This is a genomic window from Lentzea sp. NPDC042327, from assembly GCF_040647275.1.
In the GTDB taxonomy this organism is placed as follows: domain Bacteria; phylum Actinomycetota; class Actinomycetes; order Mycobacteriales; family Pseudonocardiaceae; genus Lentzea.
The window spans coordinates 684047-741717 of the sequence record NZ_JBEZBX010000001.1 but is presented as its reverse complement, the minus strand read 5'-3'; the positions used below and the strand labels follow the sequence as shown (position 1 = coordinate 741717).

Sequence of the window (57671 nt, the reverse complement as noted above, 5' to 3'; positions counted from 1 at the left end):
CTACACCGCACCCGCCGGCACGCCGGCCGCGGACGGCCTGGCACTGCTGGCGTCGTGGGCGGCCGGCCAGGACCGGCAGGCGACCGGGGCACGGACAGTCGGCTGAGGAGAGTCAGCGATCTGTCAGGCGCGGGTCTTACGCTGGTCGGCGTGACCGCCTCCGACCCGCGCCTGCAGGAGCTCGTGCTCCTGCGCAAGGTGCGCGACCGCATCGACCGCGAGTACCGCGAGCCGCTCGACGTGGCCGCGCTGGCCCGCGGGGTGCACCTGTCCGCCGGGCACCTGTCGCGGGCGTTCCGCGCGGCGTTCGGGGAGTCGCCCTACAGCTACCTGATGACCCGCCGCATCGAGCGGGCCATGACGCTGCTGCGGCGCGGCGACCTGTCCGTCACCGAGGTCTGCTTCGAGGTCGGCTGCACCTCGCTCGGCACGTTCAGCACCCGGTTCTCCGAGCTCGTCGGCATGTCGCCGAGCCAGTACCGCAAGGTCGCGGCCGAGGACGGCCAGGGCATCCCGAACTGCCTCGCGAAGGCCGTGATGCGACCCATCAGGAATCGAGAAGCGGCGGCCGGTCCGTCCGATTAGGTTGACCGCCATGTCCGTCATCATCGCCGCGGCGTTCCTGCCGGCCGACGACCCCGAGAAGTCACTCGGCTTCTTCCGCGACGCACTCGGTTTCGAGGTCCGCCAGGACGTCGGCCAGGGCACCATGCGCTGGATCACCGTCGGGCCACCCGACCAGCCGGAGACCGGCATCGTGCTGCACCCGCCCGCCGCCGACCCCGGCGTGAGCGACGAGGAACGCCGCACCATCGCCGTCCTGATGGCCAAGGGCGTCTACACGGCGCTGTCACTGGCCACGAAGGACCTCCAGGGCACCTTCGACCGCGCGCGGAAGTGGGTCGAGTCCACCGGCGCCGGCGAGGTGCTGCAGGAGCCCGAGGACCAGCCGTGGGGCGTGCGGGACTGCTCGTTCCGCGACCCGGCCGGCAACCTGGTGCGCATCAACCAGCTGTGAGCACGGCGCCGGGCGCGGCGTACCCGACCGGCCCCTCGCAGCGGGTGCCGGCACGGGTGACCGCGTCCTGCGGGGTCAGGGAGCGGCCCACGTGCGTGACGACCAGCCGTCGCGCCCGCGCTTGCCGCGCCGTCTCGCCCGCCTGCTCCGGCGTGTGGTGCGCCTCGTCCGGCACTGTGCCGTCGGCCTCGCACAGCAGCAGGCCGGTGTCCTGGGCCAGGTCGGTGAGGGCGGCGCACGGTGCCGTGTCACCGGAGTAGGTCAGGGACGTCCCCGCCTCGATGCGCACCGCGAACGCCGGGAGGCCGTGCCGCACCGCCCTGGACGTGAGGTGCAGGCCGCCGATCCGCGCCTCGTGGCCGTCGGTGAGCTCGGTGATCGCGAAGGCGTCCTCGACCGGGCTGCGCCGCGGGCCGTTGGTGAGGAACGCGGCGAGCCGGTCGGCGGTGCCGGGCGGGCCGAACAGCGGGACCGGCGCGCGGTCGACGTCGGCGTACCGCAGGGCGTAGAACGCGGTGAGCAGGTCGGCGCAGTGGTCGGCGTGCAGGTGCGAGATCCAGATGGCGTCCAGGGTGGCCAGCGACGTGTGGCGTTGCAGCGGGCCCAGGGTGCCGGTGCCCGCGTCCATCCACACGCGAGTGTCGCCGTGCGACACCAGGTAGCCCGAGCACGGGTTGTCCGCCGCCGGGTACGGGGTCGCGCTGCCGAGCACGGTCAGGCGCAGGCTCACCACCGGACGACCCTAGCCGCACACGGGCCGCCCCCGGCGGCGGGTGGCCGTCGGGGGCGGTGGGAGGGGAGTGCCGTCAGACCCGCTGCCAGAGGGCGGGCGTGTTCGGCGGCTCCCAGCCGGGGAGGGCCGTGTGCCCCTGCAGCGCGCGGTAGGACCCGCCGTCGTAGGTGACCTGGGCGCCGGTGGCGTAGTAGGTGTACGCGGCCCACGAGTCACCACCGCCGGGCGGGGTGCTCGTGGTCGTGGTGGTCGGCTGGGTGGTCGTGGTCGGGCCGGCGGAGGTGACCAGGCGCAGACCGTAGGCCTGCAGGATCTCGGTCACCGGCTGGAAGTAGATGGTGCCGCCGGACTGGCAGTTGCCGGACCCGCCGGAGGTCACGCCCTGCGCCTGGTCGCCGGTCAGCCACGAGCCGCCGGAGTCACCGGGCTCCGCACAGGCGTTGGTGCGGGTCAGGCCGGTGATGGTGCCCTCGGGGTAGGTGACGGAGGCGTTCTTCTGCTGGATGGTGCCGCAGCGCCAGCCGGTGGTGGAGCCGGAGCGGCAGACCGAGGCGCCGACCGGGGCCTCCTGGGAACCCGCGACCGGGACGGTGCCGGGGTAGCGGTTGACCAGGCCGCGCGGGGTGTTGCCCGCGTCGGTGCGGACCCAGGCGTAGTCGTTGCCGGGGAAGCTGCTGCCCTGGATGGTGCCGCCGGGGTTGGAGGTGCGCCCACCCGCGGACCCGCAGTGGCCCGCCGTGACGAAGCCGCCCTCGACGGCGAAGCCGATGGAGCAGCGGCCGCCGCCCGGGATGCTGTAGGCGTTGCCGCCGATGACGTCGACCAGCGGCCTCGGGTCCTCGGTGCTGGCCTCGACGGTGACGACGTCGCCGGGCACCCCCGCCTCGGCCGCCCACGCCCTCGCCTGCGCCTCGCCACCGGAGCGGGCGAGCACGGTGACCTTGTTGGTGCGCACGTCGACGTACCAGCCGGGAACGGCGTCAGGTGCCGTGGTGGCCTTGGCGTCCAGCCTGGTCTTCGCGCTGTCCAGAGTGGACGCGCTGTGCTTCGCCGCGACGGCGACGGCGCCCCGTGAGCGCACCGCGCCCGTCAGCGCCGAGTCGGTCACCGCGACGGTGAGGGTGCGGCCGGTGCCGTCCAGCCAGGACCCGGCGTAGGCCGCGCCGAGCTGCGCCCTCAGCGCGGCGTCGGTCTGGCCGGCGACCTTCTCGGCGCTCAGGCGCGCACGCGCCTGGTCAGGGGAGATGCCGAGGTCACGGGCCATCGCGGTCAGCATGCCCTGGTCGGTCGTGTCGGCCGCGGTGGCGCTGGTCGTCAGCGCCACCGCGGCGGCCAGTCCGGCCGCTGTGATCGCCGCTGTGGCGGCGGCGATGAGCTTGCGGTTCATGTCCGCTCCTTGCGTGCAGGGTGGTTGCCGCCACACCCTAAGATGAGGTCCAGACCAATAGGTACATACCAATTGGCCATAAAAATCGGGAGTTCGCCCTGCCCGGTCCCCGGTGCGAACGCCGTCCGCTGCCCGCCGGAAAGATAGGGTTGGCCGGTGGACGAACCCCAGTGGTTGCAGTGGCGCCGGCCCGGCCCCGCCCCGGCCCAGCGGCGGCGGGACATCGGCGTCGCGGTGCTCGTGCTGCTGGGCGGGGTCGAGTTCACCGTCCTCGTGGACAGCATCGGCGGGTACGCGTTCTCCGACCCGGCCGGCCTGCGCGAGCAGCTCGCCTGGATGGTCGCGCTGGCGGTACCGCTGGTCGTGCGCCGCCGGTACCCGATCGCGGTGATGCTGGTCGTGTCGGCGCTGTTCATCGCCGCCCAGGTGAACAAGGCCGGTGACAGCCTGGTCCCGTCGGCCGTGCTGTTCCTCGCGATCTTCACCGTCGGCGCGTGGGAGCCGAACCGGGTGCTGGCGCGCTGGTCGCGGATCGGCGTGATCGCCGCCATGTTCCTGTGGCTCGGGTTCAACCTCGTGCAGTTCCTGCTCGGCCCGGACGTGCCGGAGGACCTCGTGCCCGGCCTTCTGGACCCGGTGCTCGCCCGTGTCCTCTATGGACTCGAATTCAACATCTTCTTCTTCGTCTTCGCCTATGTGGTCGGTGAGATGGCGTGGACGGCGGCGCGGCGGCAGGCGCAGCTGGAGTTCCAGGCCGACGAGCTGCGCCGTTCGCAGGAGCAGAACGTGCGGGGCGCGATCGCCGCCGAACGCATGCGCATCGCCCGCGACCTGCACGACGTGGTGGCCCACCACGTGTCGGTGATGGGCATCCAGGCCGGTGCGGCGCGGCGGGTGCTGGACTCGGACCCGGTGCTGGCGCGGGACGCGTTGCAGACCGTGGAGAAGACGGCGCGGACCGCGATCAGCGAGCTGCGCGGGCTGCTGGGCGTGCTGCGGGCCGACGCGGAACAGGACTTCCAGGCTGCGCCCGGACTCGACGACCTGCCCGAGTTGCTCGAAACCGCCCGGTCGGCCGGTTTGGAGGTCTCGCACGGCGTCTACGGCGAGCCGCGCGAGGTGCCGCCGGCCGTCGCCGTCTCGGCGTACCGGGTGGTGCAGGAGGCGTTGACGAACGTGGTGAAGCACGCCGGAGCCGGCCACGTCGACGTGCGGATGCGGTACCTGGACAGCGCACTGGAGCTGGAGGTGGCCGACGACGGGCGCGGGCGCCCCTCCGGTGAGAGCGGCTTCGGGCTCGTGGGCATGCGCGAACGCGTTGCCGTGCACGGCGGAACCCTCGAAGCGGGACCGCGGCGCACCTCGGCGGGTTACCTTGTGCGCGCATCGCTGCCGACAGAGGAGAAGGTGTGAGTCTGCGGGTCGTGCTGGCCGACGACCAGGACCTGGTGCGCGCCGGGTTCCGGGTCATCCTCGGGACCGAGCCGGGCATCGAGGTGGTCGGCGAGGCCGGCGACGGTGTCGCGGCCGTCGAGCTGGTCACGCGGCTGCGACCGGACGTCGTGCTGATGGACGTGCAGATGCCGCGCATGGACGGCCTGGAGGCCACCCGGCGCATCCTGTCGGCCGACGGCGGCACCCGCGTGGTGATCCTCACGACGTTCGACCGCGAGGACTACCTGTTCGAGGCACTGCGGGCGGGAGCGAGCGGGTTCCTGCTGAAGAACGCCTCCCCGGAGGACCTCGTCGACTCGGTGCGGGTGGTGGCACGCGGCGACGCGCTGCTCTCACCCGAGGTGACCCGGCGGGTGATCGCCCGCTTCAGTGCACCCCGGCAACCCGCGCGCACCCGGCCGCCCGAGCTGACCGACCGCGAGTACGAGGTGCTGGTGGAGCTGGCGAAGGGCGCGTCGAACGCGGAGATCGCCGCCGCGCTGTACCTGGGGGAGGCGACGGTGAAGACGCACGTGTCCCGCGTGCTCGCGAAGCTGGGGCTGCGCGACCGGACGCACGCGGTGGTGTTCGCCTACGAGCAGGGGATCGTCACGCCCGGCGGGTGACCAGGGCGGGAACGTCATCGAACTTTGTCGACCAAGATTCAACATTGTCAAGACCGGCCCTCGCCCGTCATCCTCATCGCCAGCACTTCTGCGGCAACACGGACGACGGCGTGGGATCGGGTGGCATGAGCTCAACAGGATCGAACAACGCGGCTGAGGCCTTCCGGCGGCTGCACGGCACCGACCCCATCGGGGTGTGGTCCGCGCCGGGCCGGGTGAACCTCATCGGCGAGCACACCGACTACAACGACGGGTTCGTGCTGCCGTTCGCCATCCCGCAGCGGACGTGGGTGGCCGCGGCGCCGCGCGAGGACGGCCTGCTCACGCTCGCGACCGTCGAGGGCGACCGGACCACGACCGCCGAGCCCGTCCCCGTCGGCGAGGTCGAGCCGGGCGGCGTGCAGGGCTGGGCGGCCTACCCCGCCGGGGTCGCGTGGGTGCTGCGGCAGCAGGGCGTGACCGGCGGGGCTGACCTCGTGATCAGCGGGGACGTGCCGCGCGGGGCCGGGCTGTCGTCGTCGCACTCGCTGGAGGTGGCGAGCGCGCTGGCGCTGCTGGGGCTGAGCGGGCGGGAGGAGTCCGCGAGCGACGTCGCCAAGTGGGTGCAGGTGGCGGAGAACGACTTCGTGGGCGCGCCGACCGGGCTGCTCGACCAGACGGCGTCGCTGTGCTGCACGGACGCGCACGTGCTGTTCCTCGACGTGCGGTCGGGGGAGCGGGAGCAGGTGCCGTTCGACGCCGCGCGGCACGGGCTGGAGGTCCTCGTGATCGACACGCGGGTGAGCCACTCGCTGGTCGAGTCCGGGTACGGGAAGCGGCGCAAGGGGTGCGAGGAGGCGGCGCGGCTGCTCGGGCTGCCGTCGCTGCGGGACGCCGGGGGCTGGGACGGGCTGCCCGAGCACCTGCGGCTGCTGGTCCGGCACGTCGTCACCGAGAACCGGCGCGTCGAGGACACCGTCGCGCTGCTCCGGCAGGACCGGTACGAGGAGATCGGGCCGCTGCTGAGCGCGTCGCACGCGAGCCTGCGCGACGACTACCGGGTGTCCTGCGCCGAGCTCGACGTCGCCGCGGCCACCGCGGAGGAGGCCGGTGCGCTCGGGGCGCGGATGATCGGTGGTGGGTTCGGCGGGTCGGCCATCGCGCTGGTGCCGCGGGAGGTGCGCGGCGAGGTCGAGCGGCGGGTCGCGGAAGCGTTCGTGGAGAACGGGTTCACCGCACCCAGGACGTTCGTCGCGGTGCCGTCGGCCGGGGCCGGGCGCGACCTCTGACCGGTTGCCACGTGCGGCAGTGCCGGGGTCGTCGCGCAAGGGCAGTCGCACGGCAAGGCCGGCAGCGACACGCGACGTGACCAACGCCTGCCGGAGCACGCCGACGCGTCCTCGGTCGCCGTGCGTACCGACGAACGAGGACGAACGACACCCCCGGGGGCGACGAAGGTCGACACCTGCCGTCGACCTTCGGCTGAAACCGGCCCTCCCGCCTTGACCGTGCCGCTACGGCACGGTTTCGACTGGGACCCGGTCGTTCCGCATCGAACGGCCGGGTTTCCACAGTGGAGGGCGCGCTCGAGCAGCGCGCCGTCGGGGGAGGAATTCGGACATGCGAAAAGCGTTGTCCCTGGCCGCGGCGCTGGCCGCGGCGACGGCGTTGGTGGTGCCGGGCGCGGCATCGGCGACGCCGGCACCGGTCGTGCAGTGGCGGGAGTGTCCCGCGGACGTGGCGCGGCCGGGGCTGGAGTGCGGCACCCTGCAGGTGCCGCTGGACTACCGCAAGCGCGAGGGGCGCAAGATCGAGCTGATGATCTCGCGCCTGGCCAGCACGAACCCGGACAAGCGCCGCGGCATCCTGCTGACCAACCCCGGTGGGCCCAGTGAGGGCCTGACGTTGCCCGGTGACCTCAAGCTCGGCGGGATGCCGCAGAGCGTGCTGGACGGCTACGACCTGATCGGCATGGACCCGCGCGGCTTCGGCTACAGCACGCCGGCCACGTGCGACCTGACCGAGGAGCAGATGTACCTCGGCAACGTGCCGCCGTACGCGGTGACGCAGGCCGACGTGCGCAAGCGGGCCGACGAGGTCCGCCAGATCGCCCAGCAGTGCACCACGTCGTCGACGGCGTACCTGTTGCCGCACAACACGACCGCGAACATCGCCCGCGACCTCGACTCGGTGCGCCAGGCACTGGGCGAGCGCAAGGCGTCGTTCCTCGGCTACTCGTACGGCACGAACCTGGGCGCGGTCTACACGACGCTGTTCCCGCGCACGACCGACCGCGTGGTGCTCGACAGCAACCTCGGCGCGGGCGGCTGGGACGTCGAGGGCAGCCGCAACTACGGCCGCGGCACCGAGGACACGTTCCCGGACTTCGCGCGGTGGGCCGCCGCACGCCCCGAACTGGGCCTGGGCGCCACCCCCGCGGCGGTGCGCGCGAAGTACTTCGCCATCGCCGGGAAGCTCGACCGCACGCCGTCCCCGGAGGGCGTCACCGGCCAGCTGTTCCGGCTGCTGACCTTCGGCGGCCTGTACTCGACGACCGACGCGTCGTTCGGCAAGCTGGCCGCCCGCTGGCAGGCCCTCGACGCCGGCACCCCGCTGCCGCCGGACAACACGCCGGTCCCGGCACGGGTCGAAAGCCTGATCTCCGGCCGGTTCTACGTGGTGTGCGGCGACTCCCGCTGGCCGACCGCGGTCAGCACCTACGAGCGCAACGTGGCCGTCGACCGCGTGCGGTACCCGCTGTTCGGCGCGGCGGGCGCGAACATCATGCCGTGCGCGTTCTGGCCGGACCCGGTCGAGAAGCAGGTCAAGCCCACCGACCGCGGGCCGCGCAACGTGCTGATGGTGCAGAACGAGCGCGACCCGGCGACGCCGCTGTCCGGTGCGCGGACGATGCGCCGGGCGTTCGGGGACCGGGCGGCGATGCTGACCCTCGACCACGGTGGGCACGGCGCCTACCCGTTCGCGGGCAACGCGTGCGCCAACGAGAAGGTGACGTCGTACCTCCTCGGCGGGGAACGGCCGGGCGACCAGAAGTGCTAGGTGGTTGAGCAACCGGCCGGAACCGTGCCGCGTGCCCGCTCGGGCACGCGGCACGGGTCGTCCTCCGCGAGGATGATGCCGCGCGGCGGACGCGATCGTGAACCCGGCCGCATAGCGTTCCCGGCATGTTGACGGTGACGGGGATCAGCCGGAGCTTCGGCGACCACCGGGTGCTCGACGACGTGAGCTTCGACGTGCGGCCCGGCCGCATGACGGGGTTCCTGGGCGCCAACGGGTCCGGCAAGACGACCACGATGCGGATCGTGCTGGGGGTGCTGGCCGCGCACGGGGGTGCGGTGAGCTGGCGGGGGCAGGCGATCACGCCGCAGAACAAGCCGCACTTCGGGTACATGCCGGAGGAGCGCGGGCTCTACCCCAAGATGAAGGTGCGCGAGCAGATCACGTGGCTGGGGCGGCTGCACGGGGTCGACCGGGAGGTCGCGCAGCGCAACACCGACGAGCTGCTCGCCGACCTGGAGCTGACCGACCGGGCCGACGACCGGCTGGAGCAGCTGTCGCTGGGCAACCAGCAGCGGGTGCAGATCGCGGCGGCGCTGGTGCACGAGCCGGACGTGCTCATCCTCGACGAACCGTTCTCCGGGCTCGACCCGATCGCCGTGGACACGGTGCTCGACGTGCTGCGCAAGCGCGCCGCGAACGGGGTGCCGGTGTTGTTCTCGAGCCACCAGCTCGCGATCGTCGAGCGGTTGTGCGACGACGTCGTGATCATCTCCAAGGGGCGGATCGCGGCCAGCGGGTCGCGGGAGGAGCTGCGGCAGCGGCACGCGAACGACCGGTACGAGGTCGTCGTGGACACCGACGCGGGGTGGGTGCGGGACGTGCCGGGTGTGTCGGTCGTGGAGCTGGACGGGCCGCGCGTGGTGTTCGAGGGGGCATCACGCGCGGTGCTCGAACAGGCCCTGCAACGCGGTGAGGTGCGGTCGTTCGCGCCGGTCGTGCCCACGCTCGACGAGATCTTCAAGGAGGTGAGCTGACGTGGCGCAGACGTTCACGAAGGCGACGTGGCTGGTCGCCGAGCGGGAGATGAGGACGTTCGTCAGCACCAAGGGGTTCTGGATCGGCTTCCTCGCCACCATCGCAGGGTTGTTCGCGCTCACCGTGCTGCCGACGGTGTTCGGCGGTGACGACCCGAAGGTCGCGGTGGTCGGGTCCGCTGCCCAGGTCGTGCAGGGCAAACCGCTCGACGTGCGCGAGGTCGCCGACGTCCAGGCCGCGCAGGAGCTGGTCCGCGCGGACGAGGTCGAGGCGGCGATCGTGCCCGACGGCTCCGGCATCAAGGTGCTGGCGCTCAACGACCCGCCGACCGCGGTGATCTCGCAGCTGGTGCAGGCGCCGCCGGTGGAGCTGCTCGACCCGTCGGCGGTGAGCTCGGACCAGCGGTTCGTCGTGGTGCTCGTGTTCGGGCTGGTGTTCCTCATGTTCGGCATGGGCGGCGCCGCGATCGCGCAGAGCACGGTGACCGAGAAGCAGACCCGGATCGTGGAGATCCTGGTGTCCACGGTGCCGGTCAAGGCGCTGCTCGCCGGCAAGATCGTCGGGCACGTCATCCTGACGATGGGGCAGGTGGTGGTGCTCGCCCTCACCGCGCCGATCGCGCTGCGGGTCGCGGGGCAGCAGGAGCTGCTCGCGGTCGTGGCACCGGCGCTGGGGTGGTTCGTGCCGTTCCTGTGCCTGGGGTTCGTGCTGGTGTCGTCGCTGTGGGCGGTCGCGGGCGCGCTGGTCAGCCGCCAGGAGGACCTCGGCTCGACCATGGGCCTGGTGATGCTCGCGGTGATGGGCCCGTACTTCGGCGTCCAGTTCTTCTTCGACAACCCCGCGGTGCTCGGCGTCATGTCGTTCGTGCCGTTCACGGCCGGCGTCGCGATGCCGGTGCGGATGTTCGCCCAGCAGGCCGCACCGTGGGAGGCGCTGGTGTCGCTCGGCATCCTCGCCGCCACCGTCGTGGTGATCCTGCTGGTCGCCTCGCGGCTCTACACCGGATCGCTGCTGCAGACCGGGGGACGGGTCAAGCTGGCCCGTGCGTGGGCGCCCGCCGAATAGGCGAGACTGTGCGGCATGGTCGCTGATCCGATTCGCCTCGCCGTCGTCGGCCTGGGTGCGATGGGCACCCGGATGCTGACGGCGGCGCAGGCACATCCCGACTTCACCGTGGTCGCCGGTGTCGACGTCGTGCCGCGTGCGGTGGACGTCCCCGTGGTGCCGTCGCTCGACGACGTGCTGTCCGATGTGGACGCCGTCTACCTCGCCACGCCGCCTGCCGTGCACGCCGGGCAGGCCGTCAAAGCGCTCGCCGCGGGCAAGGCGGTGTTCTGCGAGAAGCCGCTGGCCGTCGACCTCGGCGAGGCGCGGGCGATGGTCGAGGCCGCGGCCGGGCACCCGAACGCGGTGAACTTCGCGCTGTCGGACATGGCCGCGACGCTGGAGGTCGAACGGCAGCTGCCTTCCCTCGGCGAGCTGCGCGGAGTCGAGGTGCGGCTGCAGTTCCCGAAGTGGCCGCGGGAGTTCCAGAAGGACGCGCTGTGGCTGGCCGAGTCGCGGCAGGGCGGGTTCGTGCGGGAGGTGCTGTCGCACTTCGTGTACCTCACCGACCGGGTGCTCGGGCCGCTGGCGGTGGAGTCGGTGTCGGCGGACTTCCCGTCGGCCGGCGCCGCCGAGGTCGCGGCACGCGGGGTGCTGCGCAGCGGCGATGGCGTGCCGGTGCACGTGTCGGCGTTCTCCGGGCTCGCCGGGCCCGAGGTCTACGAGTGGACGGTCTGGGGCACGCGCAGGTCGTTGCGGCTCAGCCAGTGGGCGCGGCTGTCCGGTTCGGACGGCGGGCCGTGGGAGCCGGTCGAGCTCGGTGCGCGCGGCTCGGACTCGGCGCGGCTCGGGCTGTTCGCGCAGGCCGTGCGCGGGGAGCACCCGCGTGACCTGGCGGACTTCGCCAGCGGCCTGCGGGTGGCCGAGGTCGTGGAGGCGTTCCTGCGGTAATCGCGTTGCCACGCGCATGACGCCCCGCCAGGATCGGCGGGGTGAAGCTGCTGTTCGTCACCCTCTTCGGCCACGGCCACCTCACCCCGACGTTGCCGCTGGTCGAGGAGGTGACCCGGCGCGGCCACGAGGTGTGGTACGCGACCGCCGCCGAGCACGCCGACGCGGTCACGGCGGCGGGCGCGCGCTGGCTGGAACTGCCCGCGCTGCCGCCGTTCGAGCCGAAGACCGCGAACCCGGTTGACGAGTGGTTCCCGCACTACTTCGCCGCGATGGCCGCGATCCACCCGGTGCTGCTCGAACACTGCCGCCGCGACCGGCCCGACGTGGTCTGCTACGACGCCACGAACTGGCCCGCACGGGTGGTGGCACGCCAGCTGGACATCCCGGCGGTGCGGACCGTGCCGCACTTCGTGTCCAACGAGCACTTCCGGCTGATGGACCCCGCGATCGCCTGGGCGGTCGAGGAACCGTGCGCGCGGTTCGCGGCGGAGCAGGGCGTCGAGCTCGACGTGGCGAGCACGCTGGACGCGCCGGAGGAGTGCAGCATCGTGCTGGTGCCACGGGAGTTCCAGCCGGCCGGCGACACGTTCGACGAGACCTGCCACTTCGTCGGACCGCTGCTGGGCCGCCGCCTGGACGAACAGTGGACGCCGCGGCACGACCTGCCGCTGCTCTACGTCTCGCTCGGCTCGTTGCTCAGCGACGAGGACTTCTACCGGGCGTGCGTCGAGCAGTTCGGCGACGGCGCGTGGCAGGTCGCGTTGAGCGCCCGCGCCGACCTCGGCCCGCTGCCGGACACGATCGACGTGCGCCCGTGGTTCCCGCAGCCCGCGGTCCTCCGGCACGCGGCCGTGTTCGTCACGCACGGCGGCATGAACTCCACCATGGAGGCCCTGCACGCCGGTGTGCCGCTGGTGGTCGTCCCGCAGACGCCCGAGCAGGTGAGCAACGCCGACCACATCACCGCGCTGGGACTGGGCGAACGCGTGCACGACCTCGCGGACCTGCGTGCGGTCGTCGACCGGGTCGCGACCAGCGACCGCATCCGGCGCAACGTCGACCGGATGCGGGCCGCTGTCCGCAGCGGCGGCGGTGTGCAGCGGGCCGCCGACCTGGTGCTCAGCCGAGCACCTCGCGCAGCTTGACGGCGAACTCCTCCGGCTTGCCCGCGTACCCGAACTCACCGCCGATGAACCCGCCGTGGTGGCTCGGGAACACGACCGCCTCCTGCCCGAGCAACCGTGCCGTGTGGACGGCAGTGCGCGCGGTGAACGCGTCGCCGGTCTCCTCGCCGACGGCGATCACGACGCGGGTGGACGCGGCCTTGAGGTCGTCGACGCGCGGGTAGTAGTCGGTGATCGCCAGCGACGAGGTGCCGAGCAGCGGGTCGTCGCGCTTGCCGTCGTCCTCGGACGGCATGCCGAACTGCGCCGGGTCCGGTGCGGGCAGCGCGAAGTACTCGTCGGTGTACTCGCCCTGCCACGAGCTCATCTGGATGAACGCCGCCATGCCCGCGCCGCCGCCCTTGGCCTGGTATGCGGCCATGAACGCGTCACGCGCGCGCCGGGCGGCGGCCGCGTCGGGCAGCACGTCGATCATCGGCGGCTCGTGCGCCACGAGCGTGACGACGTCGTCCGGGTAGGACGCGACGAGCTCCAGTGCCGTGACCGCGCCGCCGCTGGACGCGAACAGGTCCACCGGGCCGCCGACGGCCTGGATCACCGCGTGCACGTCCGCCGCCTGCGTCTCCGGGGTGTTGTCGGTGCGGCCGTCCGACCTGGTGCTGCGGCCGAGGCCGCGCGGGTCGTAGGTGATGACCGTGCGGTCGGGGAACTGCGCGCGCAGCGCCGTGAAACCGCTCGCGTCCATCGGCTGGCCGATCATCATCAGCGGCCGGCCGCCCTCGCCCTCCACGTCGTAGGCGATGGCGGCGCCCTCGGTGTCCAGGATGTGGGTCGTCATGGTGTTCTCCCCAGTGCTGTGGATGCCCTGAGCAGCGTAGTCACAGACGTGAACCGCGCTGCCCCGACAAGCCGATCGACGTGCGGGAAACCGGCTGATATCAACGGGTGCATGACCCGAACAGCAGTGGTGACCGGCGGCGGCACGGGCATCGGCAGGGCGGTGGCGGCGCGGCTCGTGGAGCAGGGCCTCGACGTCGTGGTCACCGGCCGCCGCGAGGACGTGCTCAAGGCCGCGGCCGACGAGATCGGCGCGCGGGCGGTGGTCTTCGACGCCGCCGACCCCGACGCCGTCCAGAACGCGGTGGCCGACCTGCCGTCCCAGGTGGACGTGCTGGTCAACAACGCGGGCGGCAACATGACCCGGCGCCTGCCCGCGCCGCGGAACCTGGCCGACGTCCGCGACCTGTGGATCGCCAACTACGAGTCCAACGTCATCAGCGCGGTGCTCGTCACGACCGCGCTCGAACCGCGGCTGGCCGACAACGCCCGCGTCGTCACGATCGGCTCGATCGCGGGCCGGCGCGGCTCCGGTGCCTACGGCGCGGCCAAGTCGGCGGTCGAGGCGTGGACGGCGGACCTGGCGTTCGCACTGGGAACGCGGGGGATCACGGTCAACGTGGTGTCACCGGGCGTCGTCGAGGACACCGAGTTCTTCGGCGGCACGCTGTCGGAGGAACGCCGGAAGAAGCTCGTCGGCAACCCCGCCAACGGCCGCGCGGGCACGCCCGCCGACGTCGCGGCCGCGGTGGCGTTCCTGACCGCACCGGAGGCGGGGCACATCACCGCCCAGGTCATCGGCGTGAACGGCGGAGCCGGGCTCGGACGCTGAAGGCGACCACCGCCACCAGCACGACGGCGAGCGCCACCCAGGAGAACTCGGCCAGGTAGTGCTCGGCCGCCTCGCCGACGAAGTAGACCGCCGCCGTCGTGCCGCCGGCCCACGCGATGCCGCCCAGAGCGTTGGCCAGCAGGAACTTCCCGTAGTGCATGCCCATCGTGGCCGCGAGCGGACCGGACAGGATCCGCAGCAGCGCCACGAACCGGCCGAAGAACACCGCCCGGGCGCCGTGCCGTTCGAACAGCGCCTGGGCGCGGCCGACCTTCCCGGCGTCGAAGTGCCGGGGGAACTTGGCCTCCGCCCACGTGAAGACGCGCGGCCCGAACCGCTTGCCCAGCGCGTACCCGACGCTGTCGCCGAGGATCGCGCCCGCACTCGCGCAGACGCCCACGACGACCGGGTTCACGCCGTCGTGGTGCGAGGCCATCAGCGCGGCCGTGACGAGCACGATCTCGCCGGGCAGCGGGATGCCGACGCTTTCGAGACCCACGACCAGGCCCACGATCACGTAGACCAGCAGCGGCGGGACGGTCTGGAGCCAGTGGGACAGCACGTCCGCGATCTTCCCCCGAATCCGCCGAATCCGCCGGGAACGTCGACCGGGACAGCGGTCAGCTATGCACCTTGCACACGCCAGTCAAGCAGGGGCGAGCTGGGCGGTGGACCCGGACGGGGCCTGCCGAGTCTGATCCCGGCCGGCTCCGTGGTCCGGTCCTCGGTGTCGGCGTCGATGCTGACGCAGGTGTGCGAGGCGGTGCCGGGGTCAGTCGGGGTCCGAGGCCAGCGGCAGGAAGTACACGAGCGCGTCGTCCACGCCGTCGAGCCCGATGACGTCGTGGGCGATGTCGTCGTAGAACCCGCCGACGAGCCCGGTGCGGATGCCGAGGTTCGCGGCCGTCACCGTGAGGTTCTGGGCGAGGTGCCCGGCCTCGGTGAACGCGAACCGCAGCGCCCGCAGGCCGTAGGTCTGCCGCAGTGAGCCGAGCCGGATGTAGAGCGCGAGCACGGCCGGTGTGCCGCCGAGCTCGGTCGTGCCCGGCCCGAACCACATCGAGGTCGCCTCCAGGTCCGGCACCGGCGGTGCCTCGCCGAACCAGGTGAGCGCCCGGTCGACCTCGTTCACCTCGTAGCGGCCGGGGGCGAGGCCGTCGACGTTGAGCGCGATGAGCCGGATGCGGGCGCAGTACTGGGCCCCGGCGCTCGGGTAGGGCCAGCGGCCGTCCTTCGGGGACATCGCGTTCCACAGCAGCGTGCCGAGCTGCTCGGAGGTGAGGTCGCCGGTCAGGTCGCGGCTGGTCCGGCGGGCCCGCAGCGTGTCGGTGTCCACCGTGGAGGGCAGCGTGGCGGTGGCCGGCCAGACCCGCCGGTTCGGGGCGGTCTTGCGGGGCAGCTGGTCGGTGAAGCCGGGCAGGAACTTGCTCGCCTCCAGGTAACGGCGGTCCGGCGCGGTCTCGCCGTCCTCGTGGAAGTCGGTCAGGCCGGTGGGCGACAGGGCGGCGGCCGCCGTGGTCCAGCAGATCATCCGCTCCTCGTTGGGCGTGACGCCCACGCGGTTGAGCAGCATGTGCAGCTGGGACGCCCACACGTGCGGCAACCAGGTGCCCAGGCGCCGCCCGGCGTCGGTGACCGCCGCGGTCCAGTGCGAGACGGCGCCGCGGGGCTCGCGGTACCAGCGGGCGGCGAGGTCGCGGCCGCGTTTGGCGAGGAGCTGGTAGGCGGCGTGCTGCGAGCCGATCGTGGGCGGCGGCGCCTGCTCCTGCACGTTGCGCCACCCCGCGCCGAGGCTGCGCAACCAGCTCGCGGCCTGCGGCAGGTTCAGGTCGAGCGCCCGCGCCGTGGCGATGGTGAGGTCGATGGCCGCGGTGAGGCGGGCGCTGTCCGTGCGGGCCGCCCGCAGCACGGCCAGTGCGACCTCCGTGCTGCGGCAGAACACCTCCTCGGCGACCGGCAGCGCCTCCCGGCCGCCGTACCGCTCGGTCTCCGGGACGTACTCGACCTCGCGGACGTCCCCGTGCGGCAACCAGTCCGGGTCGTCGGTGCCTGGCTGGAAGTCCTGTGCGGCGATGAGCCGGGTGAGCGTCGCGGTGAGGTCGCCGACCTGGTCCCCGGTGGCGTCCTTGACGCGGACGCGCAGGTGCGGGCCGGTCTCCCAGTAGCGCAGGAAGTACCACTCGTGGCCGGCCATCGCCGGGGCGAGCGCGTCGGCGATGAACGTGTCGACGTCCGTGCGGTTCCAGGAGACCCTGCAGTGCAGGCCGGTCCAGGTCACAGCTGCTCCATCTCACGGGAACGGGTGGGGGTGCAGGGCCTTCGCCCGCAGCCGGGGCAGACCGGCGGTGCGCCGGTGGCCGAACGTCATCGGCAGCGCACCCGGCACGAGGACCTTGGCCGAGTGCAGGCCGAGACCGCCCGCGGTGACCGGGTCGGTCTGGTCGACGGCGACCAGTTCCAGGCCTTGGTGGCGCAGCCGGGCGCTGTAGTGGTCGAGCAGGCCTTCGAGGCTGGTGTGGTCGCGGTGGTCTTCGAGGACGGTCTCGCCGGTGCCGACGAGGAAGGCGTACCGGTCGGCGGCCTCCGGCAGGGTGTTGACGGCGACGTGGTCGTCCATCGACCGCACCAGCTCCGGCTCGTGCAGCAGGCGGAGGAGGCGGTGCCGGTCGTAGGCCCCGGGGTTCGCGCGGACCCGGTCGGCGAACGACTCGACGTCCACGACGACCTCGACGGCCGCGGACCGCAGCGCCGCTGTGGGATCGGGGCTCGCGCCGGCGGCGAAGAACGCCCTGGGCAGCGTGGCGCGGTCGGTGCGGGCCAGCGCCAGCACCGACGGGATGCCGATGTCGGTGGTGGCGTCGAGGAACAGCAGCTCGTAGCCGAGCTCTTCCAGGCGGTCGGTGAGGTGGTGCAGCAAGGGGTCCCTGGGGAGCCGGATGCGCCGCAACGGTGTCTGCGCGTACCAGGCCATCAGGAACGCGTCGCGTTCGGCGACCTCGAACAGGCCGTGCAGGACGGCCTCGGTGAGGCTGTTGCCGAGACCGCAGCCGTTGGACGTCTCGTGCAGGAACCGTTGCTCCGGCGGGGTTTCGACGTCCCAGTAGGCCACCTGTTCCGGTACGGCGATGGTGCGTTGCCTCGTGTACGACCAGCCTTCGACCCAGCGGAAGGTGAGGTTCGGGGTGTAGCGGTGGTGGTCGGGCAGGCCGAGCGCCGCCGGGTCGACCGCGTGGTCGGGGCCGAGCTCCGCGAACGACGCCTCGAACGTGGTCCGGTGGCTGCGCGGGCGCATTCCGTTGTACCGCTCGACCGCTTCGAACAGCGCGACTCGTTCCGCCTGCTCGAAGCCGGCGGTGCGGCCGTGACCGGCGCCGTGCCCGTGCAGCTCGGCGGTCATCGTCGGCAGCGGCAGGTGGCCCGCGCGGAACAACCCGGTGACCGGGCCGAACCGGTGGTCCACGACCGCGGCGGTGAGGTTCTCGACGGTGGTCAGCGGGTTGTCGGCGCGCAGGGCGTTCCCGGTGATCTCCGTGGTGTCCCGGGGTTCCGGCAGGGGACAGCAGCCGGGACGGGGGCGGACGCGGTGGGTGGAGACGAGGGCGAGGTCGGTGCGGAGGGCGAGGAGGGTGCCGGGTTCCAGCTGCCCCACGGCCTCGACGAACGGGCGGAACGCGGGCGGGACGAGGCCCGCGAGCCGGAGGTCGCCGTGCGGCGGGGCGCCGGCGACGGTCAGGCGGGCGTGTTCCGCGCAGGCCGTGCAGACACCGCTGGTGGGTCCGACGAGGGTGAGCGCGCCGTCGGCACGGACGGCCGGCGGGTCGGCGGGGGTGTAGGTGATCATCGCGGGTCCACGGCGTAGGCGACGAGTCCGGCGGCGTGCGGCTCCGGGTCGAGCGGTCGTGGGGTGACCCGGACACCGGGCAGTGCGGTGAGGGCGTCCTGGAACTCCTGCTCGCGGTCACGGACGTCGTTGGGCCACAACCACTCCCTGGTGACCCAGCTCGGCTGGCCGGCGTCCGCGCGGTGGGGAGCGGCACCGGTGAGGTGGGCGGTGCCGGTGCGGCCGGCCTGCGCGTGCCCGGTGGCGGCCAGCGCGGCGAACGCCACCGCGTCCGCCGCGGTCGCCTCGACGGCCCAGGCCAGCAGGTGGTGGCCCCGGTGAACCTCCGCCCGGTGCACACCCGGCGCGAGACGGGTGGTGCGGAGCTCGGCGGGGACGGCGAACCGTTCCGTCAGCGCCTTCCACCACCGCCGTGCGGTCGGGTCGTCCGGCGGCTCCACCGGCTCGCCGGGGTGGTGGCGTGCGGCGAGGCGCAGGGCGGCTCCGCGGGCGTGGAGGTCGTCGACCCCCAGGACGGCGTCGGTCTTGACCGCGGCGAGGGCGGCGTCGAGGCGGGCCGCGTCGGCGGTGGTGCCGATGCCCAGCGCGGTGCCGCAGGTGGCGAGCTTGGCCGGGACCTGGGGCAGCTCGCCGAACACCGGGGGCTCGACCAGGCCGAGCTCGGCGTCGGTGAGGGCGTCCAAGGCGCGCCACGGGTCCGTCGGGGGTGGGCCGGTCAGCAGGGGGTGGTAGGTGGCGCGGAGCGGGGTGGTGCGGGCGATCAGGACCTGTGGGTGCGGGGTTCTGGCTTCGGCTGCGGCGGGGTCTTCGAGGCCGGCGACGGCACAGAGGAGGCGGTGGACGGCGGTGGAGCCGATGAGGGCGGCCAGGACGGCGGGCGAGGTGCCGGTGGCGTTGAGTCGATCAGTTTGTGCAGTGGCTTCAGTGTTGGATGAAAGAGAGGATGGGGGCAGGACGTAGCCGACGTCGGCGCCGCACCCCGCCTGGAGGGTGAACGGGTCCGCGGTGAGGAGGAGCAGGGAGGTCGGCTGTTCTACACGAGGGCTCACCCGCACGGCGAGGCCGACCGCCTCGACCGCCCGTGCCGCCGCGCTCGCCGGTTCGCCACATCCCGTGATCTCAACGGTGACGGCCCGCAGCCGCCGCCACGCGTCCACCGGGTCGGCCGCGACGGACTCCAGCCACTCGGCGACGTCCGGCGCGGGCCCGTCCCACTCCGCCGGCACCGTCACCAGCATGTCGTGCTCCCGCAACGCCTCCAGGATCACCTCCACCGCCGCCCGCACCGCCGGAGTCGTTTCCTCCGGCACGACGAGGGCGTCCGCGGTGAGCCCGGCGGTCAGCTGCGGGGCCAGGCGCTGCCACACCCGCCACAGCCCCGCGCCACCGGTGATGGTGCAGCTCGACGCCCAGCCGCGCAGGTGCAGGCCGTCGGGGGTTCGGGTCGCGCGCACGACCGGGCGCAGGCGCACGAGCACGTGCTCACCCCACCTTCGGCAGGGCGGCGAACTGGTCGGACCAGGTGGTGCCGAGGACGTCCTGGGCCGCGCGGGACAGCAGGTGGGCGGCGGCGTAGCGCTCCATCGGGGTGACGTCGCACAGCGTCAGGAGCTGGTAGAGGACGTTGGTGCCGAAGCGGTACACCGTCATGTTGCGGACCACGCCAGGGTCGGAGAGGTCGACCGTCCACATGGCACTGTGGTAGGCGCTGAACTCGGTGCGTTCGCCGTAGTTGTAGCGGCGGACGGTGGCCGGGTCGCCGATCTCGCGGGCGCGGGTGCCGTGGCGCGGGTTGGGGGCCGGGTCGAGGTGGCCCGCGTCGTAGTGGGCCTCCGCGGCGAGGCGCAGGTCGATGGTCCAGGTTTGCCAGGCGGCTTCGAGTGCGCTGGTGGGGTGGCCCCACGCCACGCGGGAGACCAGGGTGCGGGCGGTGTCGGCGTTGGCGGCCCACACGGCGTCGAGGCGGGTGCGCAGGGTGCCGTCGGGGTCGTTGGCGAGCAGGAAGTCCTCGACGTGCGAGAGGAACGAGTGGTAGCCGTACTGCAGGCCGGCGGGGTAGCGGCTGGCGTGCACGGCGATCGCGGTCAGCGCCAGCACCGCGCGGGGGACGTCGAGCGACTGCCGCACGGCGGGGATGCCCAGGCGCAGGCCGTGCGCGCGCAACGGGATGTGGCTCGCGGGCAGCAGGTCGAGCAGGCGGTCGTGCGAGGTGGGTTCGATGCGCACGGAGTTGTTGGGGTGCAGCGGTGTGAACGGTGGCAGCAGCAGTTCGGTGATCGCGGCGGCCGAGGCGTGGGCCAGCTGCTCCGCCTCTGACAGCTCCACCGTGGACGGGTGGGCGGCCAGGTGGGAGCGCAGCAGTGCGGCGAGCAGCAGGGCGGCCGGGTCGGCGGACGGACCGTCGAGGCGGACGCGCAGGTGCGGGCCGTGCAGCCAGTGGCGTTCCACGTGGCCCGTGACGTCCGAGAACGCCGCCGTGGCCGCGGCGAGTGCGGGCAGGACGCCGTCGCGCAGCAACGGGGCCTTGACGGGGTCGTGGTAGTGCACGACGACGTCGGTCATCCGGCCCTCCGGTAGGTCTCCGCCAGCACTTCGAGCACCTGGCCGGACGGCACCGGCAGCGCCTCGGTGAGCTGCACGCGGCCGGGGTAGCGGGCGAGCAGGCGGGACAGGCCGCGCAGGTGCAGTGCGTTGGTGAGGTCGACGTACTGCGGTTTCGCCGCTGCCACGCGTGCCACGGCGTCCTCGTTCGAGGTGATCACGCCGCCGGGTCCGGCGAACACCTGTGCCGGCAGGCCGTGGCGGGCGCGGAACCGGGCCACGGCGGCGACGTCGGTGAGCTCCGCGGTCAGCTGTGCGGAGTCGGCGTCCCAGAACCGGCGGCTGAGCACCACGTCGTGGTGGCGCAGCCGTTCCGAGCGCAGGACGCCGTCGACGGACGTGGTGCGCCGCAACGGGCTCAGCTCCACGCCACCGCAGGTGAGGTCGGTGTGCAGGGCGGCGACCCGGTCGGGCAGCGAGATCGGCATCAGGTAGCCGAGGTACAGCACGTCGACCACGGCGCGGGAGTCGCGGTGGCGCAACCGGAGCTCGTCGTGCTCCTGGTCGTGGAACAGCTCCAGCGCGTCGGGGGTCAGGTCGGCCCAGTGCGGGTCCTCGCCGACCTCGCGCCGGCCGAGCAGCGGGTGCAGGTTCGGGGTGAAGCCCTGCACCGGCCGGTACTCGACGAAACCGCGCGGGAACACACCGTCCAAAGTGGCCCGGACGGTCGCGTACGCCTCGGGTGGCAGCAGGTCCAGGAACCGGCCGGGGAAGCGGCCGAACCCGTCGTAGACGTGGTTCACCACCAGGCCGCCCCGTGCGGGCTGCGCGAAGAACGAGTACGACACCGGCCGGGTCTTCATCCACGCGGGCAGCAGGTCCGCCGCCGCGGTCACGGCCTCGTCGGTGATCACGCCGTCCCGCACCAGGTCCGCCACCTGCGCGCGACTGGCACCGAGGCCGCCGGTCGGGGCGCCGGACAGCGAGTCGCGCAGCAGGGGAGCGCACGCGGCGAGCCGGGCGACACCGCCGTGGCCGAACTCCACGACGAACCGGTCGCGGATGTTCCTGCGGATCGCGAGGTGCCGGTCGAACAGCATCAGCAACGGCGTCAGGCCGGCCAGCGAGCGCACGCCGTCGTAGCCGTGCGCGCGGCCGAGCCGGACCGGCTGGGGCAGCACCACGTCCTCGCTCAGCGGTGTGACACCGGTGAGGTCGGCACCGACCAGCTCACCCAGCTCCGCCCAGGCAGTGAACAACGCGGTCAGCGCGGCCGGTCGGGCAGCGGCGGGCAGCCCGCTGAACGCGGTGGTGTCGCGGTGCACCGAGGTCACGCGGTCGGCCAGGTCCGCGCGTCCGGTGCCGCGCAACCACGCCGCCAGCGCGAGGCAGGCGGACGGGTCCTGCGGGTCGACCGGGAGCACCGGCAGCAGCAGTTCGATGTCGAGCAGCAGCGCCACGTAGGAGTGGGCGCGCTCGGACTCGCCGTCGGGCAGCCGGGTGGCCAGCACGCTCGCGAGCTGGGCGGGGGTGATGCCCCCGGGGTTCGCGGCGGTCAGGCCGACGAGGTAGCGCAGCGGCGCGCTCGCGGCCAGCTCGACGTCCTCCTCGGCACCCACGTGGGCGCGCAGCGGGCCGGTCGCGGGCACGTCCCTGCGGAACCGCACCCGGTCGCCCTCCTCGTGCACGTCGGCGGCGAGGCGGTGCGGGTGGTCGAACAGCAGCTCGCGGTCGGCCAGCAGCGCGGCGACCAGACGGGCCAGCAGCACCTGGCTGACCCGTGTGACGGCGACCGGCTCGCCCCACTCGGGAGCGGGCGCGTCGGCGGACCAGGTGCCCCAGCCGACGGCGGTGTACCAGGACAGCGGACTGGTCTTCGCGGTGGCGCGCAGGGCGTAGCGCAGCACGGTCGGCTCGGCCTTGCGGGCGCGGCGGTCACCGGCACCGGCGCGGGCGAGGCCCTGCCAGAGGTCCCGGCCGCTGAAGACGGCGGCCTTGCGCAGTGGTTCCGCTGCGCACACCTCGGCCAGCACGGCGCGTTCGGCGGCCAGCGCGGCGGGCCGGGCGCGGTCGGCCTCCGCCAGCAGCGCGGCGCGTTCGGATAGCAGCTCCAGCCACTTGCGCAGGTCCGGGTAGCGCGACACCAGGTCCGCCGCGGCCTCGACCAGCGCGGGCCGCGGGGTCCGCCCGTTGTGGACGTCGCGGCGCAACGGCAGCACGACCCGGCGGTGGAAACCGGGGTCGTGCTCGGCGGCGCTGTCGTGCAGCTGCTCGCCCAGCGGCCCGGCCAGCGCGAGCAGCTCCGCCTCCTTGTCCGCCAGCGCCGCCGCGGCACGCCGGAACGGCGCCGCGTCGGCGGCGCCGTCCGGGTGGGGCAGGGCGGCCAGGCGCACCAGTGCGTAGGGCGCCGGTTCTCCCCGCGTCGGGTCGGTCATGCGTTCAGCGTCGGCAGGTTCGGCTGGGTGCAGCTGCTGCACGACGAGCTGCCGCACGAACACGACGACGCCGCTCCGGACGCACCGCCCTCGGGCAGCGCCGCGGAGTCGCGGATCGACGTGACCGCGAGGTCGCCGAGCTCCAGGTCGTCCAGGTCGAACGAGAGGTCCTTCATGGAGTTGTCCCTTCACGAGAAGGCCGGGGAGGCCGTGGGTGAAGGGTCGGAGATCACGATGGACCGGGCCTGGAGCCCGGATCGACAACGCTCAGCCGATCCGGGCGCGCACCTCGTCCGCCTTGGGTTCGCCCAGCTCCTCGAACAGCGCCACCGACTCCAGCCAGCACTTCTCGGCACCGCGCCGGTCGCCCAGCCCGTCGAGCGCGAGACCGAGGTTGTCGAGCGACTCGGCCTGCCCGTAGCGGTCGCCGATGCGCCGGAACGTCTCCAGCGCGCGTTCGACGTGCGCGACGGCCTCCGGGAAGTCGAGCAGCCCCCGGTGCACCTCGCCGATGTTGTTGAGCAGGATCGCCTCGCTGTAGGGGTCCTCGACCTCGCCGCGGATCTCCAGCGCCCGCCGGTAGCGGTCCAGCGCCTCGTGGAAGCGGCCGGCGTCAGCGTGCAGCAGGGCGATGTTGTTGAGCAGCACGGCCTCGGTGTGCAGGTCGCCGAGGTCCCGGGCGATCTCGGCGGCCTGCTCGAAGCACTTCAGCGCCTCGTCGAGGCGGCCGGTGGTCATGTACGCGATGCCGAGGTTGTTGAGCACGGGTTCCTGCCGGGATCGGTCGCCGATCGCGCGGAAGATCGCGAGCGCCTGCCGGCCGCAGTTGATCGCCTCGTCGTGGCGGCGGACCTCGCGCAGGGCGATGCCGAGGGTGATCAGCATCCGGCCCTCGGCGGAACGGTCGCCTGCCGAGCGGGCGGCACCGAGCGCCACGCCGTGCGTCTCCAGCCAGTCCGCCCAGTGCTTGCGCAGGTTGAAGAAGTCCCACAGGCACTGCGCGAGCAGCCAGCACTGCCCGTTCAGGCCGTGCTCGGCGGCGTCGCGGACGGCGGCGACGAGGTTCGCCCGCTCGGTGTCGCACCACAGCAGCGCGGCGTCGCGGTCGGCGAACTCGCGCGGGTGCACGGCCGGGTCCGCCGCGGGCAGCTCCAGCTTGCGCTGCGGGTTGAGCTGAACGGCCGAACGCCACGACGTGTGCAGGTACCAGTCGAGCACCCGGCGCAACGCGGTGGCGCGCGCGGGCGGCGGCTCGGCGGCCTTCGCCTGTTCCACGGCGTAGGCGCGCAGCAGGTCGTGCAGCACGTACCGGCCGGGGGCGTGCTGCTGGAGCAGGTGTTCGTCGAGCAACGTCTCCAGCAGGTCCTCCGCCTCGTACGCGGTGAGCCCCGCGAGGGCGGCGGCGGACTCGGCGGTGACGTCCTCACCGGGGTGCAGTCCTAGGAGCCGAAACAGGCGCCTCTGGTGCTCGGGCAGCGCCTGGTACGAGAGGTCGAACACGCCCCGTGCGCCGAGACCGCCTCTCTCCAGCTGTGCCACGAGGTCCAGCACGGTCCACTGCGGACGGCGGGCGAGCCGTTTCGCGGCCAGCGCCACGGCGATCGGCAGGTGCCCGCACAGCTGCGCGACCCTGGCGGCGGCCTCGCGTTCGGCGCACACCCGGTCCGCGCCGGCGATGCGGGCCAGCAGCGCGACCGCCTCGTCCGGCGTGAACACGTCCAGGGAGACCGACTTCGCCCCGTCCAGCCCGAGCAGGCTGCGCCGGCTGGTGATCAGCACCAGGCACGTCGAGCTGCCCGGCAGCAGCGGCCGGACCTGGTCCTCACCCGCAGCGTTGTCGAGCAGCACCACCGCGCGCCTGCCCGCGAGCCGGTCGCGGTAGAGCGCGGCGCGGTCGGACAGCGACTCGGGGATCTGCGCGCCGGGCACCCCGAGCAGGCGCAGGAAGCTCTCCAGCACCGCTGCCGGGTCGGCGGGCAGCTCGTCGTGGTCGAAGCCGTGCAGGTCCGCCCACAGCTGCACGTCCGGGTACCGCTCGACGAGCCGGTGCGCGGCGCGGACGGCGAGCTTGGTCTTCCCGACACCGGCCATGCCCTCGATCGCCGAGATCACCACCGTGGACTGCGGTCCCGGCTCGCACAGCCTGCGCAGCTCGGCCTCGCGGCCGGTGAACTCGGCGATGTCCATCGGCAGCTGCCGGTGCGCGCTCAGAGCCGCGGGCGAGGGCGCCCGGCTCTCCAGCACCACCTGGTGCAGCTGCCGCAACCGGGCCCCCGGTTCGACGCCGAGCTGCTCGACCACGTGCCTGCGGGCAGCGGCGTACACCTCGAGCGCCTCGCCGCGGCGGCCGGCGCGGTCCAGGGCGAGCATCAGCAGCGCCCACAGCTCCTCCCGCAACGGGTGCTGGGCCGCCTCGCGGCGCAACCGGTCGATCACGTCGCCGAACCGCCCGAGCTCGGTGGCGGCCTTGGCGAACTTCTCCACCGCGGTCAGCCTGCGCTCCTGCAGGCGCGTGAACTCCGCGCGCAGCAACGGTCCCGCGGTGACCTCCACCGGCGTGCCATGCCACTTCCCGAGCGCCTGGGCGAAGAAGTCCGCGGCGGCCTCGGTGTCGTTGTCGGCCGCCGCCTCCTCGCCCCGGCGCACCAGCAGGTCGAACTCGTCGAGGTCCAGCTCGCCCGGCCGCACGACGAGCCGGTAGCCGTGGCCGGGCAGGGTCACGAGCCGGTCGCCCACCGCGCGCCGCAACCCGGCCACGTACGTGCGCAGGTTCGACTCGGGCGACACCGGCGGCGAGTCCCAGACCGCCTCGGTCAGCTGTGCGACGCTCACGGCCTCGTTCGCGTGCAGCAGCAACATCGTGAGCACCGCGCGCTGGCGAGGCCCGCCCAGCTCCAGCGGCGTCCGGTCACGACGCACCGCGAGCGAGCCGAGCACCAGGAACTCCACCCTGAACCGTCCTCCTCCATGATCACGAAGCGTGTGTGCGCCATCGTCGCCTTCGCCCTGGTCACGGTCTGTGCGCCGTCTGGGCGAAATCTGTGCACGGCACCTGGCACCTTTGTACCCAGATCAGGCAACTGCGCCGCCGGACCGACCGGGAATTGGGGGTCGGCGCAGCGGTCTGGTCCGGTTCCCCCAAGAACCCGGCCGGCGTGTGAAAGTCACCGCACACGCCGGCCACCTGGGACCAGCCCACCGCCGCGGGCCGGCCGGACCGCACCGGCACCCACGGCAGGTGGAGCACGCTGGCCGGTGGCCCGGTTGGGGCCCCCAGCCCGGCCGCGGCCACCACCCCCGGCGTGCGCCTCGACCGGTCCGGCCTCACCCGGGAGGTGCCGCGACCGCACCACGGGCCGGCAGCGCGCGAGCGGGTGCGACCTCCCGCCGGCGGACCGGCGCGGACCGCACGGGCCCAGGCGCCGGTGGAGTGATCGGCTCGACCATGATTCCTCCCCCCGGAGCCAAACGTACCGCCGCTGCGATGAGCGCGCGGCGTGGACGAGGAAGATCAACGGACCGGCTCCTCACCGCCCGCTTCGCGGTGGCGCGGTGGCGGATGGCGCGGCTCGCGCACACCGGCACCGTCCACCCACACCGCCACGGTCTCCCAGTGCGCGCCACTTCCTCGCTCAACGGTGTCGTTGCGCCACAACGACACCGTTGAGCAGGGATGACCGTCCGGGCGGCTCAGTCCTGTCCGTCCCGAGGCACCCGCACGTGCACGGCCCGCACGTCACCGAGCCCGCGCGCCACGAGCACGTCGCCGGTCAACGGCTGCCAGCCGTCCGACCAGGTCCGCTGCACGCGCGGCGAGCACCGCACCTCGACCAGCGCCGACGAGCCGGCCGCGACGTCCGCGACCGCCCAGCCGATGAGCCGGACCGGTTCGAGCTCCGGTCGCAGGTACACCTGCACGACCTCGCGCCCGTCCCGGTTGCCGGCGTTGTCCAGCCGCACCGACACGACGTCGACCGCATCGTCCCGAGTGGACACCGAGAGGTCGCCGTAGCGCCATTCGGTGTAACCGAGGCCGTGGCCGAACCAGAACAGCGGGTCGGTGGCGCCGCGGTACCCGATCGCGGTTCCCTCGCCGTAGACCAGCTCGCCGCCCACGGGCACCGGCGTCAGCGCGTCGGCGTCGGAGCGCGGGAACGTCGTCACCAGGCGCCCGGCCGGTTCGACGTGGCCGAGCAACGCCGCCGCCACCGCGGCACCGGCCTCCTGACCGGGCAGTCCCGCCCACAACACGGCGTCGACCTGCTCCAGCCACGGCATCAGCACCGGCGTGGCGGCGTTCACGACGACCACGGTCCGTGCAGCGGCGGCGGCCACGGCCGCGACCAGCGCGTCCTGCTCACCCGGCAACGCCAGCGTGGTCTTGTCGAAGCCCTCGGTCTCCTGCTCCTCGGTGAGACCCACGACCACCACCGCCACGTCGGCCTCCCGCGCGGCCCGCACGGCGGCGTCGATCGCGGCGGCGGCCGGGCGGGGCACCGGCTGGGTGATCAAGCCGACGAGCGCGGCGGCCTCGCGCACGGTCGCCGTGATCCGGTCACCGGGGGAGAGCTCGACCTCGGTGGTCCACGCCGGCGGCTTCAGCAGCGCCTCCTCCACGACGCCGTCCGCCCAGGCCAGTCGCTCCTCGTACCGCTCGCCCGCGACCTCGACGGTCCAGGCGCCGAAGCCGCGCACGCCCACCAGCAGCCGTGCCGGACCCGGCAGCACGACCTCACCGGAGAGCTCGATCGCGGCGGCACCCTGCGCCCACCCGCCGTACGCGGCGAGCTCGGCGATCTCCACGTCCCGCACGGCGAGCACTTCTCCGTCGGCGTCGAACGTCGTGGCACGGATGTTCCGCAGCACGCCGGGTGCCGGTGCGGCGTGGCGGGTGCGCACCTCCACACCGTCCACAACGGACAGCCGGTCGCCCAGCTCCGCGGCCAGGCCGTCCGCGATGCTCACGACGTGCGGTGGCCGCACCCCGGCCGAACCGCCGCCCTGCGCCACGGTGTCGAGGGCGGGCCGGCCGATGAGCGCGACCTCCTGCGCGTCCAGGGGCAGCACCCCGGAGTTGGTCAGCACGGTCATGCCGCCGGCGGCGAACCGGCGCAGCTGCTCGCGGCGCCGCGGGCTGTCCGGCGCCGGCAGGCCGGTCGGCCAGGACCGCTCCCCGAACGCGCCGACCCGGTCGGCCAGCCGCAGCAACCGGCGCACGTGCTCGTCGACGGTCGACTCGGCGACCTCGCCCGCCCGCACCGCCTCGACCAGCCGCTCCTCCCACGGGCCACCCGGCCCCGGCATGACGAGGTCGAGCCCGCCGTTCGCGCTCTCCGCCGTGGACTTCGTGGCGAACCAGTCGGACATCAGCAGGCCGTCGAACCCCCACTCGCCCTTGAGCACGCCCTCGACCAGCTCGGCGTGGTCGGTGGCGGCGATGCCGTTGACCCGGTTGTACGCGGCCATCACCGCCCACGGCCGGGCGTCTTCGACCACGACCTCGAACGGCAGCAGGTACACCTCGCGCAACGCCTTCTCGTCCACCACCGAGCTGGCCGTGCGCCGTTCGGTCTCGGACTCGTTGGCCACGAAGTGCTTCGGCGTCGCGGCGATGCCCTTGTCCTGCAAGCCCCGCACGTACGCGGCCGCGAGCACACCGGTGAGCAGCGGGTCCTCGCTGTAGGCCTCGAACAGCCGCCCGCCCAGCGGCGTGCGGTGCAGGTTGATCGTCGGACCGAGCACGACGTGCACCTGCTGGGCGGCGGCCTCGTCGGCGAGCAGCGCGCCGACCTCGCGCGCCAGCTCCGGGTCCCAGTGCTGGGCCAGCAGCGTGGCGTTGGGCAGCAGGGCGGCGATCGTGCCGCCGCGCAACTCGGCACCGCGCACGCCGGTCGGCCCGTCGGACACCTTCAGCGCCGCCAGCCCGATCGCGGGCTCCGGGTGGAGCGCGAACAGCGCGGCGCCGGTCAGCAGCCGGACCTTCCGCTCCAGGTCGAGTCCGGTGAGCGCTTCCTCGATGTCCGTCACCCCGACGACAGTAGGGCCCGTGTCGAGGTCCGCGGTCGCGACAGCCGGGCCTGAGCCGCCTCAGAGCCGGTCGCGGTCCTCCAGGTACCTGCCGTGGTCGGCTTGTCGTTGCTCGTCCGCCGCGTGGAACCGTTCGGCCACCCGGACGGCGTCCGCTCTGAGCAGGTCCAGCTGCCGCAGCAGCTCCGCACCCGACCCGCGCGCGGCGGCGTACCACCACGGCAGGTTCAGGTACGTCTGCACCGACAGCGGCAGGTCCGTGCCGATCAACCGGGTCACCGAGTGCAGCGCGTCCGGGTCGCCGCGCAGCTCGCGCGGCCGGTCGAGCATGCCGCGCAGCACGTCGGCGACCTCGGCGAGCTTCGGCGCCACCTCGGCGGGCACCCGGCCGCCGAACCCGTGCACGCGCGCCACCAGTGCGTCGAGCTCGGAACGCAGCTGCCCCGCCTCCTCCTCGGGGGCGGTCACCAGCACGACCTCCTCCGGCGGCGCGGCCAGCGCGCCCACCCCGTACAGGCCGGCGACCACGAGCACCCAGTAGGACCCGGCCAGCCCGGCGAAGTGCAGCGCCAGCCCGAGCAGGCCGCCGGCGCAGCCCGCGAGGTTCTTCCACGACGCCAGGTAGCGCAGCACCGCGTCACTGATAGCCACGGATCTCCCTGAACGCGGCCGAGAGCGAACGGCTGCGGGCGTCGAACACCTTGCCGCCGCTCATCTTCGCGACCCGCTCCATCTCCTCGGTCGCGCTCTCGCCGAACAGCACCGGGAAGAGGGGGATGCCCCGGAGCTCGCTCGGCAGCGTCGCGTGGAACACCGTGAAGTCCTCGATGTCCTCGGAGCCGGTGTTCTCGCCGTCGGTCATCAGCACGATCGAGGTGAAGCGGTCCGGGTCGGCGGTGATCTGCTGGCGCAGCACGTCATAACCTTCGCGCAGGCTGCTGTAGATCGCGGTGCCACCACCGGCGTCGAGCGACTGCGCGCTGCCGCGGATCTGGTCGAGGACCGGGCGCGGGTCGGTCTGCGGCACCTCGTACCTCAGCGCGGAGCGGACGCTGCTGTTGAACGGCACCAGCGTGACCTGCTCGCGGCCGTGGAACCGGTTGAACCGGCCGGCCAGCGAGGAGTCCGCGCCGGTCAGGCCGACCAGTGCGGCGCGCAGGCCCTCGATGCGGTCACCCTCCATCGAGCCGGACGTGTCGAGCACGTACAGCGTGCGGGACGGGCGGCGCAGCTGGTCGAAGTAGGTGGTGATCAGACCGTCCACAGCGGACTGACTGCCGGGGAACGGCAGCTCCACCAGGTCGCGCACCGCGAACTTCCCGTCCAGCGGCACCTGCGGCACGACCGGGCGCCGGTGCGTGGACTCCACGATCTTGCGCTGGACGTCGGCCCCGCGCAGGTGCTCGGTGAGCTTCCGGTGCGCCTCACGCGCGTCCGAGGAGGACGACGTGAGCAGCGTGAGCGGGTAGTCGGCGGTGACCACGCCATCGTTCGGGTAGATCAACGTCAACGGCTCCGGCGTGGAGGCGTTAAGCGACAACAGCACCGACTCGTAGTTGATCAGGCCGTCCACCTTGGCACCGGGGTCCTCGCCCTTGGCCCGCCGTGCGTAGGCCTCCGAGAGCCAGCCGGACGAGCCCGCCGACAGCGTCTGCGCCGAGAAGAACTCCTTGAGCTGCGGCGACACCGCCGAGACCTGGGCCGCGTCGAGCGCCGAACCCGAGCCGGACAACGCCGCCGCGACACCCACCAGCGCGGAGAAACCGGAGTTCGACGCCGACGGGTCGGTCATGCCGTAGGTGAACCTCTTCTGCCCGGCGGCCGCGGCGATCTCCGCCCAGCCGACCGGCCTGCCCTCCCAGCCGAGCTCCCGCACCTTCGCTGCGGGCAGCCCGAGCACGACCGGCGACCCCATCACCTTCGTGGCGGTGCCGAGCCGCTTCTGCGCCTCCAGAACGAGTTCCAGGTAGCGGTTGGAGGAGAACCACACCGCGTCGAAACCCTGCTCGGCGGCGCCGGACGCGACCTTCTCCGCGCCCTCGATCGTGCCGGTGAAGTCGAACTTGACGGTGACACCGGTGGCGCGGGCGGCCTCGTCGAGAACGGGTTGCAGGTCGGCGAGCTCGCTGCCGGCGAGCACGCGCAGCACCCCCGGCTCCGCGTCGCCGACCGGTCTGGCCGGGTCGGGGTCGTCGGAGCACCCCGCGAGCAGCGCCACGACGGCGACTGCCGGGATGAGGCGGCGGATCATGCTGGCTCCTCGGTGCCGCGCACGCGGCTCAGGTGGTCGTGGGCGCGCCGGATCTCGGCGTCCAGCGCGTGCACCGTGCTGGACATCGAGTCGGCCGCGCGGGCCTTGAACGTGTCGATCGCGTCGATCGCCGCGTAGATCTGGTCGAACGAGGTCCGCACCGCGTCGATGCCGACCGCCGGCGTCGCCGTGATGCGCTGGACGTCCTGGGCCTGCACGGACATCAGCGTCGCGTTCGACCTCAGGATCTCGTCGGTCAGTCCGCGCACGGCGTCGACCTGGTCGATCACCTCGCGCTGCCCGGCCAGTGCGGCGGCGACCGCGACCCCGATCCGCAGCGCTGTGACCGTGGTCGTGACGGCTCGTTCGACGCCCTTGATCAGCTCGTCGTTGTTGCGGCGCACGACGTCGAGCGCCAGGTACCCCTGCGCGCAGACCGCGAGCTGGGTCAGCAGGTCCTGGTGCCGTTGCCGCAGCCCGAACAGCACGTCGGCGCGCAACGCGGTGGCGCGGCCGGGATCGGACAGGTCGAAGATCTGCACCTGCCGGTCGACGGCCGCGTCCATCTCACCGGCCAAAGCGGCGTCCTGCGACAGTCTGGTCATCAGGTCCCACAGCCGCTGCCGTTCGCCCTTGATGGCCGCGTTGTCCCGTTTCAGCGCGTCCTGCCCGGACCGCAGCCGCAGCACGATCCGGTTGACCGGCTCGTCGGCCGCCCGCAGCCGGGCCAGCAGGCCCTTGGCGGCGTTGCCACCGGGGAGGAACCCGAGGACCTTGCGGCCGGTCAGCTTCGACAGGTCCTGCGGGTCGAGCTCGCGCACCGACCGGCGCAGCTCGGTCAGACTCGCCGTCACCTGCGTGGTGTTCGGCGACGACACCGACGCGAGCGTGCGGTCCAGCAGCCGGCCCGCGATCTGCGCGGCGACCCGCATCTCCGCCTCGCCGAGCACCAGCGCCTCGTCCACGATCCGGCCGAAGTCCGGCGACCGCGGGTCAACGGCACCCAGCGCGTCGACGAACGCCTGCGCCCTGGTGGAAAGCTCGGTCCTGGCGTCGTCGGGCACCGGGATGAGACCCGCCGCCCGCTCGACCGGCACCGGCTCGACGGGGTCCGGGGGAGTGAGCACGAAGTCGGACATGTCAGTACTGCTTCGCGATCGCTTCGAGCATCCGCTCCAGCGTCTCGTGCGCCGGCGGCTCGACGACGTCCACGACGTCCTGCGGCACCGGGAGGTTCTTCTCCTTGACCACCTCGGTGAAGTGCCGCGGGTCGGCGGTGCGGAACCCGAACGTGGCCGCGAGCCGCCCCAGCTCGGCGTCGGTCTGCAGCAGCTGTCCCACCCGGTCGCCGTTGTCCTTCAACGGCACCAGCGTGTGCTTCGAGAGCACCGTGGGCGCCGGGTAGAGCAGCTTCATGTCCGGCCGGACCGTCGAGTCGCCGCGCACCACCCGGTCCACGAACTGCGCCTCGTAGGCCAGCACCAGCGGCGTCTTGCCCATGCCCGCCGACAGGTAGTCCTCGAACGGCCCCTCGGTGCTGCTCTGCGTGTACCCCTGGTCCAGGAACAGCTTCGACACCGCCGGCAGCACCTTCGCCTCGGCCTCCGGCGTGCTGACCACACCGCCGTTGGCCACGAACGACGTGATCGCCAGGTACATCGCCGCGGAGTTCGAGTCACGCGGGTCCGTCGTGGTGACGAGCAGGTTCTTGCGCGCCGGGTAGGCGGTGTTGCCGGGCAGCTGGTCCCACCGCGTGCCCCTGGCGGCGAGGTCCAGGTAGGCCCGCACGTCGAACGTCCGGTAGCCGGGGCCGTCCTGGACGACCCCCGCCCTGGTCAGCAGCTCGACGACCGGGTCGAACGTCGCCACCACCATCGGTGACGAGAACGGCGCGTAGGTGCGGGCGGCCTTGCGGTCGCGCTGGATCTTCTCGGCCGCCGGGGCGCTCGACGGGAACGCGAAGTCGTACGGCGCCAGGTCCGTGGCGGTGGCGATCTGCCGCGACCCGGCGGGGTCCACCTCGACCTCCAGGCCGTGCTTCGCGAACACGTCCCTGACGCGCTGGTCGGCGAAGAAGGCGAGCTTCTCCGAACCGATCACCCCGCGCACGGTCTGCAGCCGCGCGGTCCCGCCGTCGCCCTGGCCGAAGTAGACCGAGGCCACCACGCCCACCAGGAGCACGACCGCCAAACCGATGCCGAGCGTTCTCTTCACTGCCCACCCTTTGCGAACCATCTGCCGGAGAACAGATCCTTCGTCACTCCGACGCCGTGGCGCTGGGGGTGGTCGCAAGCAGGAGGTGAACAGTCGATGAACGTGTCCTGCTAGTGCGCGCCTGTCACCGTTCGGTCAGCAACCAGGCGACGTCGCGGACCAGCGCGTGCCGCCAGCCCGCGCGGTCGTGCCCGGAGGGGGAGCGGGTGGCACGCACGGACGCCCCCGCCTTCTCCGCGAGGCCCTCGACCGCCTCGCAGTGGCGGTGCATCCGCGGCTCATGCTCGCCGACGTCGAACGCGACCCGCAGGTGGGACAGGTCCGCGCCGCGCACCCGTTCCGCGGTGTCGCCACCCGCCGGGCCGTCCAGCGACAGGCCCTGGTCGGGCAGGCCGGGCGTCCACCAGAACGACCCCGACTGGCAGGCCACCCGCGTCACCAGCTCCGGGAAGTCCAGTGCCGCGCGGAAGGCGCTCAACCCGGCCAGGCTCTGCCCGGCGACCACGAACCGCCGCGGGTCGACGGTCACGCCGTTCTCGGCGAGCAACGGCAGCAGCTCGTCCCGCACCGCCGGCCACAGCGCCGCACCCGTGTACTCGGCGTCGCGATCACGGGGCGTGGGGAGGAAGACCAGCGTGGCCGACGGCATCTCGCCCGCACGCACCGCCGACTCGAACGCGGCCACCGCCGGGTGCACGTACATCCAGTCGTCGCCGTCCAGCAGCAGCACGACCGGTTCACCGCCCTTGTGCACACGCACGGTCTTGCGTCCCAGCGAGCCGTTCCACCGGATTCGAGTGGAAGGCACGTCCAGCACCTCGTCCGGGCCCACGGCGGGCCAGTGCGGCTGCGGGTCCAGGTCCGGGGTGGCGGCGATCGAGCGGTTCGGACCGGCGCCGACCGGGTTGAACGGGTCGGCGTGCTCGCCGTCGTAGTCGTCGCCGTCGAAGAAGTGGTAGGTCACGCGCAGCCGCGGCGGCAGGACGACCTCGGCGTACCAGCAGTCGCTGTCCTCGAACCGCTGCAACGGCACCGGGCCCGACCACGACTCGAAGCGCAGCACCGCGGCGGAACCGCGCCAGAGGAACAACGTCCGGTGGCCGCCGTCAGCGGGGACCGGGACCGGCCCGCGCACCGCGTCCCAGAACTCGGCGGTGCCGGGGACCGCGGTGAGGCCGTACTCGGCGAAACGTGCCTGCATGGGAGGTGGGAATCCTTTCCTGGGGGAGGCGTGGTCAGCGCGCCACCGCGAGCTGGTACTCGGCGTCCCGGCCGAGCAGCTCGCGGTGGGTGCCCTCACCGGTGACCACGCCGTTGTCGAGCACCACCACGCGGTCCGCCGCGTCCAGCAGCGCCGGGCTGCTGGTGATCACGACGGTGGTCCGGCCGCGGCGCAGCTCGGCGACGTTGCGGGCGATCAGCAGCTCCGTCACCGCGTCGACCGCGGTCGTCGGGTCGTGCAGCACCAGGACCTCCGGGTCCGCGGCCAGTGCGCGGGCCAGGGACAACCGCTGCCGCTGGCCGCCGGAGAGGTTCGCTCCCCGGTCGCGCACGGCGTAGTCGAGGCCTTCGGCGTGCAGCGCCACGACGTCGGTCAGCATCGCCGCCGCCACGGCCTCGTCGACCAGCTTCGCGGTGCCGGACGGGTCCACGTTGTCCCGCAACGTTCCCGCGAACACCTCGTGGTGCGCCGGGTTCACCAGCAGGTGCCCGCGGATGCCCTCGATCGACAGCCGCGCCAGCTCGCGCCCGCCGATCCGCACCACGCCCGAGTACGCCGCGGGCGGCACGGCGACCGACAGCACTGCGGCCAGCTCCTCCGCCGCCTGCGGCTGGTAGGCCGCCACCGCGACGAGCTCACCGGGCCGCACGCTGAACGAAACCCCTTGCAGCGCCCCGTGGTGCACGTCCTCGACTTCGAGCCCGCCGTCAGGGCCGGGTTCCTCCACGCCGGGCGTCATCCGCGGTGGCGCGGCCAGCACCAGCGCCATCCGGTCGGCCGAGGCACGCGCGATCATCACGTACTTCGGCATCTCGGAGAACAGCTTCAGCGGCTCGATCAGGAACTGCGCCAGGCCGACCGCCGTCACCAGCTGCCCGACGGAGATCTGCCCGTCGAACGTCAGCCAGCCAGCCCACAGCGTGACCGCGGCCGCCAGCAACGAGTTCAGCGCCAGCGCCGTGCCCGCGTACACGCCGTTGACCCGCGCGACCACGACCGACTGCTTCCTGGCCTCGTCCGACACCCGCCGGTACGCCTGGAACGCCTGGAACGAGCCGCCGAAACCGTGCAGCGGCCGCAGCCCGGCGATCAGGTCCGACACCTTCGCGCCGGCCCGCGCCACCTTCGCCTGCTGCACCTGCGTGCTCGTGCCGATCCGCCGTGACATCATGCTCAGCACGGTCAGGATCGCCGCCGTGCCCGCGAACACCGTGATGCCCAGCGGCACGCTGATCACCGCGAGCACGGCGCCCGCGATCGTGATCGACACCAGCGAGGCGATCAGCAGCGGCACCACCTCGATGATGTCCGCGGTCTGGTCGGCGTCCTCGGTGGCGACGGTCAGCACCTCACCGGACTTCAGCTCGACGTCGCGCGCCACAGGTTGCAGGCCGCGGTCGGCCACCGCGACCCGCCACCGGTGCGCCTCGGTCGTGTTCGCCTTCTGCAGGATTCGCATGCCGAAGCGCCACGAGTACGACACCGTCGCCATCACGAGCCCGAGCCCCAGCAGCGCGAGGCCCAGCGAGCTGAGCTGCCCGCCGCGCAACGCGAACTCGACGATCGCGCCGAGCAGGACCGGCACCGCGGTCTCGGCTGCCTGGTAGGACCCCATCAGCAGGGTCCCGCTCGTCATCGCGCCTCGGTTGCGGCGCACCGCGATCCGCAGGATCTCCCTGCCGGTGCGGACGTCGGGGGTGGTGTCAGTGTTCGTCAAGGTGCTGCGCAATCGCTTCGGGGGTGGAGAGGGCCAGCAGGTCGCGGATGGTGATGATCGGGCCGAACTCGCGGCGGAGCAAACCGACCAGCCGCACCGCGAGCATCGAGTGCCCGCCCAGGTCGGTGAAACCGCTCGCCACGCCCACCTCGTCCTCGTCGAGGTCGAGCGCCTCGGCGAACAGCTCGCGCACCACCGTCTCGGTCTCGGTGAGCTCGCGTTCCTCGACCTTGGTCATCAGCGTGCCGAGCGGCCGCGCTTCGGGCAAGGCCGAGGTGTCGGCCTTGCCGTTGACCGTCAACGGGATCGCGTCCACCTGCGCGTAGTGCGAGGGCCGCAGGTAGTCCGGCAGCCCCGCCCCGACCTCGGCGGCGATCGACGGGATGTCCGCGCCGTCGGCGAGCACCAGGTAGGCGGCGAGCCGGTGCGCGCCGTCGACCTGCGGGTCGGACTGCGCGACGGCCGCCACGAACCGGACGTCCGGGTGCGCGGCGAACCGGGCCTCCACCTCGCCGAGCTCGACGCGGTGACCGCGGATCTTGACCTGCTTGTCGGTGCGGCCCAGGTACAGCAGGTTGCCGTCGGGGCGCCGGATCACCAGGTCGCCGGTGCGGTACATCCGCTCGCCGGGCACCCACGGGCAGGCCACGAACCGCTCCGCCGACTGGCCGGGCTGGCCGAGGTAGCCGCGCGCGATGCCGACGCCGGAGACGTACAGCTCGCCCGCGACCCCGTCCGGGACGTGCCGCAGCCACGGGTCGAGCACGTAGACGTCGGTGTTGTCGATCGCCACGCCGACCACCGGGTCCACGCAGTCGAACGTGCCGACACCGAGGGTGTTGATCGTGTACTCGGTCGGCCCGTAGAGGTTGTAGCCGACCGTGCCGGGGGTGTCGGCGAGCAGCTGCCACAGCGCCGGCGTGACCGCCTCACCGCCCAGCAGCACCAGCGCCGGCCGGTGGTGCTCACCGGCCAGGAGCCCTTCGGCGACCAGTTGCTGCGCGTAGGTCGGCGTCACGTTGATGACGTCGACCTCGTGCCGCAGGCAGTACTCCACGAGCCCGGTGGCGTCGCGGCGCAGCTCCTCGTCGCAGATGTGCACCTCGTGGCCGTCGGCCAGCCACAGCAGCTCTTCCCACGACATGTCGAACGCGAACGACACGGTGTGCGCGATCCGGAACGTCCGGTGCCCGTGCTCGGCCAGCACCGGCTCGAAGATCCGCCGCTGGTGGTTGACGAGCATGTTGGTCAGGCCCGCGTACTCGGTCACCACGCCCTTGGGCCTGCCGGTCGAGCCGGAGGTGTAGATCGTGTAGGCCGCGTGCCTGAGCCGGTTCGGGTCGTCCGGTGCGAACGTGGTCACCGGTTCGGCGGCGGGCCACGGTCCGTCCAGCTCGAACAGGGTGCCGTTGATGCGCGGTGCGACCGCTCGCGTCGTGATGATCAGCGCGGGCCGCGCGTCCTCGACGATCGCGGCGATCCGCTCGTCCGGGTGGTCCAGCTCCAGCGGAACGTACGCCGCGCCGCAGCGCAGGACGCCGAACAGCGCCACGACCCAGTCCAGCGAGCGCGGCACCGCGATGGCGACCGACGTCTCGACACCGATGCCGCGGTCCTTCAGCACGCCAGCGAGGTGGCGGCTGCGGTCCCGCAGCTCGGCGAACGTCATCGTGGTGCCGTGCGAGACCAGCGCGATCCGGTCCGGGGTGCGGTCGGCCGCGACGTCGAACAGGTCCACGACGGTCCGGTCGCCGAAGTCGTTGGAGGGCTGGAGCTCCGGCTGCGGGCCGGTGCCGCGGACCGCGCCGACCGGGCCGTCGGCGGTGGCGAGGTCGTCGACGATCCGCAGGTACTCGTCGAACAACCGGTGCGCCAGCGCGGGATCGGTGACCTCCGGCCGGTACTCCAGCTTGACGGTGAGCTGCCGGCCCGGCGTCACGACCCAGGTGAACGGGTAGTGCGTCGAGTCCTCCGACTCGTGCCCCACGATGCCGTTGACGGTGTTGAACTCCTCGAACGTGCTGTCGTCCAGGAAGTTCTGCAGCACGAACAGGGTGTCGAAGAGCTGGTCCTGCCCGCTCGCGCGCTGGATCTCGCCCAGCCCGACGTGCTCGTGGTCCATCGCGTCGACCCGGCCGGCCTGCACGCCCCGCAGGAACGCGGCTGCCGTGTCGTGCGGCCGGGCCGTGACCCGCATCGGCACGGTGTTGAGCAGCACGCCGACGATCCCGTCGGTGCCTTCTTCTTCGCGGCCGGACACGGTCACGCCGAACACCGCGTCACCGCGGCCGGTCTCGCTGCCGAGCAGGAGGCCGAGCGCGCCGGTGACGACGCTGTTGAGCGTCACACCGTGCCGGCGCGCGGCGTCCCGGACGCGTTCGGAGGTCTCGACGTCCAGCGTCCGCACGATCTTCGTGGGCAGGCTGTCCGAAGTGGACCCGTCACCGAGCAGCGTCGGGCCGGGCAGGTCGGCGAGGTAGCCGGCCCAGAACCGTTCCGCGGCTTGCGCGTCTTTTTCCTTCAGCGCGCGGGTGTAGCTCTCGAAGCTCGGCGTGGCGGGGGAGGAGTCGACCGGTTCGCCGTTCCGGATCGCGCGGTAGGCGTCGAACAGCTCGCGCAGCACGATCTCGCGCGACCAGCCGTCCCACAGCAGCAGGTGGTAGCTGAACAGCAACGCGTCCCGGCCGTCCGGCAGCCGCAGCACGGTCAGCCGCACGAGCGGCGGGTTCTCCAGGTCGAAGGCCGTGCCGCGGTCCTCCGTCCGCAACGCCTCCACGGCGTCCTGGTTGAGCACGTCGACCGTGCGGACCGCGACCTGGCGGCCCGGTGCGAGGACCTGGACGGGTTCACCGTCCTCGTCCGCGAACCCCGCGCCCACCACCGGGTGCCGGGCGATGACGTGCGCCATGGCCTTCTGGAGCGCATCGGCGTCAAGGCGGTTCTGGAACGTGAAGCAGCTCTGCGCGACGTACTGCCCGCCGCTGCGCGCCAGCTCGGCCTGGAAGTACAGCCCGCGCTGCAACGGCGACACCGGCGCGGTCCGGCGCGCGGTCGTCGAGGCGTCCGCGATCCGCTCCAGCGCCAGCAGCCACCGTGCCGCGATCTCGTCCGACACGTCCTCGGAGAGCCCGAACGTGGCCCGCAGACTGCCCGTGGTGGTGTCGACCCAGGTGTTGACCTCGACCGCGTACGGACCCGGCCGCGGACCGGCGTCGACGTGCAGCGCCTGCGCCTCGCTCCCACGCCCGAGGTAGTTGAACAGCACCTGCGGGCGGGGCAGCGCGGCGAGGACCGGAGCGGTCTGCGGGTTGAGGTAGCGCAACTGCCCGTACCGCACGTGCTGCTGCTCGTCGGGCTGCCTGGCGGTCAGTTCACGTGCCGCCTCGACCGGGTCGGTGTGCGCGCTCAGCTTCACGGGCGCGATGGAGGTGAACCAGCCGACCGTGCGCGTGTAGTCGTGGTGCTCCTCGACCGGGACGCGGCCGTGGCGTTCCAGCTCGACCGTGAGGTCCGTGGGGGTGCCCTGGATCTCGGTGAGGGCGGTGCGCAGGGCACCGGCCAGCAGCTCGGTCAGGGCGAGCCCGAGCGCGGTCGGGGCGGTGTGGACGACGCGGTCGGTGATGTCGGCCGCGAGGTTGACGGTCACCTCGCGGACCTGGCCGACCTGCGGGGTGAGCGGCGGCGCGTCGAGCGCGTCGACCCAGCGGGGCAGGTCGGCGGTGTGGTGGGCGCTCAGGGCGAGTGCTGCGGCGTAGGCGGTGAACGGCGTGGTGGCCGGCGCCAGGTCCTCGCCGCGGAGGGCCGCGGTGATGTCGTCGAGCAGGATCATCCAGGAGACCGCGTCCACGGCCAGGTGGTGGATGACGACGACGAGGGTGCCGGTGGCCTCCAGCCAGGTGAATGCGGTCAGGACACCGGCTTCGGGGTCGAGCCGGTCGGCGGCCTCGTCGGCGGCGACCTGCGGGTCGTCGGTGACGGCGGCGACCACCTCGACCTGCGGCCTGTCCGTGGCGGCGAGCCCCCCGACCTGCGAATCGCCGGAACTGTCAGACCAGCCTGAGACGATTGGAGTGGGGACCCGATCCCCCCTGGGGGCCTGCGAGTCGGAATCGATTCCGAGCGACCACACCCCGTGCGCGACCGTCAGCCGCATCCGCAGCACCGGATGCGCCCGCACGACGGCTTCCGCGGCACGCTGCGCATCCGCCAGCGACGCGCACTCCACCTGCCTGGCCTGCGCGAACCGCCGAAGCTCCCCACCGAGCTCCCGCTGCCGCAGCACGATCGGCGTCGGCACGACCGGCCCGTCCACCGCCGTTTCGAGTGCACGCGGGGAGCTTTCGTTCACCAGGAGCGCACGGGAGGGCCCCGCGTGCGAAGCGAGGAGGCGGGGGGTTTTGTGGAGGAAGAGGTCGCGGGGGGTCAGGGAGAAGCCGGCGGCGCGGGCGCGGTTGACCACGCCGATCGCGATGATGCTGTCGCCGCCCGCGACGAAGAAGTCGGTGTCGGCGTCCACCGAAGAGCCCGGCAGCACGTCGGCGAAGATCGCGACGAGAGCGGACAGCGCCGGAGCGTCCGCGGACGCGACCGCCTCGACCTCGCCGGCAGCGCGTTCCTCCAGCGCCTTGCGGTCCAGCTTGCCGTTGACCGTCAGCGGCAGGGCGTCCAGGAACAGCACCCGCTGCGGCACCATGTGCACCGGCAGCTTCGCGCCCAGGAACCCGGCCACGTCAGCGGAAGGCGTGCCGACCACGTGTGCGACCAGGTGGTCGGCGGAGGAGGCCACCGTCACCGCGGCGTCCACGACGCCGGGAACGGAACGGACGGCCGCCTCGACCTCGCCGAGCTCGATGCGGAAGCCCTTGAGCTGCACCTGGTCGTCGGCGCGGCCGACGAACTCCAGCTCGCCGTCGAGGGTGCGGCGCGCGAGGTCGCCGGTGTTGTACATCCGGCCGCCGCCGAACGGGTCCGCGACGAACCGGGTCGAGGTCAGGCCGGGGCGGTCGTGGTAGCCGAGCGACAGCTGGTCGCCGGCCACGTAGATCGCGCCCACCCGGCCGGGCGGAACGGGACGCAGGGAGGAGTCCAGCAGGTAGGTGCGCAGCCCGGGGATCGGGCCGCCGATCGGGCTCACCGCACCGGACTCGAAGTCCGCGGAGTCCAGCACCCGGTGCGTGACGTGCACGGTGGTCTCGGTGATGCCGTACATGTTGACCAGCTCCGGCCGGTCGGTGCCGTAGCGCTCGACCCAGCCGCGCAGCCGGGACAGGTCCAGCGCCTCGCCACCGAAGATCACACGCCGCAACGCGGGCAGCGGGTCGGAGAGCCGATCGGCCTCGATGAACTGGTAGAACGCCGACGGCGTCTGGTTGAGCACGGTGACACCGCGCGCCCGCACGAGCCGGTGGAAGTCGACCGGCGACCGGGTCAGGCCGTGGTCGGGGACGAGAAGCTCGCCGCCGTGGACCAGGGCGCCCCACAGCTCCCACACCGCGAAGTCGAACGAGTACGAGTGGAACTGGGTCCACACGTCGGAGGGGCCGAAGTCCATGTCCGGCTGGGTGTTCGCGAGCAGCGCCACCACGTTCGCGTGCGAAACGACGACGCCCTTGGGCTTGCCGGTCGACCCGGACGTGTAGATCACGTAGGCCGGGGCGCGCCAGTCGAACGACGGCAGCACGCCGTCACCCGGCACCTCCTCGCCGTACACGAGAACCCGCGCGGTGACGCCCGCACGCGCGAGCAGCCGTTCGAACCGCTCCCGGTGCTCCCGCTCGACCAGCACGACCTGCGGCGCCGAGTCGGCGAGCACGTACTCCAGCCGCTCGTCCGGGTAGGCGAGGTCCAGCGGCACGTACGCGCCACCGGCCGACACGATGCCCAGCAGCGAGACGACCTGCTGCAACGACCGCGGCATCGCCACGGCCACCCGCTCGTGCGGCCCGACGCCCGCGTTGACGAGCGAGCGCGCCAACCGGTTCTTGGTGTCGGCCAGCACCCCGTACGACAGGCCCTCCGAGCTGCCGTCGAGGTGGCACATCGTCACGGCCCGCGCGGACGGGTCACGTTGTGCCGCAGCGTCGAACAGCTCCACCAGCGTGGCCGGCTCCACCGCGACCGCCGGGCGCGCCTGCTCCAGCACCGGCGTGACCAGCGAACCGGACAGCAGCGCGGTCAGCGTGCCGGTGAACGCCCGCAGGAGCACCTCGGCACCGGCGGACCGGACCACGGTCGTGTCGTGGACGAGGTTGAACCGCAGCGCACCGTCGTTGCCGCGTTCGACCACCAGTGTCAGCGGGTAGTGCGGCGCGCCCTCGTTGACGACCTCGGCGATCGTGAACGGGCCGCTCAACGCCGTCACGTCGGTCGCCACGTCGAACACCACGAGCGTGTCGAACGCCGACCCGTGCTCGGCCTGCCGCCCGATCCGGGTCAGCGAGACGTGCTGGTGCGGCAGCACGGCCGTCTGGTGGTCGCGCACCGACGCCAGCAGCTCGGCCGCGGAGGTGTCAGCGCTCCACCGCGTCCGCACGGGGATCGTGTTGATGAACAACCCGGCCATGTCCGCGATGCCCGGGACGTCGGCGTCCCGGCCGGACACGGTGGACCCGAACACGACGTCCCGCTTGCCCAGCAACGCACCCAGCGTCACGCCCCACGCGCTGTGCACGGCGGCGCTCAGCGGCACCCCGGCCGCGCGCACCGACTCGTCGAGGCCCGCGGGGGCGTCGAGCACCGAGTCCGCGAACCGCTCGGACGGCGTGTGCCCCTCCGCCACGAACGACGGCCCCGGCAGCCCGGCGAGCTCGGCGGCCCACACCCGGTCGCTCTCGGCCGCGTCGCTCGTGACCAGCCAGCGCACGTAGTCGGCGTAGCTGCCGCGCACGTGCACCGACCCCGGCTCCTCGTACTCGGCGAGCAGTGCGCGCAGCATCGGCGGCACCGACCAGCCGTCGGCGATGATGTGGTGCACGGTCTGCACGAGCACGTACCGGCCGGGTGCGGTGCGGATCAGCGTGAAGCGCATCAACGGCCCGCGCGCGAGGTCGAACCCGGCCAGCCGGTCCCGTTCGGCGAAGGCCGCGATCTCCTCGCCGGTCATGCCCTGGCCGTCCACCGTGGCGAACTCCGGGCGCACACCGGACTCCAGCACCGACACGACCCGGCCGTCGGGCAGGCCGGTGAACCGGGCGGCCAGGTTCGGGAACAGCTCCAGCACCCGTGCCGCCGCGGCCTCCAGCCGGGTGGCGTCCACCGCGCCGGTCAACGTCAGCAGCTGCTGCTCGACGTACCGGTGCGACGACTCGTCGTCGAAGATCGAGTGGAAGTACAGGCCCTCCTGCAACGGCGTCAGCGGCAGGACGTCGCGCAACGCCGGGCCGTCGAGCAGGTCGACGTCGGCCTGGGTGAGCGGCAGCAGGTCGAAGTCGCTCGGGGAGTGGCCGCCCTCCGTCAACGCCGCCAGCGCGCGGAGCGCCTCGGTGAAGTAGCCGCCGATCCGCTCCACGTCGGCGTCGGTGAACACGCCCTCCGGCCACGAGAGGACCGTGACGAGCTCCAGCTCACCGCTGTCACCGGGTTCGGCGCTCGCGTTGAGCTCCAGCGCCCGCGGCAGCCGCATCCGCGGGTCGCGCTTCTCACCGAGCTGGCCCGCGTTCTCCGCGAGCTGCCAGTCACCGGTGGCGCCGCCGTCGAACCGGCCCAGGTAGTTGAACAGCACCTGCGGCCGCGTGCCGCCGAACTCGTTGTGCCCCAGGTACTTCAGCGCACCGTAGGAGACGCCGTTGCTCGGCACCCCGGCGAGGTCCTCCTTGACGTTCTTCAGCGCGGCGGGCAGGTCGTCGACCGTGCCGGGGTCGACGACCACCGGGAACAGCGTGGTGAACCAGCCGACCGTGCGGGACAGGTCGGGGTCGAGCGGCACGAACCGGCCCTCGCGGCCGTGGCCCTCCAGCTCGACGTGCGCGAACGTCTGGTCCTGGCCGTTGTCCCGCCGCCACTTCGCGAGCGCGACCGCGAGACCGGTCAGCAGCACGTCGTTGACCTTCGCGTGGAACAACGCCGGCACGTCGCCCAGCAGCGCCGCGGTCGCCGCGGCACCGACGGTGACCGTCCGGACCCGTTCGCGCGCGACGACGTCGTCGTCGTTCAGCTCACGACGGCCGAGCAGCGCGTCGGCACCCGGCAACGGCCGCCGGTAGTGCTCCAGGTCCGCCGAGAAGTCGGCCTGCTCCAGCAGTTGCGTCCACCGCCGGAACGACGTCCCCACCGGCCGCAGCTCCACCGGCGCACCCGAGGACACCTGCTGCCACGCCAGCGCCAGGTCGTCGAACAGGATTCGCCACGACACGCCGTCGACCACCACGTGGTGGACGACGAGCACGAGCTGCCGCGCACCGGACCGCCACACCGCGCGCAGCATGATCCCGGCGTCCGGGTTCAGGCCCTCGGTCGCCGCCGTGACGCAGTCCTCCAGCGAGGCGGTGCTCTCCTCCCACAGCGCCGCACCGGTCTCCAGGACGTCGAACGACCACCGCGTGCCGCGCACGAGCTTGGCGCGCAGCATGTCGTGGCGTGCCACCAGGGCGTCGAGAATCCGCGTCAAAGCCTCGGCGGTCAGATCGGCGGGGGTGTTCAGCACGACCGACTGCACGAACCCGTCGATCGCGTCGGTGGTCTCGCCCAGCCACTGCACGATCGGCAGCCCGGCCACCGGACCGGTCGGCACGTCGTCGTGGTCGGCCACCGCACCACCGTCACGGGTGGCGACGGCGGCGAGCGCGCGCGGCGTGCGGTTCACGAAGATCTGCGTGGCCGTGACGAAGACGCCCTCGGCCCGCAGCGCGCTCAGCAGCGAGATCGCGAGGATGCTGTCGCCGCCCAGCTCGAAGAAGTCCTGGTCGGCACCGACCGCCTCGACCCGCAGCACCGACGCGACGGCGGCGCAGATGACGGCCTCGTCGTCGGTGACGGCGGCCGTCACCGGGCCGGTGTCCACCACCGGCTCCGGCAGTGCGCGCCGGTCGAGCTTCCCGTTGGGGGTCAACGGGAACTCGCTCATCACGACGACGTGGGCGGGCACCATGTACTCGACGAGGTGCTCGGCCGCCCAGCGCTTGACCTCGTCGGCGGTCAGGCCCTCGGTCACCGGGATCACGTACCCGACGAGGTAGTTGCCGCCCGCGGAGTTCTTCCTCACCACGACACAGGTGTGCCGGACCCCGGGGTGCTCGGCGAGGGCGACCTCGACGTCCTCCAGCTCCAGCCGCATGCCGCGGATCTTGACCTGGTTGTCGACCCGGCCGAGGAAGTCGAGCGACCCGTCGGCGGCGAACCGCGCCAGGTCACCGGTCCGGTAGAGCCGGGAACCGTCGGTGGCGAACGGGTTCGCGACGAACCGGGAAGCCGTGAGACCCGGCGCGTTCACGTACCCGCGGCCCAGCAGGAACCCGCCGATGTACAGCTCGCCGCCGACGCCGACCGGGCACGGCCGCAGCTCGTCGTCGAGCACGTACAGGTCGGTGTTCGGGTTGGCCTTGCCGATCGACGTCGACAGCCGCTCCGCCTCGCCGCGGTAGATCACGTGCGAGACGCCGATCGTGGCCTCGGCGGGCCCGTAGCCGTGGTACATCGGGATGTCGAGCTGCGTGCGGAACCGCTCGTACAGCTCGGGGGTGAGCACCTCGCCGCCGCACCACACGTGCCGCAGGCTGGCCAGCTCGCCGTCCGAGGCGATGTTCAGCAGCACGTCCAGCATCGACGACACCAGGTACACGAACGTCACGCGGTGCCGGTCGATCGTGCGCAGCAGGTGGTGCGGGTCGCGTTCCCCGCCGGAGCGCACGACGACGGTCCGCCCGCCGCACACCAGCGGCAGGAAGATCTCGTTGATCGAGATGTCGAACGACAGCGGCGCCTTGAACAGCGACGCGTCGGAGTGTCCGAAGTGGAGGATCTGGTGCACCTGCCACAGCAGCCGCTCGCTGATCGCCTCGTGCCGGATCATCGCGCCCTTGGGACGGCCGGTCGAACCGGACGTGAACATCACGTACGCGAGCTGCGCGCCACCGACCTCGACGTCGGTCGGGTCAGCGGGGTACGCGCCGAAGTCCCAGTCCTCCAACGAGACCCGCACCGCCTCGGGTTCACCGTCCTGACCGCTGCCGAGCAGCAGGACGACCCCGGCGTCGGTGATCACCGACTCGCGGCGGGAGGCCGGCCACTGCGGGTCCAGCGGCACGAACGCGCCACCGGCCTGGAGCACGGCGAGCAGGCCCACGACCATCTCCGCCGACCGGTCGAGCGAGATGCCGACGACCTGCTCCGGCCGCAGGTCGCGGTCGAGGAGGTGGCGGGCCAGCTGGTTGGACAGCGCGAGCACCTGGCCGTAGGTGAACGCGCGGTCGCCGTCGTTGACCGCGACGGCGCCGGGGCGTTCGGCTGCCTGGGCGCGGAACAGCTCGACGATGCTCGGCCGGTCGCGCGGGAGGTCGTTGTCGTTCCACCTGGCCAGCTCCGCGAGCCGGTCGCCGGGGGTCTGGGCGGTCATCGTGCCGATCGCCCTGTTCGGGAACTCGGCCAGGTCGTCCAGCGCCCGTTGCGCCTCGTCGAGCGCGACGCCCGCGGGAAGGCCGATCGTCCAGCCCTCCTGGCGCTCGGTGACGTTCCACCGCGCGGCATCCTCGCCCTTGTCCGCCCAGACGAGCAGGTCGCCGAAGAGCGTGGCGGGGGAGAGGTCCAGGCCGTCGACCCGCAGACCGGGGTCCGCCCAGTGGTTCAGCGCGACGGCTGCGGCGACGGCGACGGTCCGCTGCGGGTACTCGCCGGCGCGGCGCCGGACGGAGTCGATCCGGGCGGTCGGAAGAAGCACGTCACGGTCGGCCACCAGTTCCATCGACGACTCAGCCATCCCCTCATCTCGGTGAAGGTGAGCCTAACCTAAGTGGTCGCGGAGCCGAGTCGCCAAGCGGCCCAAAGCCGGGCGTAACGCCCGTCACGCGCGACCAGCTCGTCGTGGGTGCCCAGCTCCACCACGCGGCCCGCGTCGAGCACCGCGATCCGGTCCGCGGCGACGGCCTGGGTGAGCCGGTGCGCCACGAGCAACGTCGTCCGGCCCCGGCAGGCCGCCAGCGCCGCCTTCTCCAGCTGTGCGGCGCCCTGGCTGCCCGCCTCCGCTGTCGACTCGTCCAGCACGACGACGGGGGAGCGGCCCAGCACGAGGCGGGCCAGCGCGATCTGGGCGATCTTGGTCACGTCGAGGCGTTCGCCGCCCTCGCCGACGTCGGTCCGCAGGCCGTCGGGCAGCGCCTGCACCCACCCGGCGGCGCCGACGGTGCGCAGGGCGGCCATCAGCTCGTCGTCGGTCGCGTCGGGGGCGGCCAGCCGCAGGTCCTCCGCGAGCGGGCCGGCGAAGACGTGCGCCTCCTGGGTCAGGATGCTCACCAGCGCCCGCGCGCCCGCCTCGTCCACGTCCGCGAGGTCGGTCCCGCCGATGTGCACCGACCCGGTCAGCGGGGTACCGGTGCCCGCGACCAGGGCCGCCAGGGTCGTCTTGCCCGCACCCGTCGCGCCGACGAGCGCCAGCGACGTGCCCGCGGGGATCTCCAGGTCCACGTCCCGCAGCACCACGTGGTCGGACTCGGGGTAGCGGAAGGAAAGCCCGCGCACCGACACGGGCAGCGGCCGCGCGTTCGCGTCCACGGCCACCGCGCTGCGCACGAGCTGGTCGCCGTCGGACTCCGACAGCACGCCGACCAGCCGGGTCAGCCCCGCGCCGGACTTCTGCGCCTCGTCGAAGAACGCCATGATCAGCCCGAGCGGGTTGAACAACCGGTGGAACAGCAGCGCGGCCACCGACACCTGGCCCAGCGTCGACTGCCCGTTCGCCACCAGCAGGTAGCCGACCACGATGATCAGGCCGAGGCCGATGAACTCGGCGCGGTTCTCGCGGCCGATGAACCGGCCGAAGAACCGGAAGACGTCGATGCCGATGTTGCGCACCCGCCACGACTCGGCGGTCACCTTGTCCCGGAACGCGCTCTCCAGCCGGTAGGCCCGCACGGTGTCGATGCCGTCGAGGCCGCTGATCAACGCCTGCGCGCGGTCGGCCTGCGCCTCGGACCGGGCGCGGTAGAGCGGCTGCGAGCGCGGCAGGTACCAGCGCAACGCCCACCAGTAGGCGGGCAGTGCCATCGCACCGGCGAGCCCCAGCCGCCAGTCCAGGCCGAACATGCCGGCCGTGGCGATCACGACCAGCACGGTCGCGGAGAAGATCGTCGGGATCGCGGTGCGGAAACCCTTGGAGATCACGGCGACGTCGTCGCCCACGCGGGACAGCACGTCACCGCGGCCGACCTGTTCGATCCGCGCGCTCGGCATCCCCAGCACCGCGCGGACAGCGCCTTCCCGCAGGCGTGCCAGCAAATCTGCGCCCACCCGGCCGACCAGGTAGGTCGACACGGAGGTCATGACGGCCCCGCCCAGCGCGGCCAGGACCGTGGTGGTGCCGATGGACCACAGCACCGCCGGGTCACGGCCCTGCTGCACGCCGTCCACGACGGTGCCCAGCAGGAACACCGGGACCACCTGCAGCACCGCCCCGGCCACCGTCGCCAGCACGGTGGCGATCGGCAGCAGCGGGGTGGTGCGGCAGTGGTCGTACACCCAGCGGAGGGCCTCCCGTCCGGTCGCCGTGCGCAGGATGGTCACGGGCGCGGACGCGGTGGTGCTCACTGTTCGGAGGCCTTTCGCAGGGGTTGAGCGGGTACTACGACTTCGCGGACTTGGCGATCTCGTCGATCGCGTACGGCAGCGAGGCCAGCGTGGCCTGCGACATCGCGGCACCGATCGCGGGGCCCTCGCTGTCGAGCAGCCACGACACCTTGCCCGCCTTGACGGCGGGCAGGTTCGCGAAGAGCTCGAACGACTTCAGCTTGTCCGCGTCGGCCTTGTCGGCGATCACGAAGATGCGGTCGACGTTCATCACGTCGATGCGCTCGGGGGACAGCGTGGTGAAGAACTTGCCGCCCGCGACCTCGTCGACCTTCGTGTTGCCCTTGAAGCCCATGCCGGTCACGAGCTGGCTGCGCACGTCGGTCGTGGCGAACGGCGCAATGGCGTCCTTGTACCAGGAGGTGACGACCGCGGTCTGGTTCGCCCAGTCCGGGTTGGCCTTCTTGATCTCGGCGAACTTGTCGTCGACCGACTTGATGATCTTCTCGCCCTCGGCCTGCTTGCCCAGCGCCTTGGCGATCTGCAGGGTGGTGTCCTGCCACTTGCCGCTGAACGCCTCGGCCTCGCCCTTGGGGCGGCCGACCGTCGGGGCGATCTTGCTGAGCTTGTCGTACCAGGCCTGGTCGGCCTCGGAGTAGACCGCGACGATCAGGTCGGGGCGCAGCTGCGCGATCTTCTCGTAGTTGGGCTCGGTGTCGCCGTTCTTCATGACGACCTCGGGCTTGGTCGAGCCCCACTTGTCCTTCACCCACGGCCACTGGGTGTTGACGTCGGGGCTGGTGCTCTCGGGGTTCGGGTACTGGTCGACCATGCCGACCGGGACCGTGCCGAGCGCGAGCATCGTCTGCTCGTCGGTGTAGCCGAGGGAGACGACCCGCTTCGGGGCCTCCTTGATCTCGGTCGTGCCGAAGAAGTGCTCGACCTTGGTCGGGAACGTGCCACCGCTCGCGTTGCCACCCTCGGGCGTGGACGCCGGCTGGGAAGAGCCGCACCCGGCGAGCACGCTGCCGCCGACGACCACGGCGGCGGCCACAGCGGTCAGCCGCTTCCAGGTCATGGCTGTTCTCGGACGGTTGAAGCCCATTCGGCACCTCGATCTTCGCTGCCCACGCGGCGGGGGAATTTAGGACAGCCGAACCTTATCACCCAGTTAGGGCAGGCTAACCTAGTCCTTGGTCACTCTTCGATACCACGTGCGTCCGGCCGATCGGCACGATCAGCGGCCGTTCCGAGACGGGGTCGTCGATGACCTTCGCCTGCAGGCCGAACGTGTCCAGCAGCAGCTCGCTGGTGATCACCTGGCTCGGGTGGCCCTGGGCGACGATCGACCCCTGCTTCATGACGATCAGGTTGTCGCTGTAGCGGACGGCCAGGTTCAGGTCGTGCAGCACCATCACGATCGTGCAGCCGTTCTCGTGCAGGTCGTCGACGAGGTCGATCACGTCGATGGCGTGCGCGAGGTCGAGGTAGGTCGTCGGCTCGTCGAGCAGCAGCAGGTCGGTGCCCTGCGCCAGCGTCATGGAGATCCACACCCGCTGCCGCTGCCCGCCCGACAGCGAGTCGACCGGCCGGTGCGCGAGGTCGGAGACACCGGTCATGGCCAGCGCTCTCGCCACGATCTCCGCGTCGTCCGACGACCACTGCCGCACCCAGCTCTGGTGCGGGTGCCGGCCCCGCGCGACCAGGTCGGCGACCGTCAGGCCCTCCGGCGCGATCGGGGTCTGCGGCAGCAGGCCCATCCGCTTCGCCACGTCCTTCGTCCGCAGCCGCGCGATGTCGTCGCCGTCCAGCAGCACCGTGCCCCGGCGCGGTTTGAGCAGCCGGGACAACGTCCGCAGCAGCGTCGACTTGCCGCAGCCGTTCGGCCCGATCACCGTGGTGATCACCCCGGTCGGGATGGCGACGTCCAGGTCGTCGAGCACGACCCGGTCGGCGTACCCGACCGTGACGCCCTGGGCGCCCAGCCGGGCGACATCGTTGCGCATCGCGGTCATAGGTCAACCTTACTTAACTGAGGCTCACCTCAGGCAGGACGCTTCACATTCGCGCGCACCAGCAGGTAGACGAGGAACGGGCCGCCGATCATCGCGGTCACGATGCCGACGGGCAGGTCGTTGGGCAGCACCTGCCGCGCGATCAGGTCGGAGCCGATCAGCAGCAGCGCGCCGAAGAGCCCGGACGCGACCAGCGGCGGCACCGGGGTGCGCAGCAGCCGCATCGTGATCTGCGGCGCGACCAGTGCGACGAACGGCACCGGACCGGCCGCCGACACCGCGACACCGGCGAGCAGGACCGCGCACAGCAGCAGCACCGCCCGCACGAGCGAGTACCGCACGCCCAGGCCGGCGGCGACGTCGTCACCGAAGTGCATGGGGCGCAGGTGGAACGAGACCGCCAGCACGACCACGACCAGCGCGACCGTGATCCACAGCGTCGTCCACACCTCGGCCCACGACCGCGAGTCGAGCGACCCGACCAGCCACGACTGCGCGCGGGCGACGTCGCGGATGTCGGCCAGCACCAGCAGCCACGTCGTCAGCGCCGTCATCATCGCGCTCACCGAGACGCCGATCAGGATCAGCCGGAACCCGTCGATGCCCTTCCGCCACGCGAGGAAGTAGACGAGCAGCCCGGTGCCGAGGCCACCGGCCAGCGCCGCCGCGGGCAGCCCGATCGACCCGCCGACCACCGCGCCACCCGACGTGGTCACCACGAAGATCGCGCTCGCGCCGGCGCCCGTGGTGATGCCGAGGACGTCCGGGCTCGCGAGCGCGTTGCGGGCGATCGACTGGGTGAGCGCACCGGAGATGCCGAGCGCGACGCCGACGATCAGGCCGATGAGCGACCGCGGCATGCGCAGGTCCATGACCACGAACTCGTCGACCCGCTCGCCCTGGCCGAAGATCGTCCTGATCACGGCGGGCAGGTCGATGGTGAAGTCGCCGACCGCGATGGACACGCAGAACAGCAGGAACGTGGCCGCGGCGAGCACCACCGCGGCGAGCACGAGCCAGGGCCGCCAGACCCAGGACCAGTCGCCCAGGCGCAGGCCCGCGGGCATCTTCTCGGTGGCCGGGTCGGCCGCGGAGGTGCTCATGCCTGCCTGAACTTCCCGAGCCACACCAGCACCGCGAAGAACGGGGCGCCGAGCAGCGCGACGACGATGCCCGCCTGCAGTTCCGCCGGGCGCACGACCAGCCGGCCGGCGATGTCCGCCACCAGCAGCAGGACCCCGCCGAGCAGCCCCGCGAACGGAACCAGGAACCGGTAGTCGGGGCCGGTGATCCAGCGCGCGATGTGCGCGACCATCAGCCCGAGGAACGCAATCGGCCCGCACGCCGCCGTGGCCGCGCCGGCGAGCAACGTGATCGCCAGTACGCCGACGGTCCGCCCGGCCGCGATGTTCACGCCGAGCCCGCGCGCCACGTCGTCACCGAGGTTGAGCAGGTTGAGCGTCGGCAGGTTCACCACCGCCAGCACCAGCCCGGCGGCGACGAACGCCCCGGCGACCGCGATGACGTTCCAGCCGACGCCCTGCACCGAACCGGCGTTCCAGAACCGCAGCACGTCCAGCGACGCCTTGTCCTGCAACGCCACCGCCGTCGTCATCGCGGCGAGGAAGATCGTGACGCCCTGCCCGGCCAGCGCGAGCGTCAGCGGGTTGCCCGAGCCGCGGCCGAGGCTCGCCAGCCCGAACACGACAACACCGGCCGCCGCGGCACCGGCCAGCGCGAACCACAGGTACTGCAGCGGGTTCTGCAGGCCGAAGAGGTAGACCGCGAGCACCACCGCGAACGACGCGCCGGAGTTGACGCCCAGCAGGCCGGTGTCGGCGATCGGGTTGCGGGTGTGGCCCTGGATCAGCGCACCGGCGACCCCGAGCGCGAGCCCCGCCACGACCGCGAGGACCGTGCGCGGGATGCGCGACGTGTGGATGATCAGCGCGATCTCGGTGAGCCGCTGGTCGGTGCCGGGGTCGCCGAACAGCCCCTGCCACACCTGCGCCGGGCTGAGCGCCCGTGCGCCGATCGTCGTGGAGAGCACCGCGGTGGCGGCGAGCAGGACCACCAGGAGGACGAGTCCCAGCAGCCTGCGCCGTCGCGGACCGGCGCCCCCACCGGCCGGTGCGGGGTCGACTCCGCGTTGCTCCACCACGATGCTCACGAGCCGCTACGTTAGCTCACCCTTACCTAAGTGGGTGACGCGCGTCGATCACGTGACCGCGTGCCTGGCCCGGCCCCCGGTCAGCCCGTGATCCGCAGTCCCCGGCGCAGCGCGTCCAGCTCGTCGGTGAACATCCGCCGCGAGACCTCCGCGCTCTCGACGAGGCTCGACCCGTGGAACGTGCCGGGGTAGAGGCGCAGCTCGGCCTGCACCCCCGCGTGCGCGAGCCGGCGGGCGTACTCGATGCCCTCGTCGCGCAGCGGGTCGAACTGGCAGACGGTCACGAACGCGGGCGGCAACCCGGACAGGTCGGTGGCGCGGGCGGGCGCGGCGTAGGGCGAGACCTCCTCGGCACCACCGAGGTAGCTGGCCCAGCTGAAGATCGCGTTGGGCCGGTTCCACAGCGGCGTGTCCACGTAGTCGCGCATGGACTCGGTGTCGAGGCGGTCGTCCAGCTCGGGGATGCCGAGCAGCTGGAAGCACAGCGCGGGCCCGCCGCGGTCGCGGGCCAGCAGCGCGACCCCGGCGGACAGCCCGCCGCCCGCGCTCTCCCCGGCCACGCCGATGCGCCCGGGGTCGACGCCCAGCTCGGCCGCGTTGGCCGAGAGCCACCGCAGGGCCGCGTAGCAGTCCTCGACCGGTGCCGGGAACGGGTGCTCCGGTGCCAGCCGGTAGTCCACCGACACGACCACGACGCCCAGCTCGTCGACCATGCGCAGCACGGAGGAGTGGAACATGTCGAGGTCGCCGACGATGAACCCGCCGCCGTGGACGTAGAGCAGGCCGGGCACGGGCTGCGCGTCCCTGGTCGGTGAGTAGACCCGCACCGGCACGTCCGGCGCGCCGTCGGGTCCCGGCACGGTGGTGTCGCGGACGTCGATCGCGTTCACCGGTTCGTACGTCGGCATGGCGGCGAGGAGCTCGGACTGCCTGGCGCGGGCGGCCAGCAGCTCCTCGTGGTCGGTGAACCGCAGTGCGGGCAGCATGTCGAGCCAGGGCAGCAGTTCCGGGTCGATGGCGTAGCTCATGCACCGATCATGGAGCCGTTCCAGCTCCGGCGGCAGCCGACACGTGGCGGGGGATCGGCGCTCCGGGACAGCCAGGTGGCGGATCGCCCGGTGCGGCCGTCCCGCGGGGCTATCGTGACGGGATGAAGGGCCTGCTGCTGCGGCTGTCCGGGTTGGACGCCGATGCCGAGAACGCCGTGCGGGTGATCGGGTTCTTCGACCGCCTGATCACCGAGCGCTCCGGCCTCGACACCCTGGTGCACAGCACGGCCGAGCTGGCCGGCTGCCCGGTCGGCCTGCGGGCCCCCGGCCAGGGCCTGGTGCTGCGCGCCGCCCCCGGCACCGGCGTGACGGCCGCACCGGCTCCCGCACGTGCAGCGGTCCGCGCACTGGAGGGCGGCGCCGACGTGTGGGTGGCCCGCGAGGGCGCGCCCGCGCCGTTGGACGACATGCTGCTCGAACGGTTCGCCATCGCCGCCGCCGTGCTGCTGGACCACTCCAGCGTGCCGTTGCCCGAACTGGGCGATCCCGCGCTGGTGGAGCTGGTGCTCTCGGAGGGCGCCGGCACGGCGGAGCGCTCGCGGGCGCTGCACCTGCTCGGCATCGCCGCCACGAGCCGGTTGCGGGTGCTGGCCACCACCGGCGACCTGCCGGGGCGGTCGGTGGTGCTGGGCAGCGTGCGGGCAGTGCTGAGCACGGACGTGCCGGACGCAGCCGGGGTGCCGGGTGCCGTTGGATTTCCGGGTGCCGTCGGGCTGCCGGGTGCCGTCGGGGTGTCAGGCGCCGTCGGGGTGCCGGATGCCGTCGGATTGCCGGGCGTCGCCGGGGTGCGAGTCGGCGTCGGGCTGCTAGGCGCCGCCGAGGTGCCGGATGCCGCTTGGGCGCCGGGCGTTGCAGGGCTGCCGGGCACCGCAGGGATGCCAGGCGTCGTCGGGCCGCCGGATGCCGTCGGGGTGCCGGATGCCGTCGGGGTGCCGGATGCCGCCGGGGTGCCGGATGCCGCCTGGGCACCGGGCGTTGCAGGGCTGCCAGGCGCCGCCGGGGTGCGGGTCGGCGTCGGGCCGGTGGTGCCCGCGATCGAGGCGGCCCGGTCGTGGCAGGACGCGCTGAAGGCGTTGCGGTTCACCGCGGACAGCGAACCCGTGGTGTGGTGGGACCGGCTCGGCGGCCTCGCGCTGGTGGCCGAGCGAGTCGACCGGGACGACGTCGCCGCGCTCGACGACGTCCGCGCACTCGACCGGCTGGCCGCTGTCCAGCCCGACACGCTCGCGGCACTGGACGCGTTGTGCGCCACCGGATCGGTGCGCAAGGCCGCCGCCGTGCTGCACCGCCACCACAGCACCATGACCGTCCGGCTGGCCCGCGCCGAGACGGTGCTCGGGTTCGAGGTCGACTCAGCGGGCGGGCGGTTTCGGCTGCACCTCGCGCTGCTGCTGCGCCGGTTGCGGGACAACGGGTCCGGCTGATCCAGCAGGCGCACTCCCTGCGCCCGCGGTCGTCCCGCTGCCGCTGGGCGGTCAGCCGAAGAACTCGGTGAGCGCCCGTGCCACGAAGTCGGGCTGCTCCTCGGCGAGCCAGTGGCCGGAGCCGTCGACCCGCACCACCTGGAAGTCGTTCGCCACGGCCGGCAGCGCGCCCAGGAACTGGTCGTAGGACGAGACTGACGCGAGGCCCAGCACCGGCGGGACGAGCTTGGCGTAGGTCTTGCCGTCGGCGATGTCCTGGTGGAACGCCTGGTACCAGCCGTTGCTCGCGCGGATCGCGTCCGGTGAGTTGTAAGACCGCGCGTAGATCTGGCGGGACCGCTCGTCGATCGCGGCCGGCGTGAACGCGGTGTTCGCGAACAGCCAGTCGGCGAGGTGGCGGAACCGGCCGGCGAGCAGCTGCTCCGGCAGGGCCTGCACCTGGTTGAACGCGAACCACCACAGGCTGAATCCGCCGGGCGGCGGGAGCAGCGGGATGTGGTAGAAGCTCTCGTCCGGGTGCAGCACGTCCATGAACGCGACCTTGTCGACGGCCGCGGGGAAGTTCGCGGCGAACGCGAACGCCACCATGCTGCCCAGGTCGTGGCCGACGACGTTGACCTTGCTGTACCCGAGCGCGCGCACCAGCTCGTGGATGTCGGTCGCCATCGTCTTCTTGTCGAACCCGGACTGCGGCTTGTCCGAACCGCCCATGCCGCGCAGGTCCACCGCGATCACCCGGTACCGGGCGGCCAGCGCGGGCATGATCTTGTGGTAGAGCCACCACGTCTGCGGCCACCCCGGCAGCAGCACCAGCGGCTCGCCGCTGCCACCCGTGACGTAGTGCAGGCGGACGCCGTTCACCCGCGCGTAGTTGTGCTTGAACCCGGGCAGGTTCGGTTCCGCGTGCTTCGCCCCGGCGCCCTCCGCGTTCGCGACCCCGGTGCCCGCGACCCCCGTGCCCGCGGCGAGTGCGGCGCCCAGTGCGAAGACGCCGCGTCTGTTCAACTCCATCGTCCCTACCCCCACATCCCGTTGCTCGGCGCGGACATCCGAACAAGCGGCGCTTGAAGACCGGTGGAACCGGTCAGTGCGCGTGGAGGTCCTCGGCGCTCCACGGCGGCAGCGGGTCGTCGAACGCGGCCCAGCCGGCCGGGTCCGCCAGCTCGGCGTCGGTCAGCAGGGCGGGGTCGAGGAGGCGGCGCGGCTCGTCGGGGTCGAGACCGACACCGATGAACACCAGCTCCTGCCGCGGCCGCTCGTCGCCGGTGAGCAGCTGGCCGGGTTCGAACGTGAGGTTGGGACCGGCCTGCGACCACACCGCGAGCACGTCCCGCCGGGTGGCGATGTGGCAGAAACCCTTGCTGCGCAGCGGTGTCCGCCAGTCCGTCAGCGCGGCCAGCAACCGGCCGGGGTGGAACGGCCGGTCGGCACGGTAGGTGACCGACCGGATGCCGTACTCCTCGGTCTCCGGCGTGTGGGTGCCCGCGAGCTCCTGCGCCCAGCCGGGGGACCGGGCCGCGGTGACCGGGTCGTAGCGGCCGGTGTCGAACACCTCGGTCAGGTCGATGACGCCGCGCTGGGTGTGCAGCAGCCGTGCGACCGGGTTGAGCCGCTTGAGCAGCGCGTTCACCGTCGCGAGCTCTTCGGCGCCGACCAGGTCCGTCTTGTTGACGACGATCAGGTCGGCGAACTCCACCTGGTCCACGAGCAGGTCCGAGATCGTGCGCTCGTCCTCCTCCGCGGCGGCCAGGTCGCGTTCGTCGAGCCGGTCACCCGCCTTGAGCTCACGCAGGAACCCGGCCGCGTCGACCAGCGTCACCATCGTGTCGAGGCGGGCGTGGTCGGACAGGCTGGTGCCGTCCTCGAAGGTCCACTCGAACGTGGCGGCCACCGGCATCGGCTCGGAGATGCCGGTCGACTCGATGAGGATCGAGTCGAACCGCCCCGACCGCGCCAGCTCGCCCACGCTCTCCAGCAGGTCCTCCCGCAGCGTGCAGCAGATGCAGCCGTTCGTCAGCTCCACCAGCCGT

The 57671-nt window shown here is 72.8% G+C and carries 40 protein-coding genes (2 of these 40 running past the window's edge); 13 read left to right on the top strand and 27 right to left on the bottom strand.

The window, feature by feature from the left end:
• The 3 genes in view from AB0A63_RS03045 to AB0A63_RS03035 are tightly spaced (at most 35 nt apart) and all read left to right on the top strand, a layout consistent with a single transcriptional unit that may run on beyond the window.
• Positions 1-106, top strand: the 3' portion of a protein-coding gene (locus tag AB0A63_RS03045; protein WP_360384673.1) for a helix-turn-helix transcriptional regulator. 788 nt of this gene lie to the left of the window's left edge; the window shows 106 of its 894 coding nt (coding positions 789-894); its start codon lies beyond the left edge, outside the window; the stop codon is at positions 104-106.
• Between the two features lie 35 nt (positions 107-141).
• A complete protein-coding gene (locus tag AB0A63_RS03040) occupies positions 142-585 on the top strand; it encodes a helix-turn-helix transcriptional regulator (RefSeq protein WP_360384988.1) in 444 nt (147 codons plus the stop codon).
• Positions 586-595: 10 nt separating this feature from the next.
• On the top strand, positions 596-1018 hold the full coding sequence (locus tag AB0A63_RS03035) for a VOC family protein (RefSeq protein ID WP_360384671.1): 423 nt from the start codon (positions 596-598) through the stop codon (positions 1016-1018).
• Here AB0A63_RS03035 and AB0A63_RS03030 read toward each other — a convergent pair.
• Positions 1005-1751: an MBL fold metallo-hydrolase gene (locus tag AB0A63_RS03030; RefSeq protein WP_360384669.1), complete on the bottom strand. Its 747-nt coding sequence runs from the start codon at positions 1749-1751 to the stop codon at positions 1005-1007. The genes AB0A63_RS03035 and AB0A63_RS03030 overlap by 14 nt on opposite strands.
• Before the next feature lie 73 nt (positions 1752-1824).
• Entirely contained in the window at positions 1825-3138 is a 1314-nt protein-coding gene (locus AB0A63_RS03025; protein ID WP_360384667.1) for an alpha-lytic protease prodomain-containing protein, read from the bottom strand.
• A 156-nt stretch (positions 3139-3294) separates the two neighbouring features.
• Here AB0A63_RS03025 and AB0A63_RS03020 point away from each other — a divergent pair, with 156 nt between their 5' ends.
• The 8 genes from AB0A63_RS03020 (at position 3295) to AB0A63_RS02985 (ending at position 12376) form a co-directional block, all read left to right on the top strand.
• Positions 3295-4551 carry a sensor histidine kinase gene (locus AB0A63_RS03020; protein WP_360384665.1) on the top strand — a complete coding sequence of 419 codons (1257 nt, stop codon included), beginning with the start codon at positions 3295-3297 and terminating at the stop codon, positions 4549-4551.
• Positions 4548-5198 (top strand): response regulator transcription factor, encoded by a 651-nt coding sequence (locus AB0A63_RS03015; RefSeq protein ID WP_360384662.1) that lies wholly within the window; start codon positions 4548-4550, stop codon positions 5196-5198. The genes AB0A63_RS03020 and AB0A63_RS03015 overlap by 4 nt, the downstream gene beginning before the upstream one ends.
• A 125-nt stretch (positions 5199-5323) precedes the next feature.
• Complete coding sequence (gene galK, locus AB0A63_RS03010) at positions 5324-6466, top strand: galactokinase (protein WP_360384660.1); 1143 nt, start codon at positions 5324-5326, stop codon at positions 6464-6466.
• Positions 6467-6797: 331 nt separating this feature from the next.
• Positions 6798-8237, top strand: a complete 1440-nt coding sequence (locus AB0A63_RS03005; protein WP_360384658.1) for an alpha/beta hydrolase — start codon at positions 6798-6800, stop codon at positions 8235-8237.
• 125 nt (positions 8238-8362) lie between these two features.
• Positions 8363-9232 carry an ATP-binding cassette domain-containing protein gene (locus AB0A63_RS03000; protein WP_360384656.1) on the top strand — a complete coding sequence of 290 codons (870 nt, stop codon included), beginning with the start codon at positions 8363-8365 and terminating at the stop codon, positions 9230-9232.
• Between the two features lies 1 nt (position 9233).
• Positions 9234-10298: an ABC transporter permease gene (locus AB0A63_RS02995; RefSeq protein WP_360384654.1), complete on the top strand. Its 1065-nt coding sequence runs from the start codon at positions 9234-9236 to the stop codon at positions 10296-10298.
• Positions 10299-10313: 15 nt separating this feature from the next.
• Positions 10314-11228: a Gfo/Idh/MocA family oxidoreductase gene (locus AB0A63_RS02990; RefSeq protein WP_360384652.1), complete on the top strand. Its 915-nt coding sequence runs from the start codon at positions 10314-10316 to the stop codon at positions 11226-11228.
• A gap of 41 nt (positions 11229-11269) precedes the next feature.
• The gene (locus AB0A63_RS02985; protein ID WP_360384650.1) at positions 11270-12376 is read left to right on the top strand and encodes a macrolide family glycosyltransferase; all 1107 of its coding nucleotides are present in this window, start codon (positions 11270-11272) and stop codon (positions 12374-12376) included.
• On the opposite strand, the gene AB0A63_RS02980 is transcribed toward AB0A63_RS02985, so the two are convergent.
• On the bottom strand, positions 12351-13193 hold the full coding sequence (locus AB0A63_RS02980) for an alpha/beta hydrolase (protein WP_360384648.1): 843 nt from the start codon (positions 13191-13193) through the stop codon (positions 12351-12353). The genes AB0A63_RS02985 and AB0A63_RS02980 overlap by 26 nt on opposite strands.
• 111 nt (positions 13194-13304) lie before the next feature.
• Here AB0A63_RS02980 and AB0A63_RS02975 point away from each other — a divergent pair, with 111 nt between their 5' ends.
• The gene (locus tag AB0A63_RS02975; protein WP_360384646.1) at positions 13305-14024 is read left to right on the top strand and encodes an SDR family oxidoreductase; all 720 of its coding nucleotides are present in this window, start codon (positions 13305-13307) and stop codon (positions 14022-14024) included.
• Here the strand turns inward: AB0A63_RS02975 and AB0A63_RS02970 are convergent.
• From AB0A63_RS02970 to AB0A63_RS02865, 22 genes are all read right to left on the bottom strand, one after another.
• On the bottom strand, positions 13987-14583 hold the full coding sequence (locus AB0A63_RS02970) for a DedA family protein (RefSeq protein WP_360384986.1): 597 nt from the start codon (positions 14581-14583) through the stop codon (positions 13987-13989). The two genes, AB0A63_RS02975 and AB0A63_RS02970, sit on opposite strands and share 38 nt — an antisense overlap.
• Before the next feature lie 213 nt (positions 14584-14796).
• On the bottom strand, positions 14797-16302 hold the full coding sequence (locus AB0A63_RS02965; RefSeq protein WP_360384644.1) for a thiopeptide-type bacteriocin biosynthesis protein: 1506 nt from the start codon (positions 16300-16302) through the stop codon (positions 14797-14799).
• 12 nt (positions 16303-16314) lie between these two features.
• On the bottom strand, positions 16315-17865 hold the full coding sequence (locus AB0A63_RS02960) for a YcaO-like family protein (protein ID WP_360384642.1): 1551 nt from the start codon (positions 17863-17865) through the stop codon (positions 16315-16317).
• Entirely contained in the window at positions 17862-19343 is a 1482-nt protein-coding gene (locus AB0A63_RS02955; protein WP_360384640.1) for a hypothetical protein, read from the bottom strand. The genes AB0A63_RS02960 and AB0A63_RS02955 overlap by 4 nt, the downstream gene beginning before the upstream one ends.
• Positions 19344-19347: 4 nt before the next feature.
• Positions 19348-20427 (bottom strand): hypothetical protein, encoded by a 1080-nt coding sequence (locus AB0A63_RS02950; RefSeq protein WP_360384638.1) that lies wholly within the window; start codon positions 20425-20427, stop codon positions 19348-19350.
• Positions 20424-22841, bottom strand: a complete 2418-nt coding sequence (locus AB0A63_RS02945; RefSeq protein WP_360384636.1) for a lantibiotic dehydratase — start codon at positions 22839-22841, stop codon at positions 20424-20426. The genes AB0A63_RS02950 and AB0A63_RS02945 overlap by 4 nt, the downstream gene beginning before the upstream one ends.
• Positions 22838-23017: a thiazolylpeptide-type bacteriocin gene (locus AB0A63_RS02940; protein ID WP_360384633.1), complete on the bottom strand. Its 180-nt coding sequence runs from the start codon at positions 23015-23017 to the stop codon at positions 22838-22840. Before AB0A63_RS02940 ends, AB0A63_RS02945 begins: the two co-directional genes overlap by 4 nt.
• A gap of 91 nt (positions 23018-23108) precedes the next feature.
• A complete protein-coding gene (locus tag AB0A63_RS02935; protein ID WP_360384631.1) occupies positions 23109-25790 on the bottom strand; it encodes a BTAD domain-containing putative transcriptional regulator in 2682 nt (893 codons plus the stop codon).
• A 741-nt stretch (positions 25791-26531) separates the two neighbouring features.
• Positions 26532-28868: a glycoside hydrolase family 3 C-terminal domain-containing protein gene (locus AB0A63_RS02930; RefSeq protein WP_360384629.1), complete on the bottom strand. Its 2337-nt coding sequence runs from the start codon at positions 28866-28868 to the stop codon at positions 26532-26534.
• 60 nt (positions 28869-28928) lie between these two features.
• Complete coding sequence (locus AB0A63_RS02925; RefSeq protein ID WP_360384627.1) at positions 28929-29519, bottom strand: hypothetical protein; 591 nt, start codon at positions 29517-29519, stop codon at positions 28929-28931.
• Positions 29506-31119, bottom strand: coding sequence for a substrate-binding domain-containing protein (locus AB0A63_RS02920; RefSeq protein ID WP_360384625.1), 1614 nt, complete (start codon positions 31117-31119; stop codon positions 29506-29508). Before AB0A63_RS02920 ends, AB0A63_RS02925 begins: the two co-directional genes overlap by 14 nt.
• Entirely contained in the window at positions 31116-32258 is a 1143-nt protein-coding gene (locus AB0A63_RS02915) for a toxic anion resistance protein (protein ID WP_360384623.1), read from the bottom strand. Before AB0A63_RS02915 ends, AB0A63_RS02920 begins: the two co-directional genes overlap by 4 nt.
• Before the next feature lies 1 nt (position 32259).
• A complete protein-coding gene (locus AB0A63_RS02910) occupies positions 32260-33333 on the bottom strand; it encodes a hypothetical protein (protein ID WP_360384621.1) in 1074 nt (357 codons plus the stop codon).
• A gap of 124 nt (positions 33334-33457) precedes the next feature.
• Positions 33458-34534 carry an alpha/beta hydrolase-fold protein gene (locus tag AB0A63_RS02905; protein WP_360384618.1) on the bottom strand — a complete coding sequence of 359 codons (1077 nt, stop codon included), beginning with the start codon at positions 34532-34534 and terminating at the stop codon, positions 33458-33460.
• A gap of 34 nt (positions 34535-34568) precedes the next feature.
• The gene (locus AB0A63_RS02900) at positions 34569-36272 is read right to left on the bottom strand and encodes an ABC transporter ATP-binding protein (RefSeq protein WP_360384616.1); all 1704 of its coding nucleotides are present in this window, start codon (positions 36270-36272) and stop codon (positions 34569-34571) included.
• The gene (locus AB0A63_RS02895; RefSeq protein ID WP_360384614.1) at positions 36259-47181 is read right to left on the bottom strand and encodes an amino acid adenylation domain-containing protein; all 10923 of its coding nucleotides are present in this window, start codon (positions 47179-47181) and stop codon (positions 36259-36261) included. The genes AB0A63_RS02900 and AB0A63_RS02895 overlap by 14 nt, the downstream gene beginning before the upstream one ends.
• A 29-nt stretch (positions 47182-47210) precedes the next feature.
• Positions 47211-49004 carry an ABC transporter ATP-binding protein gene (locus AB0A63_RS02890; protein WP_360384612.1) on the bottom strand — a complete coding sequence of 598 codons (1794 nt, stop codon included), beginning with the start codon at positions 49002-49004 and terminating at the stop codon, positions 47211-47213.
• 34 nt (positions 49005-49038) lie between these two features.
• Complete coding sequence (locus AB0A63_RS02885; protein WP_360384610.1) at positions 49039-50061, bottom strand: iron-siderophore ABC transporter substrate-binding protein; 1023 nt, start codon at positions 50059-50061, stop codon at positions 49039-49041.
• Positions 50062-50164: 103 nt separating this feature from the next.
• A complete protein-coding gene (locus AB0A63_RS02880; protein ID WP_360384608.1) occupies positions 50165-50998 on the bottom strand; it encodes an ABC transporter ATP-binding protein in 834 nt (277 codons plus the stop codon).
• Positions 50999-51027: 29 nt separating this feature from the next.
• Positions 51028-52101: an iron chelate uptake ABC transporter family permease subunit gene (locus AB0A63_RS02875; protein ID WP_360384606.1), complete on the bottom strand. Its 1074-nt coding sequence runs from the start codon at positions 52099-52101 to the stop codon at positions 51028-51030.
• The gene (locus AB0A63_RS02870) at positions 52098-53168 is read right to left on the bottom strand and encodes an iron ABC transporter permease (protein ID WP_360384604.1); all 1071 of its coding nucleotides are present in this window, start codon (positions 53166-53168) and stop codon (positions 52098-52100) included. The genes AB0A63_RS02875 and AB0A63_RS02870 overlap by 4 nt, the downstream gene beginning before the upstream one ends.
• 80 nt (positions 53169-53248) lie before the next feature.
• The gene (locus AB0A63_RS02865) at positions 53249-54196 is read right to left on the bottom strand and encodes an alpha/beta hydrolase (RefSeq protein ID WP_360384602.1); all 948 of its coding nucleotides are present in this window, start codon (positions 54194-54196) and stop codon (positions 53249-53251) included.
• A 122-nt stretch (positions 54197-54318) separates the two neighbouring features.
• On the opposite strand from AB0A63_RS02865, the gene AB0A63_RS02860 reads away from it, so the two are divergent.
• Positions 54319-55641 (top strand): helix-turn-helix domain-containing protein, encoded by a 1323-nt coding sequence (locus AB0A63_RS02860; RefSeq protein WP_360384600.1) that lies wholly within the window; start codon positions 54319-54321, stop codon positions 55639-55641.
• A gap of 51 nt (positions 55642-55692) precedes the next feature.
• Here the strand turns inward: AB0A63_RS02860 and AB0A63_RS02855 are convergent, their stop codons facing one another.
• Together AB0A63_RS02855 and AB0A63_RS02850 are read right to left on the bottom strand one after the other, a co-directional pair.
• Complete coding sequence (locus AB0A63_RS02855; protein WP_360384598.1) at positions 55693-56652, bottom strand: alpha/beta hydrolase; 960 nt, start codon at positions 56650-56652, stop codon at positions 55693-55695.
• 73 nt (positions 56653-56725) lie between these two features.
• Positions 56726-57671, bottom strand: the 3' portion of a protein-coding gene (locus AB0A63_RS02850) for a GTP-binding protein (RefSeq protein WP_360384596.1). 179 nt of this gene lie beyond the right edge of the window; the window shows 946 of its 1125 coding nt (coding positions 180-1125); its start codon lies off the right edge, out of view; its stop codon occupies positions 56726-56728.

What these genes read in the sequence shown, in the direction of transcription:
- AB0A63_RS02940 (WP_360384633.1), bottom strand. Translation starts at nt 23,017, where the DNA reads ATGAAGGACCTCTCGTTCGACCTGGACGACCTGGAGCTCGGCGACCTC.
- galK (WP_360384660.1), top strand. Translation starts at nt 5,324, where the DNA reads ATGAGCTCAACAGGATCGAACAACGCGGCTGAGGCCTTCCGGCGGCTG.
- AB0A63_RS02915 (WP_360384623.1), bottom strand. Translation starts at nt 32,258, where the DNA reads ATGTCCGACTTCGTGCTCACTCCCCCGGACCCCGTCGAGCCGGTGCCG.
- AB0A63_RS03005 (WP_360384658.1), top strand. Translation starts at nt 6,798, where the DNA reads ATGCGAAAAGCGTTGTCCCTGGCCGCGGCGCTGGCCGCGGCGACGGCG.
- AB0A63_RS02875 (WP_360384606.1), bottom strand. Translation starts at nt 52,101, where the DNA reads ATGAGCACCTCCGCGGCCGACCCGGCCACCGAGAAGATGCCCGCGGGC.
- AB0A63_RS03025 (WP_360384667.1), bottom strand. Translation starts at nt 3,138, where the DNA reads ATGAACCGCAAGCTCATCGCCGCCGCCACAGCGGCGATCACAGCGGCC.
- AB0A63_RS02920 (WP_360384625.1), bottom strand. Translation starts at nt 31,119, where the DNA reads ATGATCCGCCGCCTCATCCCGGCAGTCGCCGTCGTGGCGCTGCTCGCG.
- AB0A63_RS02880 (WP_360384608.1), bottom strand. Translation starts at nt 50,998, where the DNA reads ATGACCGCGATGCGCAACGATGTCGCCCGGCTGGGCGCCCAGGGCGTC.
- AB0A63_RS03035 (WP_360384671.1), top strand. Translation starts at nt 596, where the DNA reads ATGTCCGTCATCATCGCCGCGGCGTTCCTGCCGGCCGACGACCCCGAG.
- AB0A63_RS02855 (WP_360384598.1), bottom strand. Translation starts at nt 56,652, where the DNA reads ATGGAGTTGAACAGACGCGGCGTCTTCGCACTGGGCGCCGCACTCGCC.
- AB0A63_RS03000 (WP_360384656.1), top strand. Translation starts at nt 8,363, where the DNA reads ATGTTGACGGTGACGGGGATCAGCCGGAGCTTCGGCGACCACCGGGTG.
- AB0A63_RS02895 (WP_360384614.1), bottom strand. Translation starts at nt 47,181, where the DNA reads ATGGCTGAGTCGTCGATGGAACTGGTGGCCGACCGTGACGTGCTTCTT.
- AB0A63_RS02990 (WP_360384652.1), top strand. Translation starts at nt 10,314, where the DNA reads ATGGTCGCTGATCCGATTCGCCTCGCCGTCGTCGGCCTGGGTGCGATG.
- AB0A63_RS02975 (WP_360384646.1), top strand. Translation starts at nt 13,305, where the DNA reads ATGACCCGAACAGCAGTGGTGACCGGCGGCGGCACGGGCATCGGCAGG.
- AB0A63_RS02950 (WP_360384638.1), bottom strand. Translation starts at nt 20,427, where the DNA reads ATGACCGACGTCGTCGTGCACTACCACGACCCCGTCAAGGCCCCGTTG.
- AB0A63_RS02960 (WP_360384642.1), bottom strand. Translation starts at nt 17,865, where the DNA reads ATGATCACCTACACCCCCGCCGACCCGCCGGCCGTCCGTGCCGACGGC.
- AB0A63_RS02905 (WP_360384618.1), bottom strand. Translation starts at nt 34,534, where the DNA reads ATGCAGGCACGTTTCGCCGAGTACGGCCTCACCGCGGTCCCCGGCACC.
- AB0A63_RS02885 (WP_360384610.1), bottom strand. Translation starts at nt 50,061, where the DNA reads ATGACCTGGAAGCGGCTGACCGCTGTGGCCGCCGCCGTGGTCGTCGGC.
- AB0A63_RS02860 (WP_360384600.1), top strand. Translation starts at nt 54,319, where the DNA reads ATGAAGGGCCTGCTGCTGCGGCTGTCCGGGTTGGACGCCGATGCCGAG.
- AB0A63_RS02945 (WP_360384636.1), bottom strand. Translation starts at nt 22,841, where the DNA reads ATGACCGACCCGACGCGGGGAGAACCGGCGCCCTACGCACTGGTGCGC.
- AB0A63_RS02980 (WP_360384648.1), bottom strand. Translation starts at nt 13,193, where the DNA reads ATGACGACCCACATCCTGGACACCGAGGGCGCCGCCATCGCCTACGAC.
- AB0A63_RS02865 (WP_360384602.1), bottom strand. Translation starts at nt 54,196, where the DNA reads ATGAGCTACGCCATCGACCCGGAACTGCTGCCCTGGCTCGACATGCTG.